The following is a 54898-nucleotide window of genomic DNA, read 5'->3' on the forward strand; positions in this document are numbered from 1 at the left end:
GCCGCCGCTCAGCAAGGAGAGTTCGAGGGCATGTACCACCGGCTCTTCGAGACTCAGACCCAGTGGGGCGAGCAGCAGGTCTCCCAAGGCGACCTGTTCCGCACCTTCGCCGAAGACCTCGACCTCGACATGGACGCATACGACGCAGCCGTCGCCGACCCTGCCACCAAGGCGCGAGTCGAAGAAGACTTCAACGACGGCCAAAACCTCGGCGTCAGCGGCACACCGTCGTTCTTCCTCAACGATCAGAAGCTGGAACTCACCCAGCTATCCGATCTCACCGACGCGCTCGATGAGGCCACCGGCCGCTGAGGGCTCCCAGTTCCGCTTCGGCCGCGACAGGCGACCGTGATCGAACAGTTGAGCGATGCGGTACCCAACGCCCATACCTCACTTGTGGGCCGCGACGCGCGGTCGAGATGGTTCGCTGGGATGATCATGTGCACGTCGTCAAAGGTAGACGCCGCGAGCACGGAGGAAAGGCACCGGATCGATGCGCATGCCGCCCTGGTAAATCTCGAAGTGCACATGGCATCCAAGAGAGGCGCCGGTGTTGCCGGCATAGGCGATGGTCTGTCCGGCGCGGACGCTTTGACCGTATCCGACGTTGTACCCGCCCGGCATGATGTGCGCATATCCGCTCATGATGCCGCCGCCATGATCGATCTTGACGTAGTTTCCCCAGGTGCCGCTGTAGCCGGCGAAAGCGACCCGTCCCGCAGCAGCCGCAAACATCGGTGCCCCACAGCCTGCGTACATGTCCGTCCCTCGGTGCCCAGCGGCGGTGCAGTACCCGTTGGCGCAGATCGAGCCCCGCGCCCCAAAGTGTCCGCTCACTGACCCGTATGCGGGCCGCGCCCACCCGGACGGCTGTACTCCACCGGCGGGAGCCCCGCCACCGTTCGCTGCTTGCTCTCGTGCCCGGCGTTCGGCCTCTTCCCGCTCACGCTTCAGGCGCGCCTCACGGGCCTTGCGTTCAGCTTCTACACCGGCCCTGTATCCGGAAATAGTCGTGGCTGTGGTGTCTTTCAGAGCCGCAAGCTGGGCCTCGAGCACATCCCGGTGCTCGTTCTGGGTGTCAAGGGCCGCTTGAGCGGCAGAGGCGGCGTCCTGCGCGCGAACCATCTTGGCCTCGGCTTCACGCTTCAGTCGATCGCGTTCGGCGCGCGCGACCTCGGCCTGGTTGGACAGGTTCTGCGCGCTATCACGCGAGCTGACGGCATCCGCATAGACGCTCCGATTCGCGTCGAAGAGCTGATCCATTGTGCCGAGTTTGGCGAGCAGGTCGTCAGCGCTGGCCGCCGAACCCGAGAAGAACAGTTGAAGCGTCGTGTCCTCGCCGCCCATCCGGTACTGCTGCGCGGCCAGTCGTCCGAGTTTGTCCGCCGCCTCGGCTGCCCGGGCCGCTTCTTCATCGGCTTGATTCTGAAGCGCGTCGGCCCGGTCGGCTGCAACCTCGAAGGCCTCCTGCGCTGCGATGTACTCTGCACCGAGGCGCTCGGCCTCGGCCTCCTTGTGGGCCAGGTCGGCGGCTAATGAAGAGATCAGACCCTCGATGCGGGATACTTCGTCGGCCTTCGACCGCTCGTTCCTCTTGGCACGCTCCACGTCATCCCATGATGGGTAGGTCGCGGCGAACGCGGGGCTCGCTGCCAGAAGCCCGACCGTCGCGAGACCCACCAGGCTCAACCCAATGACACCGCGACGCGTCACGCGCTGTCGGAGCGCGCGCAGCTCGCCCACAGTTGGCGCGCAGCCGCATTCGTTCGAGGGGACATGGGGCATGGCTCGCTCTCCTCACATGAGCATCAGCGGTCACACTAGCAACACGAAGTGGATTCGACGCTGAACCCGGCCGTCCGCGATTCGCCCGGCGGCATACCTCGTGTGCCGCCGAGCCTGCCGCGTGCCTGGCGCGGGGCTCTGGCCGTTGTCGAGGAAGCGCGTGACTTCGATCCCGCCCCATCCGGCGAGCAGCCGTCGCCCCCCCCCCCCCCCCCCCCCGATCACGACAGACCAGCGCACTGAGCTCACGGCCGCGGTTCCGTATACTGATGTGCGACGCGCGGGTGGCGCTGGCCACTCAGAGAGACCTGGAATGCGCCAATCGCGACCACAACGCCTGATCCGAGGCCTTGCATCGTGCACCATCGCGACCTTTGTGGCGCTGCTCTCTCACGTCAGTTCCGGCGGTGCGATGCCCGGATGGGTCGGGGTCGCAGTGCCGTGGGTATTCGCCATGGCCGTCTGCACCCTCCTGGCCGGACGTCGCCTTTCGGTGGTGCGCCTGTCGATTTCGGTGGTGGTCAGCCAGGTGCTGTTCCACACTCTGTTCGTGCTCGGGTCCGTCTCGTCCGGCTCGGATGCCGCGCACGTCCATGAGACGCGTCTGCCCACCGCTCACCTCCACGGCGCGTTGGCCGTGACTCCGTCTGCCGGCGGCGAGGTCCCGGCGATGTCGGGGATGATGTGGCTGGGACATGCGGCCGCGGCCGTTCTCACCATCGTCGCCCTCTATGCGGGCGAGCGAACGCTGCGAGCGTTGCGGACGATCGCGGCTCGACTGGTCGCATGGCTTCGACGTCGCGTCTCGTCCACGATCACCCCCGTCCCCGCTCCGTCGCGGCAGCTTCTTCCCGCCTTGCGCGCACCCTCGATCCTCCGTGGTGTCTCCGCGACGCCGGTCAGCCGGCGCGGTCCCCCGCTTTCGCTCGCAGTCTGATCTCCTCCTGGCCCGCCTGACCGTGGGTCGGTGCATGAGCACGCGCGACGTGTGCTCCGACTGTTCACGCACGCCCCGCGTGCGAAGCGAAAGGTGAGCCATGTCCACATGGCAGCACCGGATCGTCGCGACGACCGCTGTTCTGGTCGCCGCCACCGGTCTGGTCTTTGCGACCGCGATCCCCGCGGCCGCACACGAGAACATCGCATCCAGCTCCCCGACGGGGAACGAGCGATTCGACACAGCCCCCACCAGCGCCGAGCTGGTGTTCACGGGTGACGTCCTGACGATCGGCGCGGCCGTCGCCGTCGTCGACGAGAGCGGCAAGAACTGGGTGACAGGGGGGCCGCAAATCGACAATGCGACCGTAGTCGTCGAGTTGGCTCCCGGCATGCCGGATGCCGGCTATCAGCTGCGCTGGCGCGTCGTGTCCGGTGACGGTCACGTCATCAGCTCGATCATCCCGTTCACCATCGGCGACGGCGAGCCGTACTCCCGCGAAAACGAAGCGACGGCATCCCCGCCCACCGAGAGCGAAGCGAGCAAAACGGATGCTTCGGCGCAGGGTGCCCCGGAGTTCTGGCAGCTCGCGCTCGTCGGGCTCGCCGGCGCGGTGTTCGCCCTCGGCCTCTATCTGGCCATCCGTTTCACCCGCCGTCGCACCCAGACGGCACCGCTGACGTCAGATGACGCAGCGGACATCGACAGCAAAGGAAACCCCCACTCATGACGAATCGAACTCCTCGCCTGCTCACTGCCGGCGCCATCGCCACGGCCCTCGCACTGCTCGCCGGATGCGCGGCCCCGGCCCAGAACCCTGCTGCCGGCCCCACCGCGGAGGCTGTTACCCAGGCCAGCACTGTGACGGTCGACGACGCCTGGGTGAAGACCGCGGAAGGGGGTATGACCGCAGCGTTCGGAATCATCAGCAACATGGGTGAGATCGAAGTCAACGTCGTCGGGGTGACGACGGACGCGGCATCCGTCGCCGAGCTGCACGAGACCGTCGAGGATGACACCGGCACCATGGTCATGCGCCCCATCGAGGGAGGCTTCGTCATCCCCGCCGGAACCGACTTCCCGCTCGAGCCCGCAGCGAACCACCTCATGCTGATGGAGCTCGCCGGCCCCCTCGCCACCGGCGAGGAGGCCGACTTCACCCTCGAGTTCGCTGACGGCTCCACGCTCGAGTTCACCGCCGTGGTCAAGGACTACTCGGGCGCAAATGAGAACTACGTCGGCGACGGCGACATGGACATGGGCGGTGACGACTGAATGGCAGGCGAACAGACCGGCCCTCCCCGCCGTCCGGGTGCCAGCCGGCGACAGTTCCTCTTCGGAGGAGCTGTCGCCGGCCTTGGCGCGGCCGGCGCGATCGGTGCAACCTACGCGCTCTCGTCGACCGGCGCAGCGCCACCTTCGACCGACGCCGCGGCGACTGCCCTCAACGGCGCTCGCACAGTGCCGTTCCACGGCGCTCATCAAGCGGGCGTGGAGACCCCGGCGCAGGCGCACTCAGTGTTCACAGCGCTCGACCTGAACAGCGACGTCGACCGCGACAGTCTCCGCCGCCTGATGCAGCTGCTGACCGACGACGCCTCCCGCCTGACTCAGGGCCGCCCCGCCCTCGCCGATACCGAGGTGGAACTGGCCACCACCCCAGCCGGTCTGACGGTCACATTCGGCTTCGGTCCAGGGCTGGTCGCGCGGGCGGCCGCGACCGGACCTGCGTGGCTGCGGCCGCTTCCGGCGTTCTCGATTGACAGGCTGCAAGACGAGTTCTCGGGCGGGGATCTGCTGATCCATGTCGGCGCCGACGAGCCCATGGCTGTCGCGCACGCAACCCGGATGCTCCTGAAGGACACCCGCAGCTTCGCGTCCGTGCGGTGGGCGCAGAACGGCTTCCGCCGTGCGTACGGCACGTCCGCGGACGGGACCGCGATGCGCAACCTGTTCGGACAGGTAGACGAGACCGTCAACCCGGTGCCCGGCTCAGCCGACTTCGCTTCGGTGGTGTGGGCTGAGGACGGCTGGCTCTCCGGCGGGACGGGCATGGTGCTGCGTCGCATCGAGATGAACCTCGACACCTGGGACGAACTGGACCGTCCCGGCCGGGAACTCGCGGTCGGGCGGACACTGGACACCGGCGCTCCTCTGACCGGGTCGAAGGATACGGATGAGCCCGACTTCGGCGCGGTCTCCGCGACTGGGTTCCCCGTCATTCCCGAGTTCTCGCACCTCCGGCGTGCGCGCTCGGACAGTGCGAAGGAGAGAATCTTCCGTCGTTCCTACAACTACGACGATCAGCCGACCGGCCCAGGTGTATCGAATTCCGGCCTGGTCTTCGTCAGTTACCAGGCCGATGTGGATGCCCAGTTCCTGCCGATCCAGCGACGGCTCGATGAGCTCGATCTCTTGAACAAGTGGACGACTCCGATCGGGTCCGCAGTCTTCGCGATCCCGCCCGGCTGCGAACCGGGAGGGTACATCGGCGAGACGCTCCTGGAGTCGTGATCGCACACGGGGCCGCCTGCTCTGATCGAGAAGCGGGGGCGGGCGGCCACCCGGCGCGGGCACCTCAGTGGCTGATGAATGCCTTGAGCAGGATGAGCACGCCGCCGAACGCCGCAGTGATGACAGCACCGGCGATGCGAGAGAGCCGACTCGTGCTCCACCGCGCAACCGCGAACCAGCCCAATCCACCGAGCAGCACCGTGTTGACGATGAGCGCGAACCAGAGGGCGACATTCTCCTCGAGGATGCCGAGGGCTCCCATCAGAAGCACGACGAGGGGCGGAAGAGATGCGAGGAGCATCCCGCCTGACTGCCTCGCCGCGGCGGCGAGCCCCGCTCGCAACGTGGCGCGCCCATCGGTTGCGGCCAGTCGCCCGAGAGTCCCTGCGTAGACGTGCGCCAGGTAGAACACGATCACGGTGACGACAACGGTGACGAGCGCGTTGACGGCTGTGCCGACGGAGAGCCCGGAAACCACGACCATGCCTGACACCAGGATCAAGCCGTAGATGGCCTCTTCGGACATCAAGATCCGCGCGAGCCGCGGCGTGATGCCCATCTGCTGATTTGTCATGACTGATCCATCTCGTGGAATGCGCGTGGCGGCGTGAGCAGCCCCGGCATCCGGGGCCGGAGCCGCCTACGACGAGGAGATTACCCTCAGCCGGGTGAAGAGTGGCCGAGATGTCCGACGGCGGCGTCGAGCAGTTCGGTGACGTGGTCGTCGAAGAGCGCGTAGTGCACATGGCGACCGTCGCGATCGCCGGTCACGAGGTCCAGGTGTCGGAGCAGCCGCAGGTGGTTGGAGATCGTGGTCTGGCCGAGCGCAAGTCGCGCACTGAGCTCCGTGACGGTGCTCGGCCGCTCGCGCAGCACACTCAGTATGCGCAAGCGGACCGGCGACGCGAGCCCCTGCATGATCTCCGCAAGCTGCTCGGCGTCGGCTGTTGTCATCCTCGCCTGCGCCTCAGCATGTCTGTCCGTTGATCGCCGATGACGATAATCATTCACAACTACAACATATCATGATGTTGTGAACTAATCTGGATGCATGAACACTTCCGCTGCCGTAGCCGCTCCGACCACGGACGCTCCCCAACACAACCACGGCTCCGCGCGATGGGAGCTGTGGTTTGCGATCGCTGCTGGTGTCACCTACAGCGCGGGAATGATCGCGGAGTACGTGATGGGGCTTCCGATGATCGGCTGGCCCCTGGCGTTCTTCCTCGCCACCTACTTCTTCGGCGGCTTCTTCACCGTGCGCACCGCAATCGCATCGACGATGCGCGGGAAGTTCGAAGTCGACTTCCTGATGCTGGTGGCCGCCATCGGCGCTGCGCTCATCGGGCGTTGGGCTGAAGGAGCGGTTCTGTTGTTCCTGTTCAGCCTCGGCCATGCGCTCGAGGAGTATGCGCTGAGCCGCGCGAGCAGGTCGATCGAGGCTCTCGCCGGGCTCGCGCCGCGCACGGCGCTTGTTCGTCGCGGCGATGCGGAGCCGGTCGAGGCGCCGGTGGAGCAGATTGCGGTCGGCGACACCATCGTGATCCGGCCGAACTCGCGCATTCCCTCAGACGGGTTCGTCATCGTAGGCGTCTCCGCAGTGGATCAGTCAGCGGTGACCGGCGAATCGATTCCCATTGAGAAGGAGCCGGTCGCCGACCGGGAACGAGCAAAGCGAACCATCGATTCCCTGCCTGCCGCGAACCGGGTCTTCGCTGGCACCGTCAACGGACCCGGTGCACTCGAGGTCGAAGTCACCGCCACCGCGGCAGACTCCACGCTGAGCAAAGTCGTCGAGCTCGTCCGTACCGCCGATCAGGCGACGTCCCCAACGCAACAATTCATCGACAAGTTCCAGCGCTGGTATGTGCCCGCGGTGGTCGTCGGCGTCACGGCCACGCTGCTGGTCGCGATGTTCGTGTTCGGGCAGGGTTTCGCTGATGCGTTCTATCTGTCGATGACAGTCCTGGTCGCCGCGAGCCCATGCGCTCTCGCGATCGCTACCCCAGCCGCGGTCCTTGCCGGGGTCGCTCGCGCGGCCCGCGCCGGCGTCCTCGTCAAGGGCGGCGCCCCGTTGGAGACGCTCGGGCGTGTCAAAGCGATGGCGTTCGACAAGACGGGGACATTGACCTGGGGCATGCCCCGCGTCACGTCCGTCACCCCCGCCGCGGGTGATGCCGGAGCAGCTCTCGTCCCGACGCTCGTAGCCGTGGAGTCGCTCAGCGACCATCCGCTTGCGTCAGCGATCGTCCGCGATCTCGCTGGCCAACTGCCGGACGGCGCGCGACTTGAGGCGAACGACCTGAACGCCGTTGTCGGCCGGGGAGTGCGCGCCACGATCGGAGGGGAGCCGGTCGAAGTCGGGAACATGCGCATGTTCAGCGAACAACAACTCGCCCTTCCCTCCGAACTTGAGGCTGCGTACCAGGAGGCGAAGAGTTCGGGCCAGACACTGATGATCGTGCGGCGTGCCGGACGATTCCTGGGCATCGTTGGGGTGATGGATGCCTCGCGCGCCGAGTCTGCACAGGTTCTGCAGGCGTTGCGCGCTGCGAACGTGGGTCAGCTCGTGATGATCTCGGGCGACAATCAGCGTGTCGCGGACGCGGTCGGCCGCGAAGTCGGCGTCGACAACGCCATCGGCGACCTGCTGCCCGAGGACAAGGTCGCCGAGATCACTCGGCTCGCTGAGACGCACCGCCCCATCGCGATGGTCGGCGACGGCGTCAACGACGCCCCCGCGATGGCGCGCGCCGATGTCGGCATCGCGATGGGCGCCGCCGGTTCGACCGTGGCACTAGAAACGTGCGACATCGCCCTGATGAGCGACGACCTTGGGCGCGTGCCGTTCGCGGTGCGGCTCAGCCGCGCGACCAGCCGCATCATTCGACAAAACCTCATCGCTAGCCTCGCCGTCGTTGTGTTCCTTATCGTGGCGACGTTCATCGGGTTGAACATCGGCGCCGTCGTGCTCATCCACGAAGGGTCCACGCTGATCGTCGTCGCCAACGCGCTGCGGTTGCTCAACTTCGAGCGCGGCAAGGAACACCACGGTATCGACCACGAGGACAAGCCCGAGGCGTGACGAACCGACGGCTCCCCCGTCCCGTACGTGGCGCGGCAGGGCTATGTCGCCCAACAAGAATGGACGGTACCGGTAGTAGCCAGGCCGACCGTCGGGATGGTTTCAGCGAACGTCCGTGTGACGGTCTCGGATCCTGGGTACTCGACGACACGCCAGCCGACGACGCCGAACTCTTCGTCGAGCGCCTGCAGCGCGCAGGCGAAAGTGGCACCGGATGGCGGAGTCGCCTGGAAGGTCAGCCTGACGGTGCGCTCGTCGACGACCTCATAGCCTGTCTCGTCGAATCCGACGTCATCGAGGGAGTTCGCAAAGGTGAGCCAGGACAGCCCGAGGACGGATGCCGCGGCAACGGCAGCGACCATGATCCAGAACGCTCGGCGCCGCAGCGGACGCCTGGCGCGGCCGTAGCGATCATCGAGTTCCTGCCGTGTGGTCATCAGGTCAGCCCCGAGTAGGCATGGAGCCCCTTGAAGAACATGTTGACGATCGTGAAGTTGAACAGCACCGTGATGAACCCGATGATGCACAACCACGCCGAACGTGTCCCCCGCCAGCCCCGGGTTGCGCGGGCGTGGATGTAGCCGGCGTAGAGCACCCAGATAACGAATGTCCACACCTCTTTGGTGTCGAAGCCCCAATAGCGACCCCAGGAGTCGTTGGCCCAGATTGCACCGGCGATCAGCGTAAAGGTCCAGAACACGAACCCGACGATCACGAATCGGTAGGCGAGCGACTCGAGCACCTCCGCAGTAGGCAGTGTTGTGAGGAAACGGGCGCCCGGGAGCCGCTCGGCGTCCTCGGATGATGACGCGACGCGACGCTCGCGACGAGATTGCATGAGCTGGGTCGCGGCGAGGCCACACGCGATTGCGAACAGAGCGGTGGCCAGTGACGCGACGAAGACGTGGATGACCAACCAGACGCTCTTCAGCGGATCCATCAATGGGACGACTTCCACATAGAACGTGATCGTCGCTCCCCCCAGCAGCAGGACCACCAAGCCGACCAGGAAGGCGCCGAGGAATCCCAGGTCGTACCTCCAAAGTACGACGAGGTAGACCGCCACGATCAGAACCGTGCCGGTCAGGGCGAACTCGTACATGTTCGCCCACGGAACCCTCTCAGCGGAGATTCCCCGGAGAACGGTTCCGCTCAAATGGAACAAGAACCCGAGGGTCGTCAGGGCCGTCCCGATGCGGGACCACAGCATTCGCTGTCGACGTGCCGGCGATACCACAACATTCCCGGGGCGATGCTCGCCCGGCACTCCCTCCGCAGCCGATGCACCGACGAGCACCCGCTCCGCCCGCACCTCAGCGTCGGCGCGTCGGGCGAGATCGATGGTGTACGCAATGAAGGCGAGCGAGTAGATCGAGATCGCCGTCCACACGAGCAGAAGCGATAGGTCGTCCAGACTGAGCGTGCCTGTTCCGGTCATGGCGTGAGTTCCTCTTCATCGTCGGTGAGCTGCCAGAGAGATCGTGTCGGCGTCAGCCGCCGTCAGGTGTCCTTCTGACGGAGCGCGTCGAGGTAGGCGTTGTAGGCGTCGAGCTCAGGGTCGCCGTGGGCGTCGGCGTAGCGCGCGTCCGCAGCGTCTCGGGCGGTGTCATCGCGGAACCACCGGTGCATGACGAACATCAACATCAGCAGGGTGGGCGCCTCACCGTAGGACCATGCGAGTCCACCCGCGAGCCGCTGGTCCTCTAAGGGGTCCATCCCGAGCGCCACCGTGGATGCCGCGAAACTCTCGATGAGCAGTGTGGTGGCCATCATGAGGAACACGCCGAAGAACGCGTGCAGCGCCGCTTCGGCGAACACGTCGAGGGCGCGTCCGCCATGACTGAACCGCACCGGCAGTGGGTCGGACGAGAGAATCGGGATGGTGAAAAGGATCCCTGCCGCCAGGAATGCGACCTCGAGCCCGATATGTCCGCCGGGTGCGGCGAGGATGGGATCGGCGACGTCGGCGAGGTAGAGCCCATAGAACGCGAAGAGGTAGAGGGGCAAGGCCACCCATGGGCTCAGGGCCCACCGGGATACGGGACTGCGCAGACCGGCATGGGCGGCGCGGAGGACGATCACTCCCAGCCCATGGTGAGGTGTCGCACGCAGGAGCAGCGTGCCGGGCGAACCGAGCACGAGCAAAGGCGGTATAGCCATCATCAGCGAAAGCTGCTGGAACATGAACACCGATAGCAGTGCATATCCGTATGCCTCGACGCCGAGTCCCGTGATCGCCGCCAGCGCGAGACATCCCACAAGGAAGCTGACAGTACGCCATACCGACCAGCGACGACCCTGAACCCACAGCCGAACCGCCCCGACGACGTACGCCGCCGCCAGAAGCACCGCGATCGTGGGCAGGACGGGAAAGGGCAACGGCATAGGGGTGAGAAAACCCAGGAAGGTCGGCGGGGCGTCGGGCATCCACTCGCTCATCGCGGTGTCGCCTCGCTTGTCTCCGCCAGGTACGCAGCCGCGTGTTGCGCGGCGAAGTCCACCACCGCGCGAGCGAGCGCGGGATCCTCTCCACGGGCGAGGCCCGCGTACTCGATCCGTACCCCGTCGATGGCCGGTTGGGCTTTCACCCACAGCCGACGGCGTGGCACGAACAGGCCGGCGAACATACCGGCCGCGGCGACGATCGAGAACACGAGCACCCAGGTGCTGCTCGGGTCGTTCTGGATCTGCAGTGAGGCGAACCGTTTCACCGGGTCTTCCTCACCGGCACTTTCCCAGGTCACGGTGCCCCACCCATTGGGCAGATCCACCGTCTCGCCGATTGTCAGTTCCAGCGAGTCGACTCCGGTGTCTCCGCCTGTCTGCTGAGTGAGCGCGTCGACCTCGAGGGCGTACACCGATCGAGGCGTGCCGTCGTCGATGCCGAGGTCGCCGCTGAACACGTTGAACGTCATCACCGGGTTGATCACATCGGGGTAGACCGAAGTGAAGGCGCCAGAGGGCAGGACGCCTTGCGTGGGGTAGAAGAATCCGACGAGTCCGAGCTGCTGCGGAAGGCCATCGGGAATCTTGATGATTCCCAGCGAGGTCAAGTTGGAGTCTTGTGGCAGGAAGGGCTGGGATTCGCGGTAGACCACCTCTCCTTCCGCGTTGCGGATGGAGAGGGTAGGGGCGTACCCGTTGCCGAGCAGATAGATGCGGTCGCCCGCGACCGTGATCGGGTAGTTGACCACGACACTTTCTGTCTGATCCGCCGCGCCGGGACGACGGACAGTGACGTCGGCGGAGAAATCCCCAGCCTGCCCCGCTCCGGGTGTTCCGGGCAGTTCGTAGGTGACCTCGAAGTCTTCGAGGGAGAGGGAGTACGGCGCGAGGCCGGACCCGTCGACGAACCGACCGGGGTTGAATGAGGAGTAGTCGCTCAGCGCGTTGACGAAAGTGGTACCCTCCACCACGACGCGCTGCCCCGTGTATGCGAACGAGCCGCCGATCGCGACGGAGACGAGCACACCGACGAGGGCTAGGTGGAAGATCAGGTTTCCGGTCTCCCGCAGATAGCCGCGTTCGGCCGACACGGAATCCCACCCACGGCCGTCGTACCGCTGGACGCGGTAGCCGGCACGTCGCAGCTGCTCCTCGGCGAGGGCGATTGCTAGCTTCACCTGGTCGGATCCGGCGTCACCTGCGGGGAGCGTCGTCTGCTCGTACGCGGAGAGACGGGTCAAGCGGGCTGGGGTCCGGGGCGGCCGGGAGCGGAGAGCCCTGAAGTGATGGCGGGCTCGCGGGATCACGCAGCCGATCAGAGAGGCGAACAGAAGCAGGTAGATGGCGGAGAACCATGGTGACGCGTAGACATCGAACATGCCGACCGCGTCGGCGAGTGGGAAGGCGTCCGGGTTATTGCGTTCCCACTGGACGACCCCGTTGGGGTCTGCGGTGCGTTGCGGGAACAGTGAGCCGGGGACGGCGGCGATGGCGAGGAAGAGGAGGAGCACGAGGGCGGTGCGCATGCTAGTCAACTGCCGCCACGCCCACCGCAGCCATCCGGTCAGACCGAGCGCGGGCTGGGTGATGTCGGCGCCGTCAGAGTCGGCGTGATCGCCCGGGCGGAGCGGATCGATAGCGCTTTCGGCGGGGTTTTTAGAGCGGGAGGGGGACATTGATCACCACTTGCTGCAGAGCTGACATGATCGCGGTCCATAAGCCGGTCACCATGAGGAGGCCGAGGAGGACGAGAAGGCTGCCGCCGATGATGTTCAGAGCGCGGATGTGCCGGCGCAGGAACCCGACGGAGCGGGAAGCCCACCCCCACCCGAGGGCGAGCAACAGGAACGGGATGCCCAGACCGACCGAGTAGGCGAGCCCGAGCAGCCCCGCCCGGGCCGGATCGCCGAGGTTCCACGACATCGACAGGATTGCCGCCAGGGTGGGACCGATGCAGGGGGTCCATCCGACTCCGAGGGCGAACCCGAGTAGAGGCGCGCCGACCAGTCCGGCGCGACTGCGAAACCGCGGGCGAATGGTGCGCTGCGCGAGGCCGAAGAATCCGATGAACACCAGCCCGAGCACGGTGATCACGACCCCGAAGATGCGGGTCAGGACATTCGAATACTGAAGCAGCAAGTATCCGAACGTGCCACCCAGAACCGTGACGGCGACGAACACGACCGTGAATCCGGCTATGAAAAGGGAGACGCCGAGCAGAAGGCGCGCCCGCTCCCCCCTCACCGGGACAATCGCGGTGGACGGTGTCGCGGCAGAGTCTTGCCCGGCGGTCGCGCCCCCGAGGTAGCCGAGGTAGCCGGGCACCAGAGGCAGTACGCACGGCGAGACGAACGATATGAGACCGGCGATCATCGCGAGCGGCAGCGCGACCCAGAGGCCACCATCCATGATCAGTGCACCCGGATTCACGACGGCTCCTCCAACGCGTCCTTGACGAGGGTGGAGAGGATGGACGCGCTGGCCAACTGGCCGATGATTCGCGCGGCGACACGCCCCTCCCGATCCAGGACGAGCGTGGTCGGGGTTGCCTGAATCGGGGTGACCTGCGCGAACGCGAGCTTCACTTTCCCATCGGTGACGTCGATCACGCTCGGGTAGGTGACGTTATTGTCCCGGGCGAACGACAGGGCCGTGGCGGGCTGATCGTAAGTATTCACGCCGAGGAAGTCGACCTGTTGACCCTGATACTCCTCCCACACTTCCTCGAGCATGGGGGCTTCGACGATGCACGGCCCACAGGCGGCGTACCAGAAATTGACCACCAGGATCCTTCCGCGGTAGTCGTCGCTGGACACCCGCTCCGCTGTCTCGGTGACCCCCTCGAAGACCACGGGCGCGCCTCGGTCGGCCGGTGGGATCTCGACGACTCGGAAGTCACCGGAGATGTAGCCCTTCGCGCTCCCCTCCCGATACTGATCTGCAAGGTCCTCGTTGCTGCTGCACCCTGCGAGCACCGCAACGCTGAGGAGCGCGGCAACGACCGCGAGTGTGCGGTTCACGTGCGCTCGATCTTGATGAGCGCACCGGCAACCAGGAATACGATCGCCGCGGCCGGTTGCGCGGCGATCCAGACCGGCCCGGCGAACGCAAACGGGAAGACGGGGTTCCACAGCACGGCGATCGCGGCGAACACCGGCGCCCACCACCACTGGCGCGCCTGAATCGCAAACCAGCCGACGATCACCGCAAGGATCGCGACGAGGAAGAGCACGACGGTGAACCATTCTCCGTCCAGCAGCACGGGCGCGAGAAACAGCGTCGCCGCGGCGAGAAGGCTCGGAGCGAGCGCGTTGCGCTGATAGCGGGACGGTGTCCGGATGCTGCCTGTCACAGTCCACCCGCAGACGAGCTCGCGCCAAGCTGTGTTCCGACCTCACCCCGGGCCCCGGCCCGACGCTGGATCCACAGTCCGATCGCCAAGATGAGGGCACCGATTCCGAGCGCAACGTCTGCGATATTGCCGATGAACCAATCACCGTAGGCAAGAAAGTCGGTGACGTACCCGCGTCCGAGTCCTGGTGGGGCGAACAACCGGTCGATCACGTTTCCCAGTGCACCACCCAGAATGAAGCCGATGCCGACCGTCCACCAGAGGGAACGGGCCCGGACTGCGGCGACGAACAACGCCCCCACGGCGGCCACCCCGAGAACGGTGAGCAACCACGTGGAGCTCGACCCGAGTCCGAGGATCGCGCCGGGATTGAACGCGAGCTGCAGCCCGAAATAGTCACCCAGGAGCGGGACGCGTTCGGTTTCGCTCAGTCCCGCCAGCGCCGCAGCTTTGCTCAACTGGTCGATCAGGACGACCGCGCCCGCGACGATGAAGGCGACAGCGAACCTGGGGAGACGGAGATGACGCGCGCGAGCCGCGTCGTCAGAAGTCGAAGAGGTCACCGAGGAATCCCTCTCGCTTGCGGCGCACCGGCTGGTTGCGCTCGCCGGCGGGTACCTCGTACTGGCCGTGGGAACCGCGGGCTACTCCTGAGTTGTACGCATCGGTGCGCACGTCGTTTGGCGCGCGGTCGATGATCTTGTCGAGTTCGCCGCGGTCCAGCCAAACGCCACGGCACTGCGGGCAGTAGTCGATTTCGATGCCGGAACGGTCGGTGATGAGCAGATCGGTGGCGTCAATCGGGCATTTCATGATTTCCTCCTTCGGTCTTGGACAGTTGAACGTCCTTCTGGGCTTGCCGCCGGGATGCCGCGACAGCGACAGCCTTCTCGCGGCGGCGACGCTCCCGCGCTACCCGCAATACGATGACGAGCACGCCGCCGACGATGATCGTGCCCCCCAACACGGTGGCGACCGGTAGGAACTCACCACCACCGGAGGGGATGCCGTGGCCATCCGAACCTGCGGTGAAGGTGGCCGCTGGGACTGCCTCCGCTGTGGACCTCAGCGTGGAGTCGGCCGCAGTCGCTGAATCCGCTGTGGACAGTAGAAGTCCGAAGGCCAGCAGGACCGCCGTCGCTCCTGCGAAGATGGAGTTCGTGGGCTCCCAAGACCCGTGGGTGAGCGTTGCTCTCGTCATTGTTCCTCTTAGGGGCGGTTGATGATGTGGTTGGCGATCGCGGCGGCATCGCGCCAAACGCCGGCGATCGTGTCTGAGCCTCGCCCGCCGTACCCCGGCATTCCGGCGACGAAGAGCCCCGGCAATCCGGTCATGGTGCGTCGCGAGCGATCGGTTCGAGCACTCTCGGGAAGCCAGTCATCGCCCGGGTGGTATCCGGTCGCGAGGATCACGGACCCGGGTTGGGTGTGCGTACCGTCCACGAAGTTGATGAGAGCCCCCTCGACAGAGCCGACCGCTGGTTTGAGCCTGACTCCGCTCCGGCGCAGTTGGTGGTAGCTGTCGCCGAGCACCGGCTCGGGGCGTCTCTTGCGCGACAGCCATGACGTGCGCTCTTCCACTCCAGACGTGTGGCGGGTCGCAGGGCGCTGGCGTCGTGGCGTTCGGGTCGAGAGGGTGACAGTGTGCGACGCGGCCAGCTCGCGAGCCAGTTGTACTCCGCTGTTGCCACCTCCGACGATGAGTACATCTTCCGTGGGGACCAGTTGAGGGTGCTGGAACTCACTGCTGTGCAGAATGACCCCGGGAACGGTGAGCGCGGATGCCCAGTCCGGTATGCGCGCATGGGCGGCGGCGCCGGTGGCGCAAACCACGTTGCGGGTCTGCACCTCCCCTGCCGTCGTAGACAGAAGCAGCGTGGATCCGTTCCCCCGGTGCTCTACCCCGAGGGCGCGAGTGCCCCACACTGTCTCCACGCGGAGCGCTGCCTCGATGAAGGTGAAGTAGTCCACCATCTCGTCGACTCTCGGGTGCCGTCGCTGGTCGCCGGGCAGGCGTCGCACCGCGAGGGCGCTGTGTCGGGCATCGCTGAGCAACGCCATCGAGGGCCACCGGGAAGCCCACGAACGCGCACCTTTCGGGGCGGCGTCGATCACCACGAAATCATGCTGCGGCTTCAGCCCTTCGGAGCTCAGGGCTGCCGCCACGGCAAGGCCAGCCTGCCCCGTGCCGACGATGATTGCACGCCGATGAGACAACCCGGCAACCATCAGGATCCGCCGTTCACCGCGGTCTCGATCGCGGCCTCGAGGTCGCCCCATTCCTGCAACTCGAGCATCTCGCCATCGATGAAGAACGTCGGCGTGCTTGCGACGCCGAGAGCCCGTCCGTCGTCGAAGTCCAGTGCCACTCGCTCCGCTGTCGCGGGGTCCGCGACAGCGGCGTCGTAGGCTGCCATGTCGAGTCCGAGCTCCTCTGCGAACGTGCGGAACATGTCGGCACGGGAGTCCTGCGCCTCTCCCCATTCCGCCTGCGTCTCGAACAGTCGGTGATACATGTCCTCGAATCGGCCTTGTTGGGCGGCGCTTTCCGCCGCCACTGCAGCGTTCGTGGAGTTGGAGTGGCCCGGCAACGGGAAGTAGCGGACCACGTAGGTGATCTGACCCGAATACTGCTTACGCAAGTCTTCGACGATCGGATAGAACGCGCCGCACGCTTCGCACTCGAAGTCTAGGAACTCGACGACTATCGGGGCTCCGTCACCCCCCTCGTCGAGGATGTGCGAACTCTCCTGAACAACAGGCGGCGGCGTTGCGTCGCCATCCGCCGAGGACGGAACGTCTCGATTGACGAGGATGTAGATCAGCGCAGCAACAAACACAACGATCAAGACGACCGCGGTCGCGATCGCAGCCTTGAGAGGGGTTTTCATCGGGTACTCCAAACACAGACACGGCACGTGGAAAGGACCCGGGCGGTGCCCGGGCGATTGCACCGTCCGAACGGACGGCGTGCCGAAGTCAGGTTCGGGAAAGTCCCAACTGGGTCAAGGTGAGAGCGCCCGCGCGCCATTGTTCAGTAGCACGGTCGAGCAGCGGAGGAGCCTCACGCGGCATGATCGAGAGGATTGGCGGGATGCTGCGTCGCAGCCATCGCCGTACCACCGCCACGATGAGGGTGAGTCCGCAAAGCACGCCGAAAACGCACAGTGCCGCTCCGACCAGCAGCACCGTTTCCCCGGGCTCACCGATCTGTGCCTCATGAGCGCTCTCGGTCGTGACCGCGTCGAGATGTGGGTCGAGAATCCCGCTCATCAGAGCAGCTGGAGCCAAGCCATCCGACTCGGCGTGCGCGGTTGCGGCGATTCCGAAGATGAGCAACAACGCCAATCCGACGCTGGTAATGAACCTCGTTATCAATAGCCGCTCGCTGAGGGTCACGGATCTCGGGTTCCGTGACAGCGCGATCATCTCTTCTAGGCTACCTCGTGGCCACGCACCCTTATGCCAAGGAGCCGTGGATTCTTGCAGAACTCAGAGGATTACGTGGCGTCGCCTTTGATGAGGGGCTGCTCGGGATCATTTGGGCCATCCTCCGACCCCAGGATGGAGAGAGGGTTCTTGCTCATGCTTCGGCCTCTCCGACAATCGGCCGATCGAGCGGAGCGGGGATGACGTCGTGCCCGGAGCGAGCGATTGCTGATATGGGGTGGTGTGCTGTCAAGTGGCAGGTGAAGGAGCGCCCGGGGTGATCGTCCCTCGGACGCTCGTTCGTGGGATCGACGGTCGTGTTCGGCGGTGACAGCGTGTCGGTGTCGACGCACGGTCAGGCTGAAATGCGCGGGTTGATTACCGCAGGACGGGCTGTTCGATGGGGAGCGGGTGTCGCGTGGCTAAGGTCGAGCGTCGCCTGCCCAAGCGGGTGGACTGCTCATAGCAACCTCGAGGATCGCTCCTCGTGATGCCGTCATCGCCGTGATGATCATCGGTCCCAGTCTTGGGGGGTCAGCTGTCCATGAGGGCCAGGGACCAGCACCAGCCGGCCAGCTCGCGGGCAACCGCGACGGCGGCGACGGTGGATCGCTTCTTCCGAAGGGTGAACTGCTGCCATCTGCGGTGCAGTCGACGGTTGCCGGCCTGGCCGCGGAGAACCGCGTCTGTCGGCGCGGCTGCCCAGCGGGCGTGCATGACCGCGCCCGGCCGGTAGTCCTTCTTGTGATGCCAGGCCGACTCGACCAGGAGTCGGCAGGCGTGGGCGTTGCCGGTCTTGGTGATCGCTCCTTGAGCTCTGGATGAACCCGACGAGTACTCGGTCGGCACGAGCCCGAGATACGCGCCGATGGTGTTCCCGGTGAAGCGGTGCCAGTCGCCGATCACGACCGCCAGGGCATATGCGGTCAGAGCCGAGATCCCGCGTAGCAGCCCAAGCGAGCAGCGACCGGGGCAAACTCGGCGTCGGAGAGAGCCGCTTCGGCGAAGAGCGGGTCCAGATGTTTCTTGCGTGCTGCGATCTGCGCCACCGTCTCATAGGCACACCGCCCGGTATCTCGACCTCGCCGGTGAGTTCCGCGACTACCTACGCAGTACCAGTTCGCAAGCCAACGCGGCCGATACTCCCGCCGTGTCGAGCATGGGGGCCGCCGACGTTCGAAGTGCCGTGCGTTCGCTTGATATGAAGTCAGGTGAACTCGTGACGCTCGTTCGCTGGGATGGCTTTAGCATCGCCGCGGCCGCACGGCTCCTGGGTATGAACGAATCCACTGCACGCACCCGCTATCAGCGTGCGCTCCAACGCCTCGAACGAGTCTTGAGCGAACGCTTTGGGGTCGAAGTCGACGCTCCCTTTCTGCGACCCGATCTCACGACGGGGCATCTGAGAAGGCTTCGGTTCCTCCACGAACCGCAACAGGCAGCAGTTATCCACAAGACACGCGCATGTCGCTAGTTTGCCGTCGCAGACGTCGCATGTCAGGGCTACCCTGGCCGCGAGGTGACTCATGGGAAGCATCACGGCGTACGAGATCGAGGCGGGGCGGCGCTACCGCGTCCGCTGGCGCAACGACCAGCAGAAGCAGGTCGAACGGAAAGGCTTCAGGACCAAGAAGGAAGCCGAGCTCTACCTGGCGCACACCGATGTCTCGCGATCGAACGGCTCCTACACCGATCCGGGCGAGGCGCGCATCACCGTCGGCTCCCTCGGCGTCGAGTGGCTCCGCAACAAGGAGCACGCGCTCAAGCCTTCATCGTTCAGTTCGCTGAAGACGTCGTGGAGGGTCTACGTCCTCCCGCGCTGGGGCGACGTTCGCATCGGCGACATCCGCGCCTCTCACGTAGAGCAGTGGATCCGCGAGCTCTCCGAGGGAACAGCCACGACGAAGCGCACGAAGAGTGAGAAGGCCGGCGCCAACCCTCGCTCGGCGAGTGTCGTCTATCGCGCATTAGGAGTGCTCGCCGGAATCCTCGACACCGCCGTGCGCGACGGCCGCATCCCGCGCAACGTCGCCCGCGGAGCCCAGAATCTGCCACCGAAGCAGTCGCAGAAGCCTCGACGCTACCTGACGCATGCCGAGGTGGTCCGCCTCGCCGAGTCGACGAACAACGACATCCACAAGACCCTCATCCTCGTGCTCTCTTACTGCGGGCTCCGCTGGAGCGAGGCGATCGGAATGCACGTCAGCGACATCATCTTCCCGAGACATCGCATCCAAGTGCAGCGCGCGGCCGTGGAGGTCGAGGGCAAGATCGTGCTCGGCACTCCGAAGAACTGGGAACGCCGGCTCGTCCCGTTCCCCGCGTTCCTCGAGGACCCGCTCAAGCAACTCTGCCGCGCCAAGCGGGCCGACGATCTAGTTTTCACCGACCTGGAAGGCAGGCATCTGCGCCGCGCGAAGACCCAGTACGGGGTGAACTCGTGGTTCACGACCGCGCTCGATCTCGCCGACATCGAGAGGCTGACACCGCACGACCTCCGACACACCGCCGCGAGCCTAGCGATCTCGTCGGGAGCGAACGTCAAGGCGGTGCAGCGGATGCTGGGACACAAGTCGGCGGCGATGACGCTCGACACGTACGCCGATCTGTTCGACGACGACCTCGCCGACGTCGCCGAACGGATGAATCAGGGCGGATTGAACGCCGATGTCGGCCGCCTCTGGGCGAGTTGATTCCCGTTTCGTCTCGCTGCGCTCGCTCAACGACCGACTCGCGCTTGCTCGCGCCCGCAGGCCCGAAATCCACAACTAGCGGCTTTCGGACACACGTTTCGACCTATATGCCCCAAACGTTTGTGGGCGATTTGTGGGCGATCGAGGTTCAAGGCATCTCACCAGTACCGAACGAAGGCCCCAAAAACCGCGTAATTACGCGGCTCTCAGGGCCTTGTTCCGTGACAGCGGATTGTGGAGATGGGGGGAATCGAACCCCCGTCCATCGCTGGGATACTGCGTCTTCTCCGGGCGCAGTCTGTGAAGACGTTCTGCTCGGCTCCGACCTTTGTCACAGACACCTAAGTCGACGAGCCCAGTCTGGAAAGAGTCCCGTGTGGCGTCCAGACGCCGCCACACAGCAAGTCCCCTAGATGACGCCAGGGTCCGTAGCGGGAACGCCTACGGTCTGACGGAACTCAGGCTCGCTTACGCAGCGAGGGCGAGTTCAGTGCGCTTAGGTTCGGCACTTATTGGTTTGCAGAGAGCGTTAACGAGATAGCTCTGCATCCTCGGCCCGCTTCCCGCAGATTCGCAGGCGATGTCGAAACCGATCATCCCCATGAACCCGTGGAGGGCCGCTGTCACGCTGTGGAGTTTCCAACACTCGGAGCCGAAGCATCCGAGCACATCAGGATACAACGGATGCCGCGCCCCCGCCATTCCGCGCGGACCGCACGGATCACGGCAGCGGCTCGAGCACGACGATCGGCGTCTCGCGAGAGCGCAGGCGCGCCAGCGCGTCGAGGTCGACGTTCGCACCCTCCAGCCCCCGGAACACGTCCCACAGTCGCTCGCGCTCGGCCCCGGCGGCGCGGCGGGCGCGGACGCGCCGCTCCCCGCCAGGCAGGTCCACCCGAGCCTCGGGGTGGGCCTGGAGGTTGAGCCACCACGCCGGCGGCGGCTCGTCCCAGCCGTTCATCGCCATCGTGACGAGATCGGGCCCGTCCTCGAAGTAGGCGACGATGGCCACGCGCTCCTTGCCCGTGCGGCGTCCCACGGTGTGCAGGCGCATCATGCCGTAGACGGTGTCGGTCGGTCGCCGCAGACCGAACCGTCCGCCGGTGACGCGGTACAGCGCCCGGTGCACGACCCACGCGGTGCGGATGAACCAGCGCGGCGGGATGCGGGCACTCGAAGCGCGCGGCGACTCGGTCACGCTCAGCATCCTTCCCGGGTACCCCTCGCTGTCGCAACGGCGAAGTAGAGTCGGCGGCATGAGCGAAGTCGTCATCACGGTCCGCGGCGAGCACGAGGCGCGCATCGCGCCCGAGCGCGCGCTCGCACACCTCACGATCCGCGCCGAGGGGCCCGAGCGCGGGGCGGTGGTGGAACGCATGGCCGCCTACAGCGAGCCGGTGCGCGAAGACCTGACGGCCCGCTCCGCGGCGGGAACGGTCGCCGAGTGGACGAGCCAGCGCGTGTCGGTGTGGTCGGAGCGTCCGTGGAGCGCCGACGGCAAGCGACTTGCGCCCGTGCACTACGCGACGGTCGACTTCACCGCGACGTTCACCGACTTCACGGTGCTGTCGTGGTGGGCAGGCGAAGTCGCCGAGCGCGAGGGCGTGCAGCTGGGGTGGATCGAGTGGCAGCTGACGCCCGAGACACGGGCCGCGGTCGAGCGCGAGGTCGCGGCCGGCGCCGTGGGAGTCGCCGTCACCCGCGCCAACGCGTATGCCGGTGCGCTCGGGCTGGCGTCGGTCACCCCGCTCGAGGTCGCCGACGTCGGACTGCTCGCCCGCAACGATCCCCCGCAGCCCGCGCCGCGCATGCTCATGGCCAAGGCCGAGTTCGCCGACGCCGGCATGGGCGGCGGGCCCTCGGTGCAGCTTCAGCCCGACGACATCGTCGTCACCGCTGCGGTCGAGGCGCGGTTCACGGCCCGGTAGCGGGCGGTCGCGGCATCCGCTCTACTCCCCCAGGCGGTTGCGCGTGCGCATCGCGCGCTCGGCCTCGCGCTTGTCCTCGCGCTCGCGGATCGTCTGGCGCTTCTCGTACTCGCGCTTGCCCTTGGCGACCGCGATCTCGACCTTGGCGCGACCGTCGTTGAAGTAGAGCTTGAGGGGAACGAGCGTGTACCCGCCCGCAGCGACGGCGTGGGAGAGCTTGATGATCTCGTCCTTGTGAAGCAGCAGCTTGCGGATGCGCTTGGACGCGTGGTTGGTCCAGTGCCCCTGCGAGTACTCCGGGATGTGGACGGCGTCGAGGAACGCCTCGCCGTTCGCGATGTAGGCATAGCCGTCCGAGATGTTCGCTCGACCCTGTCGCAGCGACTTCACTTCGGTTCCGGTCAGCACCAGGCCGGCCTCGTACGTCTTCTCGATCGTGTACTCGTGGCGCGCGCGACGATTGGTCGCGACGACCTTCTCCCCGCGTTCCCTGGGCATGATCGCTCCGTTTCCGGTTGCTGAGCTTGTCGAACCACCGTGCGGGCGCACGGCAGCCTTTCAGTCTACCCCCGGCGACGCGCGCGGCGCGAAGCGGGGTCGGTCAGGCGCGCAGCCAGCGGCGGATCGCGAAGCTCGCCGAAAGCCCCGCGAGCACCACGCCGATCACGATGAGCACCGGCACGACGATCCACGCGTCCGCGACACTCACCCAGGTCGTGACGAACTCCACCCGACCGCGCAGGTACTGATCGACGCCGAAGTGGACCCCGGCGAGCACCGCCGCGCTCGCGAGGAGCGAGCCGATCAGCGCGGCGAAAACGCCCTCCAGCACGAACGGCGTCTGGATGAAGCGATTGGATGCTCCGACCAGGCGCATGATCCCCAGCTCACGCCGTCGCGCATAGGCCGAGAGCCGGATGGTCGTGGCGATCAGGAGGACGGCCGCGATGAGCATCAGGGCGGCGATGCCGACCGCGATGTAGGTCGCGACGGTGAGGGCGGAGAAGAGCGGCTCGAGATACTGCAGCTGGTCCTGCACCTCCTCGACACCATCGGTTCCGCCGAACGCCTCGATGATGACGTCGGACTGATTCTGGTCGATGAGGTTGATCCAGAACGTCTCGTTAAGCTGGTCGGGAGTGATGACGCTCGCGTAGTCCTCGCCGAGCAACTCGATGACGTTCTGATACGCCTCCTCGCTGTCCTCGAATCGGACGTCGCGGATGAGCGGCGCCAGCGCGGGACCTTCGAGCTTCTCCTGGACGGCCGCGAGCTGCTCCTCCGATGCCACGCCGTCCGTGCACGTCGGCGCCTGCGAGATCGCCGTGCACATGTAGATGGCGACCTGGGCCCGGTCGACCCAGAAATCCTTCATCGTCGCGATCTGCATCTGCATGAGGATCGCCGCCCCGACGAACGTCAGCGACACGAACGTCACGAGTACGACCGAGACGACCATCGACGCGTTGCGCCTCAGTCCGGAGAAGGCCTCGCCCAGGATCAGTCCGGCCCTCATGACGTCGGCCCCACTTCGTCGTCATCTCGCCGGTCGAGTCCGAGACGGTCGGCGAGACCGAGTTCGGCGACGTCGACCTCGGGGATGTCGGCGACGGGGATCGGCTGGGTGTGCGAGACGGGCGCCGGCTGGGGTTCGGGGTCGGACTCGGGTTCTCGTTCGGACTCGGGTTCGGGCGCCGTGGGGGTAGGCGGCGCCGGGCGGGGCGGAATGGCCGGAGCGGATGCCTCGGCCGCGGCGTCCGGCGCAGTCGAGGGATCCGTCTCCCGCTCGGCGGGGGCATCCGACGACTCGTCCCTCGTGACGGCAGTCGGGTCGAGCCCGGCCGCCGCGGCGGCGGCCGCTTCGCGCTGGACTTCGAGCACGGCGGTGAGGGCGGCCACGGCTGCCGCGCCGCGCTCCTCCTGGGGGGCGAGGCTCGGCAGGCCCGACGTGTCGCCATAGCCGCCGTGACGTTCGTCGCGGACCATCTCGCCGTGGCGGAGTTCGATGACGCGACGCTGCATCTGGTCGACGAAACCGGCCTCGTGCGTGGCCATGACCACCGTGGTCCCGCCGCCGTTGATGCGCGCGAGCAGCTGCATGATGTCGATGGACGTCGCCGGGTCGAGGTTCCCGGTCGGCTCGTCGGCCAGCAGCACCTGGGGGCGGTTCACGAGAGCGCGTGCGATCGCGACGCGCTGCTGCTCACCACCGGAGAGTTCGTGGGGAAGCCGCTTCTCCTTGCCGTCCAGGCCGACCAGAGCCAGCACCTCGGGCACCGTCTGCTGGATGTACCCGCGCGACGACCCCGTCACCTGGAGCGTGAACGCGACGTTCTGGAAGACCGTCTTCCCCGGCAGCAGCCGGAAGTCCTGGAAGACGGCGCCGATGTGGCGCCGGAAGTACGGCACCTTGCGGTTCGAGAGGGTGCGGAGGTCGCGCCCGAGCACGACCACGCGCCCATCGGACGGCGTCTCTTCGCGCAGCACCATGCGCAGGCAGGAGGACTTCCCCGATCCGGAGGCGCCGACGAGGAACACGAACTCCCCGCGCAGCACCTCGAAGTCGACGTTGTTCAGGGCAGGCTTCGAAGTGCCCTTATAGCGTTTCGTGACGTTCTCGAACCGGATCATGGCCTATCGAGCCTAAGCGGCCGACTGCCGCTCTCCTCCTGCGACACCCTGAGCCGTGCGACCGGGTTCCCGATGCCCCCGCGCGACGCCGCGCCACGAATCCGCGGCGCGACGTTCGATGTCGTAGGTATGTTCTAACGTCATCGCCATGGAACCCGAGCTGATCGACCCGCGTGACATCGTCACCGACGACGAAGATGCGTGGGCTCCCGCGCTGCCCGACGATGTCGATCTCGTCGCAGACGTCGCGAACCTGATGGCGGTCTTGGCCGCCCAGCGGCTCCAGCGAATAGACGACCTGCGGCGCAACGCGCTCGCCGATGGCGGCGCGTACGGAACCGCGATTCCGGCAGTGATCGAGCGCTCCGTCCGGCTGGAGCTCGCGTCCGCCCTGCGCATCACCGAGCATGCCGCAGGGATGCTGCTGGCTCAGGCGGAGGCGCTCGTCGAGCGTTACCCTGCCGCGCTCGACTCGCTCGGTCGGGCGCGGATGACGGAGCGGCACGCACAGGTTCTCGTCGAACTGCTCGAGGGTGCGAGCGAGGCGACGCGGGCTCGCCTGACGACTCGCGCCGTGGAGCTGGCAGAGGAGCTCCCGGTCGGCTCGTTCCGACGCTCATTGCGACGACTGATCGAGGTGGAGGAGTCCGCGACCCTCACCGAACGGCACGAGCGGGCGGTTGAAGATCGACGCGTCCTGGTCGAGCCCGCCGCCGACGGAATGGCTTGGCTGCACGCTCTCCTCCCCGCGGTCGAAGCGCACGCGCTCCACGGGCGGATCACAGCCATGGCGAAAGCGCTGACCGGCAGAGGAGCGGACGACGGGCGCGGCCTTTCCGCTGCTGCCGAGCCTGTCGCACCGTCGGGCAGCGCCGAGCTCGACACCCGCACACTCGACCAGGCGCGCGCCGATGTCCTCTGCGACCTGTTGATCGAGGGTTCGATGGCCGCTCACCCGGGAGTGGTCGCGGGTATTCGTGCGAGTGTCGCCGTGACCGTCCCCGCCCTTGCGCTGCTCGCGCACGACGATGCCGCTCGTCACGCCGAAGGGATCGCCCCGGCAACCGTCGAGGGGCTCGGTCCGGTGCCGCTCGGGGTCGCGAAAGAGCTCTGCGGCGGCGCCGATGAGGGATGGATGCGGGTGCTCACGCACCCCGAGACCGGCATGGTCCTCTCGATCGGTCGCACCCGATACCGACCGCCGGCGTCGCTGCGGCGCCTGGTGCGATGGCGGGCCGACAGGTGCATGGCGCCGGGTTGCGGCATCCCCGCAGACCGATGCCAGATCGATCACAACATCGCCTGGGAGCACGGCGGGTCCACTGCCCTGAACAATCACGCACCCCTGTGTCAGGGGCATCACACGATCAAGCACCACGGAGGCTGGACCATCGAGCAACTCGCCGACGAGGGGGGCGCCCTGCTGTGGACCTCACCGACCGGTCGGCGGTACCTCGTCAGACCTGAACGTCCCGTGTTCGCGTCCGGGCCGACGTTTCGGCCCGGGTCGGGCCGCACGCAGGATGCGCCGTTCTGATCTGCGTCAGCGCACCCGACGCGTCAGTCGTCGTCGTCCTTGCGCTTGCGCCAGCGGATGCCCGCCGAGATGAAGCCGTCGAGGTCGCCGTCGAAGACGATCGCGGGGTTGCCGACCTCGTGGCCGGTGCGGAGATCCTTCACGAGCTGCTGGCCGTAGAGGAAGTACGAGCGCATCTGATCGCCCCAGCTCGCGGTGATGACGCCCGCGAGTTCCTTCTTCTTCGCCGCCTCTTCCTCGCGCTTCTGCAGGAGCAGGCGTGTCTGCAGCACCCGCATCGCGGCGGCGCGGTTCTGGATCTGCGACTTCTCGTTCTGCATCGATACGACGATGCCCGTCGGCAGGTGGGTGATGCGCACCGCGGAGTCCGTCGTGTTGACCGACTGTCCGCCGGGCCCGGACGAGCGGAAGACGTCCACGCGGATGTCGCCCTCGGGGATGTCGACCTCGACGGCCTCCTCCATGACGGGGATGACCTCGACCGCGGCGAACGACGTCTGGCGCTTGTCGGCGGAGCCGAACGGGCTGATCCGCGCGAGGCGGTGTGTTCCCGCCTCGACCGACAGGGTCCCGTACGCGTAAGGAGCGTCGACCTCGAAGGTCGCCGACTTGATCCCCGCGCCCTCGGCGTAGGAGGTGTCCATCACCTTCACGGGATACTTGTGACGCTCGGCCCACCGCAGGTACATGCGCAGGAGCATCTCAGCGAAGTCGGTGGCGTCGTCGCCGCCGGCACCGGAGCGGATCGTCACGACGGCCGAGCGGTCGTCGTACTCGCCGTCCAGGAGCGTCTGCACCTCGAGCTGGCTGATGATGTCCTCGAGCTCGGCGAGCTCGTGCCGCGCCTCCTCGGCGGAGTCCTCGTCGTCCATCTCGTTCGCGAGTTCGACCAGCACGTCGAGGTCATCGAGCCGCTGCTCGATGTCGGCCACGCGCTTGAGCGCCGCCTGACGGTGACTGAGCGTGCTCGTCACTTTCTGCGCCTTCTCGACGTCGTCCCACAGATCGGGGGCGCCCGCCTCCTCGCTGAGTCGCGCGATCTCGCTGGTGAGCGCCTCGACGTCCACGACCGCCTTGATGTCGGCGAACGTGGAGCGCAGGGCCTGGATATCGGCGGACAGATCGAGCTCGAGCATGACACTCCAGACTAACGTGGATGCACGTGAGCGATCGCCCGGACTCCCCCGCCGCCCGGGAAGTGCTGTGGCGCTTCGCCCCGATGATCTACGGCCCGACGGTGCTGTTCGCACTCGGCGAGGGCGCGATCCTCCCCCTGATCCCCGTCATCGCCGCGCAGCTCGGAGCTGACATCGCGACCGCCGCCCTCGTCGCCTCCGCCCTCGTCGTCGGTCAGCTGTGCGGCAACATCCCCGCCGGTTGGGCCGTCGCGCGCATGGGCGAACGACTCACGATGACCGCGGCCGGCATCCTCTCCCTCGGCGGGGTGGTCGCACTCGCCTTCGCGCCTTCGCTCGGCGTGCTCGCGGCATCCGTCTTCCTCATCGGCTTCTGCGCGGCCGCGTTCGGGCTGGCACGCCACTCGTTCATGACCACGCGCGTCCCGCTCGCGTTCCGCGCACGCGCACTGTCACTGCTGGGCGGCACGTTCCGGCTCGGGATGTTCGTCGGCCCGTTCGTCGCGGCGGGGCTCCTCGCCCTGTTCGGCGACGAGCACGCCGCGGTGTGGTTCTTCGGCGTCTGCCTCGTCGCCACGATCCTGCTCGTCCTCTTCGGACCCGATCCCGAGGCGGCGATCGCCCCGCCCGCGCCACGCGCGACGCGCACCGACGACCCGGAGGCGGTCGAGGACACGGGCGAGCCGATCACGGCCTCGCTCCGCGCAGCTCCGACGGTCGACGGCCGGCGCGCCGGGGTGTTCCGCACGATGCGGCACTTCCGCGGCGTGCTGGCGCGGCTCGGGCTGGCCGCGGCATCCCTCGCCGCCGTGCGCTCCGCGCGACAGGTCGTGCTGCCGCTGTGGGGCGTCTCGATCGGGCTCGACGCGCAGACGATCGCCCTCGTGGTCGGCATCTCCGGCGCGATCGACTTCGCCCTCTTCTACGCCAGCGGGCAGGTCATGGACAGGTTCGGACGCCTGTGGGCGGCACTCCCCGCGATGCTGCTGATGGGCACGGGCTTCATCGCCCTCGCGTTCACGCACGACACCCCGCAGAACGCGATGTGGTTCGCGATGTTCTCCGCGGTGCTCGGAGTCGGCAACGGCCTGTCCAGCGGTATCCTGCTCACGCTGGGGGCGGATGTCGCACCCAAGGACGACCCAGCCCCCTTCCTCGGTTCGTGGCGCACGCTCACGGACGCGGGCGGGGCGGTCGCACCGCTCCTGGTGTCGGCGATCGCGGCGGTGTCCACTCTCTCGATCGCGACGGGCGCGATCGGAGCGATCGGACTGCTGGGCGCCGGTGCTTTCGTCCGGTGGGTGCCCCGCTTCATCCCGCGGGTGCGTGGATGACCCCCGCCGACGTCGGACCGCTGCGCTTCTGCCGAAGCCGCAATCTCGGCCGCCGGTGCACCCGGCCTCTCGACCACGCGGGTCTGCACCGCCATCGCACGATCATGTGGACGGATGCCTCGGCCGACCCACCCCGCTGTGTCGGCTCCGGCGCCGCCGCGTCGCCCGCTCCGCGCAGCGCCGACGGTTATCCCCACGGGCGCGCTCTCTGCACGGAGTGCCTGCGGTTCATCCCGCTGGAGGAGGGCCGCATCGCCGAGCACGACACCTCCGACCCCGAAGAGGGGTCGGACGAGGCTGCGCGCCGCCGGGAGTGGTTCAACACCGCCGGATGACCGGACCGCGCCCCATCCTTCGCCCGATGTTTGCCCGGGGCGATGACCGCCCGGGCCGAGGAAGTCGCTAAGTAGTCCTCGTCGCGCTCGCGGCCCGCGCGGGAGGGATGCCGCAGCCGGCCATCCCCGGTCAGGACGACAGGACGCACGAGAACCCGATGCCCCGGAGCATCGCGAGAGCTGACTGAGGGCCGCGGCATCCAGCCCCCGCCTCACTCGGGCGGCGCCCTCGAGGGCTGCCGTCAGTGGATCCTCGCCACCTGGATCACTCCCCATGGGACTCGATGACAAGATCAAGAACGCCGCTCAGGACCTCACCGGCAAGGCCAAGGAGGCCGTCGGCAAGGCCACCGACAACGACAAGCTCGTCGCCGAGGGCAAGGCCGACCAGGTCGAGGCCTCGGCGAAGAAGGCGGCAGAGGACGTGAAGGACACCTTCAAGTAAGGTCCCTCTTCGCGCTGAGCGGGAGCCCGCGGCACCACGGGTGTCGCGGGCTCCCGCGTGAGTCGACCCCGCGCGGCAACATCCGCCGAAGTTTTCCGCCCGCGCGCGTCACGTTTCTCGCCCTGATGGCTCGTACTCACCGTGCGATTGCAAAGGGGAGACATGCAACATCGAAGAGGTACTCGATTCACCGGCTTGGCCGCGGGTGTCATCGTGGGCGTTCTGACCGCGCTGACAGCGGCCGCGGGCGGCCACGCGGCACCGCCGTTCGCGACGGAGGCGACGATCACGGAGCTCGACTTCGTCCAGTCGACCGTCGAGTCCGGCGAACACGCCGAACTCACGGGGACCTGGTCGCTGCCCGACAACCCGACGCCGCCCGCGGGCTTCGTCATCGATCTGCCGCCGGGCCTCGAGGGCGATGCCGACGAGTTCTCGCTCGTCGCGTCGGACGGGGTCACCGAGGTGGGTCGGTGCACGGTCACGGCCACGCAGCTCGTCTGCGACCTGGATGCCGAGTACATCACCGCGAACCCTCGGAACCTCTCCGGCACCTTCAACTTCTGGACCACCGTGACCACCGAGGTCACCGAAACCCAGGAGGTCGTCTTCGACCTCGGCGACGTGTCCGCGGACATCACGGTGACACCCGCGGAAGACACCTGCGCGCCGAACTGCGAGTTCGACGGCGTCGTCAACTACAAGGGCGGCACCTACGACGCCGAGACCGGCACGATCGAGTGGGTCGTCGGCGTCAAGGCACCGCCGGGAGGAATGGTCGGAGGCGAGACGGTAACGGTGGTCGACACTCCCGGCCCCGGCCAGGAGATCCTGCCGGGAACCACCGTGCGGCACGCGAACGCCGTGGGGATCGGGCCGACGGGCGAACCCAGTCCTGTCGGCTGGCGGCCGAAGCCGGCCGACACCTACACGGTCTCGCCCGACGGATCGACCGTCACCTTCGTCAGCGAGCCGGGCTACTTCTACAAGGTCCTGTACACGACGCGCGTCACCGACGGCGGCGTCGCCCGGACGTACACCAACGACGCCGAGGTCGCTATCGAGGGTCAGCGCACCGTCACCGTCTCGGGCGAGGTCGTGCGGCGCGGCGGCGGCGGCACCGGCGGGGGCGAACCCGTCGGCCGCTTCTCCGTGACCAAGGACGTCGTCTGGCACAGCGAACCGGTCGACATCGCGTTCACCGGCACGTTCACCGTGACCGACCCGCAGGGCACGACCCACTCGGGACAGTTCGAGGTGTCTGACGGCACGACTTGGACGAGCGAGGCCTTCCCCGCCGGCTCGATCGTCCACCTGGAGGAGGTCCTGCCCACGGAGCCATCGAGCATCGCGTGGGCCGATCCCGTCTTCTCGGTGAACGACTTCGCGATCCCGAATGCCACGGTGGCGACGGTCGAGCTGACGAATGAGGCCCGCCTCGCCACCGGAGTGTTCTCGGCGTCGAAGGAGCTCTCCGGCTCGGGCGCGCAGCTCGTGCCGTCCGACGCGACGTTCCTCCTCGACTACACGTACCCGGCCGGACCGGGCTACGAAGCAGGCGGAGGGACCCTCGAACTGCCGGCGGACGGCACCGCCGTCACTTCGCCGCCGCTCCCTGTCGGGGCGGTCGTCACCCTCGCCGAGCGCTCGCCTGATCCGGTGACCGGCGCGGCGTGGGGTGCACCGCACCTGTCGACCGAGTCGCTGGTGGTCTCCGCCGACGTCGAGGTCACGGTGACCGTCACCAACCCGATCATCTCGACGCCGCCCACTCCCCTGGCGGTCGACGGGCCCCCGTCGCTCGCGTCGACGGGCGGCGACGGCAGCGCCGTTGCCGCGATCTCGGTGGCCGGGCTCCTCCTCGTCGCCGTCGGCGTCCTCACGCAGCTGCGTCGCCGGCGCAGCAGGGTGTCGTAGCGCCCGAGCCGTCAGCGCAGGGCGGTGCGGCTCGTGGCGGTCGCCTCGAGATCCACGCCGCCCGGCACGAAGAGCGCGAAGATCGGTGGATGCCACGACCCGGCGACGGTCACCCGGGCCGAGACGCCGTCCGGGGTCGTGGCATCCACCAACACGGCATCGCCGCCGACCTCGGCGACGAGCTCCTCGGCCTGCTCCCGGACACTCGTCGTCGTGAGGATGGCGACCGCCTCCTCGCCTCGGACATCGAAGACGAAGCCGTCCGCTGCCGCGAGAGCGGCGGCATCCGCCACGGAGTCGAGCCGCTTCTGCGCGAGGTACAGGCTCGTCGCGTCGACGCAGACGAACACGACGGCGAGCGCGAGGAGCGCGTATCCGAGGGTGAGCAGGAGGACGCTGCCGCCCTCGTCACCGTCGCGCGCGTGCGGCGGGCGGCGGGCGGCGTCACCGCTGCGCGTGAGGGGGCTCATCCGCTTCCCCAGACCCGCGACACCTTCTGCACCGCCGTCGCTTCGACCGGGATGCTCGCGATGCGGTCGAGCCCGAGCACAGAGGGCACGAACGGGAGCGTCACGGTAGTCCGCACCGTCACGACGACCGTCGCACCGGCGGCCGGACATCCCGCGGCTGCGGGTCGGCACTCGAGCGAGACCTCGACGGCGTCGGGGTCCAGGCCGTATTCGTCGATCACCGAGCCGATCACGCGGTCCGTCCGCTCGGAAGCATCACGGGCGTCGGCGGCGGTGGCGATCGCTCGCGCGGCGTGGCGAGCGCCCGCCTCGGCGCCGAGCGACTGGCCCTGGATGGATCCGAGTGCGAGGACGAGGTACACCAGAGGGACCAGCAGGAGCAGGCCGACGAGGATGAACTCGAGCGCCGCCGAGCCCTGATCACACACGTCCGGCTCTGCGCCGCGACGACGCGAACCGGGCGACTCAGTCGAACGACTCGACGGGGGCATGCGCGCTCACCTCCAGTGCGCCGGGGGCGCCGAGCAGGCCGAGGAGGGGAAGCGTCGTGCGCACCGTCACCTCGACGGACGGGTACCCGAAGGACGCGGTCTCACGGACGGTGACATCCGCCGCGTACTCGGCGCCGACGGTGCGGGAGATGAGGTCGCGAGACCGGGCGAGGCCGTCGGCGGGAGACGTGTCGGCGAGTGCCGCGTGGTGCGCACCCTCGACCGCAGCGTCGTGGACGACGTTCCTCACGTACACGGCGAGACCGAGCTGTAGAACGGCGAGGGTCGCGAACGTCAGCAGCGCCCCGACCAGGACGAACTCGACGGGGCTCGACCCCTCGTCGCCGCGGGCCGCGGCCGTCGCTCTCGCGTGGACGCGGGACACGGGTCAGAAGCCCGACACCCGCGAGATCGCCTGCTGGAAGAGCGAGGCGAGCGCCGGGCCGGCGAGGGCCCAGATCACGACGACCAGCCCCGCGGTCATAAGCGTGATGAGGACCCAGCCGGGCACGTCCCCCCGCTCGTCGCGGTGGACGCCGATGCTCCCGGCCCGCAGGCGGGCGACGGCACGGTCGAACAGACGTCGGATCATTTCTCTCCTCGAGGACAGGACTCAGCCGAGGCCGAGTCGGAGCATGAACACTCCGGGGAACACCGCGAACAGGACGCTCAGCGGAAGGATCAGGAACACGAGCGGGAAGAGCATGTAGATCTCCTTGCGGCCGGCCCGCTCGATGAGGGCGCGCTTGGCGTCCTCGCGGGCGTCGAGCGCCTGCGCGTGGAGCACGTGCGCGAGAGGCGCGCCGCGCTCGATGGCCGCAGCGAGCTGATCGACGGCCCGCGAGACGGCCGGGATCTCCAGACGGCCGGAGAGACCCGCGAGAGCCTCGGGAAGAGATGACCCCGTCCCGACCTCGACGACCGCTGCACGCAGTTCCCGCGTGAGATCGCCCGCGCCCACATCGCTCACGCGTCTCACCGCATCTCGGATCCCCTCACCGGCCGACAGGCACAGCGCGAGGAACTCCAGGACCGTCGGCAGCTCCTCCTCGATGCGCGCCACCCGGGCGCGAGCCGCGTGCGTGAGACGCGCGTCGGGCAGGAGGGCCGCCCCCACCGCGATGAGCACCGGAAGAACCGCCAGCGAGGGAGATGCTCGCCCGAGCATCACGCCGGCCACGCTCACGAGGCCGCCGATTGCCAGACCGACCACCGCCCAGGCGAGCTGCCGCCCGCGGAACGCCGCCGCATCGTCACCACGTCCGGCCTGCCGCAGGCGTCGCGTGATGGATGCCTCACCTCCCACGATCTCGGAGAGCCGGCGCTGCATCGCTTGCCACACGGCATCGCGATCCCGCGGCACCCCGGCGACGGCGAGTCCGACGCCGCGCGGATCGGTGACGTCGCGGATGTACGGCGCGATCCGCCGCGCGAGGGAGGGCGCACCCCATCGTGGTGCACGGGAGAGCACCAGACACACGCCTGCCGCCCATGCGCTGCCGAGAACAACCGCGAACGCGAGATCGTCGACGACGAACATCATCCGAACCACCGCCGCGGTTCCGGCAGGCGCCCGAGTCGCAGCATCGCTCGGAACGCGACGAACGACACGACCCCACCGGCCAGGACGAGCACGACACCCTCGGGGCTGCCGTAGGCGCGAGCACCCTCGGGCCGCAGCGCCAGCAGGGCGAGGATCACCCACGGCGCCGCGACACCGAGCACGGCCGCGCCACGGATCCAGGACTGACGCGACTCCACTTCGGCCCGGAGCGCCGCGTCTGCGCGCACCGAAGCGGCGAGCGCCCGCAGAACGGGCGTGAGCTCGGTCCCGCCGACCTGTCGAGCCATCCGGAGGGTCTCGATGATCCGATCCGCCACCGGATCCGAGAGGGCGACCTTGAGCCGCTGCGCACTGGAGTCGAAGTGACCGGAGGCCGCGACATCCCGCGCGAATCCCGCGAACGCGGGTCGTAGACCCGCCGGAGCCGAGTCGGCGAGGCTCGCCACCGCGTCGGGCAGCGACATCCCCGCGCGCACCGACGCGATCAAGAGGTCGCATACGTCCGGCCACAGTCCGCGCCGCTGGCGCAGCAGTCCGCGTCGTCGCGCGCGCAGCCAGACGAGGGGTGCGGATGCCGCGGCCGCCGCCGCGACGACGCTGAGCGCACCCACCTGGGTGGCGAGCCACACGGCCGACGCACCCACCCCGCCGCAGCATCCGCACACGAGGACGACCGCGCCGGGTGACACGCGGGGAAAGCCGGCGGCGTCGAGCAGACGCGCGAGCGCGCCGGCTCGGGCGGCACGCGGACGGCGCGACGAGGCCGGCCACAGCCACGGAGAGACGGCCAACAGCACTCCCGCGGCGAGGACGCCTCCCCACACGAACGTCACGGCGCACGTCCGTACAGCGTGCGGGCGGTGATCACACCCGCCTCGACGCCGGTGGGCTCGACGATCTCGGCGACGCGACGACGACCGGATGAGTCCCGTTCGCAGTGCACGACGAGATCGACGGATGCCGCGACCGCCGGCAGCACGAAGGCGGCGTCGATGTTGCGGCCCGCCAGGAGCGGCAGCGCAGCGAGCTTCGCGAGCGCCTCCCGCGCCGAGTTGGCGTGAATCGTCCCGGCCCCCGGCACCCCCGTGTTGAGGGCCAGCACCAGGTCGAGCGCTTCGGCGTCGCGGACCTCGCCGATCACGAGACGATCGGGTCGCATGCGCAGCGCCTCCTTGACGAGGCGCCGGAGGGACACCTCCCCGGTTCCCTCGAGACTCGGCTGCCGGCCCTGGAGTGCGACGAGGTCCGGCGCCGCGACGGCGAGCTCGAACGTCTCCTCCACGGTCACGATGCGATGCGCCGGCGGGCATGCGGCGATGAGGGCCCCGAGCAGGGTCGTCTTCCCCGCGTGGGTCGGCCCGGATACGAGCACCGACGCGCCGTTCGCCATCGCGCGGCGGAGCAGGACGGCAGCGTCGTCGGTCAGGGACCGGGCGGCCACCAGCCCGTCGAGATCCCGGTAATGGGGCAGGAACTTGCGTACGTTCACCGCCCAGTGGCGACGCGTGATGTCGGGGATCACGACGTGGAGACGCGAGCCGTCGGGCAAGGACGCATCGACGAAGGGCTGGCTCAAGTCGACCCGGCGTCCTGTGGAGTGCAGCATCCGCTCCACGAGATCCCTCACGGCCGCATCGGTCAGGGCGAGCGGCGTGCGCTCGGGCACGCCCCCTCGTGCGATGAAGATCCGGTCGGGAGCGTTGATCCACAGCTCCTCGACCGTCGGGTCGTCGAAGTACGGCTGCAGCGGCCCGAACCCGGCGACCGTCGCCAGCACCTCACGCACACACGCCGCTTCGTCGTCGACGGGCTCGAGACCCCGCGCCAGCGCGAAGTCATTGTGCCGTCGCACCTCGGCGCGCACCACCTTCGCGGCAAGCTCCGGGTCGCGCGCGGGATCGGCGCGTTCCGCGCGGAGATGCTCACGCACCCGCTCGGCGACGGTAGCGGCGGGCGTCGCCCGGGCGATCGAGCGCTCGCCGAGACCTGACGGGGCGTAAAGGACGGGACGAACGGACACGTCAGCATCCTGGCAAGCCCGGCAAGCGCCATCCGGAAGTTATCCACAGGAGGCGCACTCCGAGGAAAGAATACTCATATTCTTCTTCTCGCGTTCAATACCGTGCACAGATGCGCCCGACGTCTCCAGGAGGCAGGATGGAATGACGACGGAAGGACGAGCCGATGACCGGCAAGACAGAACTCTCCCCGGCAGGCAAGGCCGCGATGGGCCTCGTGGGCCTGGTTCAGGTCGTGTTCGCGTTCCTCGCGTTCTGGGACCTCGCCCACCGCGACGCTTCGGAGGTCCGCGGACCGAAGCCGGTGTGGATCCCGGCCATCCTGGTGAACTGGATCGGGCCGGCGAGCTACTTCCTCTTCGGAATCCGGCGCTGAGGCCCCGGAGGCGAAGCCGGGGGCAGACCCCACAGCCGGCGTCCAGCGCCGTCAGTAGACTGATGCCACTCGCGGGAGTGGTGGAATTGGCAGACACGCAGGATTTAGGTTCCTGTGCCTCCGGGCGTGTGGGTTCAAGTCCCACCTTCCGCACGCGGCCACGCTGCACCACTCCTCGCCGACCGCCTCGAAACGACGGGAAACGACCTTGCACTCCATCGCCCTGATCCCCTGGCTCGACCCTGCCGCGATCATCGACTGGGCCGGCCCGTGGGCGCTCGCGGTGGTGTGCTTCATCGTCTTCGCCGAAACGGGCCTCCTGGTCGGATTCCTCCTCCCCGGCGACACCCTGCTCATCATCGCCGGCCTCCTCTCCCACCCGCAGGACTACGCCCCCAACGGCGTCTTCGGGCTGAGCGTGTGGTGGGTCGCGCTGCTCATCGGCCTGTCCGCTTTCATCGGCGGCGAGGTCGGCTACTACATCGGCCACAAGGGCGGTCCGTCGGTCTTCGAGAAGAAGGAGTCCGGGCTCTTCAGCGTCAAGAACGTCGAGCGCACGAACGCCTTCTTCGAGCGGTTCGGCGGCCTCACGATCATCCTCGCCCGCTTCGTCCCCATCGTCCGCACCTTCGCCCCCGTCGCCGCCGGCGTCGGGCACATGAACAAGTGGAAGTACACCCTCTACAACTTCATCGGCGCAGTGATCTGGGGCTTCGGACTGACGATGTTCGGCTACCTCATCGGGTTCATCCCCCCGGTCGCCGACTTCGTCGAGAACTACATCGACCTCATCCTCCTCGTCGCGGTCGGCGGCACCGCCCTCGTCACCCTGTGGCACTACTTCCGCGAGCGGAGCAAGGCCAAGAAGGCCGCGGCCGCCGGTGAGGACGTCGTCACCGACCATCAGGAGGCCGAGGCGCTCGTCCTGGACGCCGACGTCTTCGACCGCGGCCCGGAGCCCGGCCACCACGACGGCGGTCACGCGGCGGACGGCGCTCCGCGCACCTGACCCTGCGGTCGCCGGTCAAGACGCCTTGGCCGTCTTCTTCCTCGCGGCGGGCTTCTTCTCGGCGGTCTTCTTCGAGGCGGACTTCTTCTCCGCCGCCTTCTTCGCGGCCGGTTCGGTCGCAGTCTTGGCCGCCGGCTTGCTCGCGGGCGCAGCATCCGTCCCCGAGCTCTTGCCTTCGCGCGCCGCACGCGAGCGCTCGACGCTCGCCCGCAGCGCAGCCATGAGGTCGATCACCTCGCCGCCGGACTCCTCCTCCTCGTGCTCGCCGAACGTCTCCGAGGTGTCGAGCGCGTCGCCCTTCTCGAGCTTCGCGTCGATCAGCGTGCGCAACTCGGCCTGATACTCGTCGGTGAACTCGGACGGGTCGAAGTCGCTCGCGAAGCTTTCGACGAGGGATGCCGAGAGCTCGAGCTCCTTCGCCGAGATGCGCACCGTCTCATCCAGCGCCGGGAAGGCGGCCTCGCGCACCTCGTCGGCCCACAGCAGCGTCTGCAGCACGAGAACGTCGCCCCGCACGCGGAGCGCGGCCAGGCGCGTCTTCTGCCGGAGCGAGAACCGCACGATCGCCGTGCGGTCGGTCTGCTCGAGCGTCTTGCGCAGCAGGACGTAGGCCTTCGGGGAGGCCGAGTCGGGTTCGAGGTAGTACGCCTTGTCGAGGGTGAGGAGGTCGACCTGATCGCTGGGCACGAACTCGACGACGTCGATCTCGCGGCTCTTCTCGGAGGGCAGCGAGGCGAGGTCCTCCTTGGTCAGCACGACCGTCTTCTCGCCGTCGTCATACGCCTTGTCGATGTCCTGGTAGGGCACGACCTCACCGTCGATCTCGCACACCCGCTGATAGCGGATGCGCCCCCCGTCCTTCGCGTGCACCTGGTGCAGAGACACGTCGTGGTCCTCGGTCGCCGAATACACCTTGACCGGCACGTTGACCAGCCCGAAGGTCAGTGCGCCCTTCCAGATCGCTCTCATCCCCCCAGTACACACCGGGCGCGCCTGTCACGGCTAGCCTGAACCCATGTCCGGTGGTCCGAGCACGGTGAGCATCGGCGGGCGCCGCCTGCGCATCACGAACCTCGACAAGGTGCTCTACCCGGACACGGGGACGACCAAAGGCGAGGTGATCGACTACTACACGCGTATCGCCCCGCTGCTGATCCCGCACGTCGTGGGGCGCCCGGTGACCCGCAAGCGCTGGCCGGAGGGAGTGGGGACCGAGGACGATCCCGGCATGGTGTTCTTCGCGAAGGACCTCGAGCCTGGCGCGCCCTCCTGGGTGAAGCGGGTGCCGATCCCCCACTCCACCGGCACCAAGGCGTATCCGCTGGTCGGCGACGTGCCGACCCTCGTCTACCTCGCCCAGGTCGCGAGTCTCGAACTCCACGTGCCGCAGTGGCGGTTCACGCCGGCCGGCGAACGGGGCTTCGCGGATCGGCTCGTGCTCGATCTCGATCCCGGGCCCGGGACGGGACTGCGCGAGTGCGCGGCCGTCGCGGCATGGGCGCGCACCCTGCTCTCGGACATGGGCCTCGAGCCGTTCCCGGTGACGAGCGGAAGCAAGGGCATCCATCTCTACACCGCCCTGCCCGACGGCCAGACCACCGAGAACGCGTCGGCGATCGCGAAGGAGCTGGCGCGGGCGATCGAGGCGGACCACCCCGACCTCGTCGTGAGCAGCATGAAGAAGACCGAGCGGCAGGGCAGGGTGCTGATCGACTGGAGCCAGAACAACGGGTCCAAGACGACCATCGCGCCGTATTCGCTGCGCGGGCGGACCGAGCCGATCGTCGCCGCCCCCCGCACGTGGGAAGAGCTCGACGATCCCGAACTGCGGCACCTGCGCTTCGAGGACGTGCTCGAGCGCATGGAGCGCATCGGCGATCCGATGGCCTCCCTCGGCTACCACGCAGGAGGCCGCGAGGCCGAGGAGGGCCCGCTCTCCTCGTACATCGCGAAGCGCAGCGCGTCCAAGACTCCCGAACCGGTGCCCGGGAATCCGCTCGGGCGACCACCCCACACCGACCTCCCGATCTTCGTCATCCAGGAGCATCACGCCAGCCGCCTCCACTGGGACTTCCGGCTGGAGCACGACGGCGTGCTGGTCAGCTGGGCGGTCCCGCGCGGTGTGCCCCACTCGTACAAGCGCAACAACCTCGCCGTCATGACCGAGGACCACCCCATGGAGTACGCGACGTTCGAGGGCACGATCCCGGCCGGCGAGTACGGCGGAGGCACGGTGACGATCTGGGACGACGGCCGCTACGAGCTCGAGAAGTGGCGCGACGACGAGATCATCGCGACGCTCGAGGGCAGGCCGGGCGGTCCGCTCGGTCGTGTGCGCCTGGCCCTCATCCGCACCGAGGGCGAGGGCGAGAAGTCGTCGTGGCTCCTGCACCGCATGAAGACGGATGCCGCGGGCCACCCGCAGCCGGACGGCGACCCCGTCGAGCCCAGCGCGCAGGCGGACGAGCCCGCACGCACGCCGCCGCCGCCGCGCGCGCCCACCTCCGCGCCCGAGATGTCCTGGCCTCCCGCCGCCGACGCGCTGCGCCCCATGCTCGCGACGAACTCCACCGCGGCCCTGGCTGCCCAGGCGGCAGCGCGGTGGGGCGGGCCTGCGTGGGTCGAGGGGAAGTGGGACGGGATCCGCGCGGTCGGCGTGTGGGACGGCTCCCGCCTTCGCCTGTACGCCCGCAGCGGCAACGAGATCACCCACCGCTACCCCGAACTCACCGACGTCGAGGCGGGTCTCGGCGCCGAGACCGCGGTCGTGGACGGCGAGCTCGTCGCCCTCGAACCGGACGGACGCCCGAGCTTCCCGCTGCTGCAGACCCGCATGAACCTCGAGCGCCCGGGAGACATCGCACGCGAGGCGCGCCGCACCCCGGTCCGGTACTACCTGTTCGACGTCCTCGCCCATGACGGCCACGACCTCACCGGGCTTCCGCTCGACGAGCGCCGCGGCATCCTCGAGACCCTCTCCGTCGACGCGATCGGCGCCGTCACGGTTCCTCCCGTGTTCGACGACCTCGACGCGGCGCTCGAGAGCAGCGCGCAGCTGCGGCTCGAAGGCGTCATGGTCAAGGACCCGCACGCCCCCTACGTGCGCGGCGCGCGGACGGAGTCGTGGCTGAAGGTCAAGCACACCCGCACGCAGGAGGTCGTCATCGCCGGGATCCGACCCGGCAAGGGCGGGCGCAGCGGCACCTTCGGATCGCTCCTCGTCGGCATCCCCGACGACGAGGGGCTCCGCTACGCCGGACGAGTGGGCACGGGGTTCTCGGACCGCGCGCTCGCGTCGCTGCTGCGCACGCTGACGCCGCTGCGGACCGACGAGAACCCGATGATCGGCGTCCCCTCGCTCGACGCGCGCGATGCGCTCTGGGTGCGTCCCGAACTCGTCGCCGAGGTCGAGTACGGCGAGTTCACACCGGGCGGCATCCTGCGCCATCCGCGCTGGCGCGGCCTGCGACCGGACAAGCCTCCCGCGGACGTGCGGCGGGAGGACGCCGCGAGCACCCGCGCCTGACGCTACGCGTGGGCGTCGTGCTCGACGTGTCCGGCGGGCTCGAGCTGGAAGGTGGAGTGCTCGACGTCGAAGTGCTGGTCCAGGCACGACTGCAGCCGGCTGAGGATCGACGCGGCACGTCCGTCGGCCATCGCCGCGTCGTCCACGACGACGTGCGCCGAGAACACGGGCGCCCCGCGCGTGAGCTGCCACACGTGCACGTCGTGCACGTCGACCACGCCGGGCGTCTCCAGGATGTGCCGTCGGATGTCGCGCACCTGCGTCCCCTGCGGCACCGATTCCGACAGCACCGAGACCACCTCGCGCAGCAGCCCCACGGCGCGCGGCACGATCATCGCGGCGATGAGGAGCGAGGCGACGGCATCCGCCTGCACCCAGCCGGTCACGACGATGACGAGCGCTGCGACGATCACCGCCGCCGACCCGATGAGGTCTCCCAGAACCTCGAGGTACGCACCCCGCACGTTCATGCTCCGCCGCTGCGCCGCGCTGAGCAGCCACATCGCGACGGCATTGGCGGCGAGCCCCACGACCGCCACGACGAGCATGAGCGCGCCCGCGACCTCGACCTCGCCGGGGTCGATGAGCCGCTTCACGCCCTCGACCGCGATCCACACCGACAGGGCGATCAGCACGACCGCGTTGATCAGCGCACCGAACACCTCCGCGCGCTGGTATCCGAACGTGCGACGGTCGTTCGCCGGGCGGGCGGCGACGGATGCCGCGACCAGCGCGATCACGAGGCCCGCGGCATCCGTGAACATGTGCACCGCATCGGCGAGCAGCGCGAGCGAGCCGGACAGCACCGCACCGACGACCTGCACGACCATGACCGCACCCGTGAGGGCGAGCGAGATCGCGAGCAGCCGCCGGTTGCTCGCGCCTCGGATTCCTCCCTCGCGGGCGTGGTCGTGCATGATCCCAGGCTAGGCCCGTCGACCCGCGGCCGCGGGCGTGGACGGCAGTCGGGAATGAGTCTGATTCTCAGTCGCGACGCGTCACAGCCGCTCGAGCAGCGGGACGAGCTGCTCGAAGGCGCGGGCGCGGTGCGAGGCGGCGTTCTTCTCGGGAGCGGACCACTCTCCCACGGTCCGCTCGGCGTCCGCGGGCTGCCCGTCGGGGACGAACACGGGGTCGTAGCCGAACCCCCCGTCCCCCGCGGCACTCGTGGCGAGCCGGCCCGGCCAGACGCCCTCGACGACCTGCTCGCGTGACGCCTCGCCGGGGACGACGAGGGCGATCGTCGAGACGAACTGCGCCGTGCGATGGGGATCGCGGATGTCCGAGAGCTGATCGAGCAGCAGGCCACGGTTCGCGGCGGCGTCCTTGGCGTGTCCGGCCCAGTACGCGGAGAAGACGCCGGGCGCTCCGCCGAGGACGTCGACACAGATGCCGGAGTCGTCGGCCATCGCGGGAAGGCCCGTGTGCTCGGCCGCCGCCCGCGCCTTGATGAGGGCGTTCTCGGCGAAGGTGACACCGTCCTCCACGGGCTCGGGCCCGTCGTAGGCGATCACCGTGAGGTCGGGGCGGGTGCGCGCCACGATGTGCTGGAACTCCTCCACCTTGTGCGGGTTGTGGGTCGCGAGGACGATCGTGCGGGCGGCCTCGCTCTGCTCCCGGATCCCGGTCATGACGTCGCGTCGCCCTCCGCCGGAGCGAGCGCGGTGACCTGCTGCTCGCGCAGGGAGGCGCAGCCCGCGACGCCCAGATCGAGGAGCGCGTCGAGCTCGCGCTTGTCGAACGGTGCGCCTTCCGCCGTGCCCTGGACTTCGACGAACAGTCCGCGTCCCGTGACGACGACGTTCATGTCGGTCTCGGCCCGCACATCCTCGACGTACGCGAGATCGAGCAGCGGCACGCCGTCGACGATGCCGACCGACACCGCGGCGACCGAGTCGTGCAGCACCTCGGAGCGCTGGCCGATGAACTTCTTCCGGCGACCCCATTCGATCGCGTCCGCGAGCGCGACGTACGCGCCGGTGATCGCGGCGGTGCGCGTGCCGCCGTCCGCCTGGAGCACGTCGCAGTCGATGACGATCGTGTTCTCGCCGAGCGCCTTCGTGTCCACCACGGCACGGAGCGCGCGCCCGATGAGCCGGGAGATCTCGTGCGTGCGCCCGCCGATCTTGCCCTTGACGCTCTCGCGGTCGTTGCGGCTGTTGGTCGCCCGCGGGAGCATCGCATATTCAGCGGTGACCCAGCCCTTGCCCTTGCCGGTCAGCCAACGCGGAACACCGTTCGTGAAGGAGGCGGTGCACAGCACCTTCGTGCCCCCGAACGAGATGAGCGCCGACCCCTCGGCCTGGCTGCTCCAGCCCCGTTCGATGGTGACGGGGCGCAGCTGGTCGGCGGATCGGCCGTCGGCGCGGACGAGATCGGTCATTCAGGGCTCCTCGGTGCGTGTCGGGTGTTCGGGGTTCAGCTGTGGCGGCCCGGGAGGTCGATGGCGCCGGTCTGGACGAGCCGGACGTCGCTCACCTCGCGTCCCATCAGGCGGTGGGCGAGGCGCAGGAAGTCGTCGGCGGAGTCGCCCGTGGCCTCGTAGACATGGCGGGGCGCGGCATCCGCCCCCGCCAGCAGGTCGCGGGAGACGAGCTGCCGGTAGACGTCCTTCGCCGTCTCGGTGTCGCTCGAGACCAGCGAGACCTCCGGGCCCATGACGTAACTGATCGCGCCCTCGAGGAACGGGTAGTGCGTGCACCCCAGCACGAGCGTGTCCACGCCGGCGTGCCGCAGGGGCGCGAGATACTCCTCGGCCACGGCGAGCACTTCGGGCGTGTCGGTCACGCCGGCTTCGACGAACTCGACGAACCGCGGGCAGGCCTGCGCGAACACGGTCAAGCGCTCGTTCACCTCGAGCATGTCCTGATAGGCGCCCGACGAGATCGTCCCGGCCGTGCCGATGACGCCGATGCGGCCGTTGCGGGTCGTCGACATCGCGGTCCGCACGGCGGGGCCGATCACCTCGACGACGGGCACGTCATAGCGCTCCCGCGCGTCGCGCAGCACGGCCGCAGAGGCGGTGTTGCAGGCGATCACGAGCATCTTCACACCCTCGTCGACGAGGGTGTCGAGGATCTCGAGGGAGTACCGGCGCACGTCGGCGATGGGCTTCGGGCCGTACGGCGAGTGCGCCGTGTCGCCGATGTAGAGGATGGTCTCGCGCGGCAGCTGGGCCGAGACGGCGCGAGCGACGGTGAGCCCGCCGACACCGGAGTCGAAGATTCCGATGGGAGCGTCGTTCACGATCGACCAGCCTACGCCAGTGATCACTAGGCTGACCCGCATGGGCGAGTCTCCGAGCACGGCACTGCACACGGATCGCTACGAGCTCACCATGCTCGACGCCGCGCTGCGGGACGGCACCGCCGAGCGCCGCTGCGTCTTCGAGCTCTTCGGCCGCCGCCTGTCGGGCGGCCGGCGCTTCGGCGTGGTCGCCGGGACCGGTCGGCTGCTCGGACTCATCCGGGACTTCCGCTTCGGGCATGAGGAGCTGCGCTGGCTCCGAGACGAGAAGGTGGTGGATGCCGCGACCCTCGACTACCTCGAGGAGTACCGCTTCACCGGATCGATCACCGGGTACCGCGAGGGCGAGCTGTACTTCCCCGGCTCCCCCATCCTGACCGTGGAGGGCACGTTCGCCGAGGCCGTCGTCCTCGAGACGCTCGCCCTCAGCGTGCTCAACCACGACTCGGCCGTGGCCACCGCCGCCGCGCGCATGAGCGTCGCCGCGGGCGACCGCCCGCTCGCCGAGATGGGTTCGCGCCGCGCGGGCGAGGCCTCCGCGATCGCCGCGGCACGGGCCGCCTACATCGCCGGATTCGCGGCGACGAGCAACCTCGAGGCGGGGCGCCGTTGGGGCATCCCCACGATGGGCACCGCCGCGCACGCGTGGACGCTGCTCCACGACACGGAGGAGAAGGCGTTCCGCTCGCAGGTCGAGGCTCTGGGGACCGGGACGACCCTCCTCGTGGACACCTACGACACGCGCGCGGGAGTCGAGACCGCCATCCGTGTCGCGGGGACCGGCCTGGGAGGCGTGCGCATCGACTCCGGAGACCTCCCCATCGTCGCCGGCGAGGTGCGCGCACAGCTGGACGAGCTCGGCGCGACGCAGACGAGGATCACCGTCACCAGCGACCTCGACGAGTACGCGATCGCGGCGCTCGCGGCATCCCCCGTCGACTCCTACGGCGTCGGCACCTCAGTGGTCACCGGCTCGGGAACCCCCACCGCCGGAATGGTCTACAAGCTCGTCGCACGGCAGGACGACGCCGGCGGCTGGGTGGGGGTGGCCAAGGCCTCGGCCGAGAAGGGGTCGAAGGGCGGGCGCAAAGCCGCGTTCCGCACACTCGACCGGGGAACGGCCACGAGCGAGCTCATCGTGGTGTCCGACGGCTTCGAAGCCGTCGACACCGCGGCATCCCATCCCGACGCGCGAGCGCTGCAGGTGCTGCTCGTGACCGACGGAGAGCCGGATGCCGCGTTCGAAGGGCCCGCGGGGGTGCAGGCGGCGCGCGAGCACCACGCGTACGCCCGTGAGGAGCTGCCCGTGCGCGCGCTCGCGCTCAGCAAGTCCGATCCCGCCATCCCGACCGTCTATCGCGAGGCGGACGAGCGGTCAGCCGGCCAGTGAGTCGTAGATCTCTTTGCAGGTCGGGCACACCGGGAACTTCTCCGGGTCTCGACCGGGCGTCCACTTCTTGCCGCACAGGGCACGGACCGGCTTGCCGGTGAGCGCCGACTCGAGGATCTTGTCCTTCTTCACGTAGTGCGCGAAACGCTCGTGGTCGCCGGGCTCGATGCTCTCTTCGCGGATGAGCTCTTCGAGCTCTCGATCGAGGGTGGCCAGGCCGCCCTGATCCGGGCCTTCGAGAGGGGTGCTCATGGAGAGCCAGTGTAGCCCGCCACGGCCCGGCAGGGTCGGGGTCTCACGTCGACTCCGCGAACTCCATCAGGCGTCCGCCACGACGCGAGAAGATCATCGATCCCGCGGCCACCCCGATCAGCAGCACGCCGAGTCCGGCGGACAGTCCCGCCCACAGCGCGGGCGTCGCGGCGTCGATGTCGACGGTGAGCGCGATCCACGCGCACCACAGCGCCGGCGCGCTGACGGCAACGGCGCCGAGCATGACGAGACCCTGCGAGAGCGCCCCGCTGGACCCCGTGCGCTGGGGCTGCTGGAAGGGGCTCTCCCCCGGCCGCGACACGGCGTAGGGCGCGAGCACGGACGAGACGCTGGACAGGCCCAGCCCGCCGAAGAACAGCGCCGCACACACGCCGACCATCGCCGGGAGCAGCGCCCAGCGACCGTGGAGGGAGACGGCGATCGGGATGGCGATCGCGAGGAGCGGGACTCCGACGAGGAGGACCGGCACCAGCCGGCCGACGCGATCCGAGACTCCCCTCATGCCGCTCGCGAGGTGCATCCACACCGCCGTGGAGTCGTACGCCAGATCGTTGTGCGGCAGCCACCCCAGCAGCAGGGCGGCGAACGGCACCGGCACCAGGGCCGCCACCTCGAGAGGCACGCCGGCCACGACGAGAGGGACCACGGTCAGGACCGCGGCGACGGGGATGACGAGGACGTTCACGACATAGCGGCGGTCGCGGAACCAGTAGACGAGGCTTCGCGCGGCCACGGCGCCGCCCGGTGTGCCGGGGGCGACGGCGAACCAGCCGAGTCCCGATCGCTCCCGCACCGACGCGGGCCGCTCGGTCGTCGTGAGCAGGCGCCGGACCACCCAGATCCAGATCAGTGCCAGCAGACCGACGGTCGCGACGGCGACGAAGAGGGACAGTCCCGCCGAGTCCTCCCCCGCGGCGAGGAGGCCGGGGAACCCCCACGCCGCTCCGAGCGGGGTCAGGGCGAGCGCGGCGACCGCCTCGGCGAGCTGGGTGGGCACGGCGCCGGACCACTCGAGCGAGGCGAGGAAGACGCCGACCGGGACCACCACGATGACGATCGCGAGCAGGAAGAGGCCGGACAGTTCCCGCGAGCGGCGCTCTCGCAGGAAGAGCGAGGCGACCGCCATGCACACGCGGGCGAGCAGGGTGCAGGTGAGGACCCCCAGGAGCACACTCGCGGCCGCCGCGGGCCACGTCACTCCGTGCTCGCCCCACACGAGGGCCGCCGTGACGGAGATCGCGAGCAGGGCGAAGATCGGGACGCTGATCAGTCCCGCCACCGCGAGCACCGCCGTCAGGGGGAGGCGAGGAAGGGCGAGAACCGCGAACCGGCGCGGATCGAGCGGATCGTCGGCCGCGCCGATGAGCGGGGCGAGGGCGAACCCGAGGGTCAACGCGGCTCCGCCGAGCACCGTCACGGCGAGCACCACGGAGGTCTCGGCATCCGCCAGCGTCAGGAGCGCCCAGCATGCCGTCGCCGTGGCGGCGACGACGGCGACGAGGGCGAGCGCCGAGCGCACCACCTGTCGACGATCACCGCGGAGAGCACCGAACAGCAGTGCGATCCTCAGTCGGAGAACGTGTGCAGCCACTCGAGGCCCTCCACGTCACTGAGCCCGCCGGCGAGTTCGATGAAGCGCTGCTCGAGGCTCAGCTCCCCGCGCACCTCATCGACTGTGCCCTCGGCGAGGACCTGGCCGGCGACGATGACCGCGACGCGCGAACACACGCGCTCCACGAGCTCCATCCCGTGGCTCGACAGGATCACGGTGCCTCCGTGCGCCACGTACGTGGAGAGGATGTCGAGGATGATCGCGCTCGAGACCGGATCGACCGCCTCGAACGGCTCGTCGAGCACCAGTACGCGCGGCGAGTGGATCAGCGCCCCGGCGAGCATGATCTTCTTCACCATGCCCGCGGAGTAGTCCGAGACGACGCGGCCGAGGGCGTCGCCGAGGTCGAAGGCGCGCGCGAGATCCGCGGTGCGGCTCTCGACGACGGCAGGCGCGAGTCCGCGCAGCACGCCGTAGTAGTAGAGCAGCTGACGCCCCGTGAGACGGTCGAACGTGCGCAGGCGGTCGGGCAGCACGCCCATGAGCCGCTTCGCGGCGACCGGATCGGATGCCGCATCCACCTGTCCGACGCGGATCGACCCCCGGTCGGGTTCGAGGAGCCCGGCGATCATCGACAGCGTGGTGGTCTTGCCCGCACCGTTCGGGCCGACCAGTCCGTAGAAAATGCCCGCCGGCACCGTGAGATCGATGCCGTCGACGGCGATCGCGTCTCCGAAGCGCTTGGACACGCCGCGAAGGGAGAGAGCATCGCCCTCGAGCGCGGGAGCGGCGGCCACGATCAGGTCGGGGGCGGGCTCGGGCTCGAGCTCGCGGATCGGTGCGGGCTCGACGCCCGGGGGCTCGGGCTCGGGCTCGACGACCGGAGGCTCGGGCTCGGGCTCGACTTCGGGCGTCGCGGCCGGTGGTTCGGGGAGGGGAGGCCGGGGCGGGATGACGATGTCCGCGGCCGCGCGTTCCGCCGTCTGAAGGTCGGAAAGGCGGGTTTCCGGTTCCGGCGCGGGGGTTTTGGATCGGGGCTTCGGCCTCGACGCCGCGTCGGACTTGGACGGGGTGGTGGTCGCGGACTTCTTCCGGGGAGCCTTGCGCGCGGGCGTTCCGGCGGCGCCCGTGGGGGTCTCGCGCGGGGCGTCCGTATCACTCGGAGCCGGGCTCGTCGACAGCGCCACGACGGACGCATCCTCGTGACTTTCCGGCTCTTCCGGATCGATGTCGTTCGGCACCGGGAGGGAGGCTGTCACCGATCCAACGTATCAAGCCCCCGGACCGCCCGGGCACAGGGGACACCCCGTCCCAACATCGCCGCATGTCACGAAACGGCAACGGCGGCCCAGCATCCTGCGCGTTCCCAGGTGCCCTCGCTACCATGTACGCGGCACGAAGGGGTGTCGAGTCGGTGAACCGACAGTGAATCACGCACCTCAGGAGCAGACCTTGACCCTTCAGACCGTCATTCTCGCAGCCGGAATGGGCTCGCGGCTCGGCCGGAGTCTCCCCAAGCCGTTGACCGAACTCGGCGACGGTCGCAGCATCATGCAGCAGCAGCACGACAACATCCGGGCGGCCTTCGGCGACGACGCGAAGATCACCACCGTCGTCGGCTATCGCGCCGAGACGATCGTCGAGGCATTCCCGACGGTCGATTACGTGTACAACGACCGGTACGACCAGACCAACACCTCCAAGAGCCTGCTGCGCGCACTCGCGAAGACCGGCAAGGGCGGCGTGCTGTGGATGAACGGCGACGTCGTCTTCGACCCGCGCGTGCTCGGCCGCGCGATCGATCTCATCGAGCGCGACCAGTCATTCGTGACGGTCAACACCTCGAAGGTGAGCGACGAAGAGGTCAAGTACACCGTCGGCGGCGACGGATTCATCCGCGAGCTGTCGAAGACCGTCGTCGGCGGCGCCGGCGAGGCGGTGGGCATCAACTTCATCTCCAGCCGCGACAAGAAGGCGTTCGTCCGGCAGCTCGGCCGCGTCGATGACCAGGACTACTTCGAGCGCGGACTCGAGCTCGCGATCGCCGAAGACGGCGTGCGGATCGCACCGCTGGACATCTCCGACCTGTACGCGGTCGAGGTGGACTTCGCTGAGGACCTCGAGAGGGCTAACCTCTTCGTCTGACCCTCGGCGATCATCCTGTCAACCCGGGGCGTGCGTCCAGGTCGATCCGCATAGGATCGCCCGATGAGCGAGAAGGTGCACCGCATCCACTCCCTGCCGGGCGACTCCCCCTGGCAGGGCGGACTCCCGCCCGCGGGGTCCGAGGAGCATCCCCGCACGATCCGCGCGCTGGACCGCGTGCTCGCGATCCAGCGCCCCGTCGTACTCGCGCACCTGCGCAGCATCCGTCTGCGGCACCCGGATGCCTCGTCCGCGGACATCGTCCGGATCCTCGAGCGTCGCTACCTCGCCGCCGTCACGACCGGCGGCGCCGCTGTCGGTGCAACCGCCGTCGTCCCCGGCATCGGGACCGGGGTCACGCTCGCCCTCAGCGGCGTCGAGACCGTGGGATTCCTCGAGGCCACGACCCTGTTCGCCCAGTCCGTCGCAGAGGTGCACGGCATCCCTGTCGCCGACCCCGATCGCGCTCGCGCGCTCGTGCTGACGCTCATGCTCGGCAAGGAGGGGGTCGACCTCGTGTCCCAGCTCGCCGGCCAGGCGATGGGGAGGGGACCAGCGCGCGACCGTTACTGGGGCGAGCTCGTCACCAAGACGATCCCCCGCGCGGCCATGGGGCCGATCGTCGATCGCCTGAAGACGACCTTCATCCACCAGTTCGCGGCCCGCGGCGGCGCATCGTGGATCGGCAAGGCCCTGCCGTTCGGCATCGGTGCGGCGATCGGCGGCGCGGGCAACAACATCCTTGGCCGCCGCGTGCTGGTCACCTCGAGACGGGCGTTCGGAGCGCCGCCCGTCCTTCTTCCTCCCGACCTGGAGCCCCGCCCGGGTACCCTGCGCCTCGAGCACGCCGCCACCCGCACGATCCGGCGCGCCGGCAGCGCGATCGCCGGCGGCGTCGCGCGGGGCGCTTCGACCGTGGGCGGAGCCGCGCGGCGCGTCGGCCGCCGCAAGGAGCTGTCGTCGCCCGAACGTCCCGGCCGAGACGTCGACGCCGAACACGACATCCCCGAGGACGACATCGGCGACGACTGACCCGTCGCCGCTGCCGCAACGTATCAGCCGCGCCCACCGCGTCCTCTCTGGTGCCGGGAGGGGCGGCGGGAGTACTCTCGCCGCGGGGAGAGAGACGAGGGCTCATGCCCACCGACGAGGGCGACGGCAATCCGCGGGAGTTCTCTGCGGTTCCGCCTGAGCCAGAGCTCGAGCCAGACGCGCCCAAGCCCATGGCCCAAGGCGAGACGCCCGCGTCCGATGCGTCATCCTCACCACCGGCGTTCTCGCTGCCCGGCATGCCGCGCACGGTGTCGCTCGTGACCGACTCGGTCATCACACGCCCGCTCGCCGAGCGGATGGCATCGGCCACCGCCGACGAGCTCATCGGGATCGTCGTCGAGCTCCGCACCGACAGCGGGCTGCCGCTGGACACCGCCGTCGCCGAACTGACGGTCGGAGTCGTCTTCGCGGTGTCCCACTCCGCCGGGGGGAAGACGCGGGCGAAGGACCCCGAACTCGTCCGCGCGACGGGAGGCTACGTCTTCGCCGCGCTGACTGCCACCGAGATCCTGCGGCTGGTGGGGTGGGACGGCGACAAAGGCGCACGCCCCGCCGGCGGCCGCCAGGAGGCCAAGACCGCGCCCCGGAGCCTGATCAACCGCGTCTGGCCGAACTTCGAGGTCAGCGCGACCATCCACCGCTCCGTCATCACGACCAAGTGCGACGCGGCGGTGCGAGCGTTCGACGCGACCGGTGACGGCATCGTGTGGGCGGTGCTCGACACCGGGATCGACGCCGGCCACAAGCACTTCGCGACGCACCGAACGCTCGATCTTCCGGCCGGTCTCGCGCCTCGTTCCTTCGTCCGCGGAACGGACGACGACGCCGCGGTGCGCGACCCCAACGGTCACGGCACGCACGTGGCGGGGATCATCGCCGGGGGGCAGACCGCCACCGCACGCAAGCCGATCGCCGCGGCGACCTGGTACCGCACGGCGGAGGGGGCGACCGGCGTGGAGCGGGTGCCGCTCGAGCGCATCAGCGGCATGGCTCCCGAGACCAAGATCCTGCCCATCAAGGTCCTCGCCGATGATCGGACCGGCGACCTCGAGGCCCTGCTCAAGGCGCTCGAGCACATCCAGGAGCTCAACCGCTGGGGCCGCGAGCTCAACGTGCACGGCGTCAACCTGTCGCTCGGGTACGCCTTCGACCCGTCGTGGTTCGCGACCGGCCTCTCCCCCGTGTGCCGCGAGGTCGACCGGCTCGTCGCGAACGGCGTGTGCGTGGTCGTCTCGGCCGGGAACACCGGATACGGCGCAGCGCTGGACACCCTCCGCCGAGAGATGCGGCTGGGGTTCGGCATGACGATCAACGACCCCGGGAACGCCGAACGCGCGATCACCGTGGGCTCGACATCCCTCAAGCCCTACTCCACGGGGGTGTCGTACTTCTCGTCGAAGGGACCCACCGGCGACGGCCGGCGCAAGCCCGACCTCGTGGCGCCCGGCGAGCGTGTCGTGAGCGCGGGAGCCGGCGAGCTCCTCGACAAGGCGCGCGCAACGGTGCAGCTGAAGCCGGGCGAGAAGGCGGCCGACATCACGTACGTCGAGGACTCGGGCACGTCGATGTCCGCGCCGCACGTGTCGGGCGTCGCGGCGGCGTTCCTCTCGGTCCATCGCGAGTTCATCGGCAAGCCCGATGATGTCAAGCGCGTGCTCATGGACTCGGCCAGTGATCTCGGTCGCGACCCGGCCTTCCAGGGCCGAGGCCTCGTCGACGCGATGCGTGCCATCCAGAGCGTGTGATCGCGCGCACGAGCGGAAGGAATGAGGACATGAAGCTCCCCTACACCGAGGTCGAGTTCGACGCGAAGGGCGGATACGTCGACCCGGAGCAGATCGACGAGGCCGAGAAGCTCCTCGACGACAAACGCCCGACGGACGTCATCGTCGTGGCGCACGGCTGGAACAACACCGCCGGCCAGGCGCGCGAGCTGTACGAGCGACTCGTGGACTCGATCGTCGCGGTGCGCCCCCGGGTACCGGGCGCCGCGAGTCGGCGGTTGGCCGTCGTCGGGGTGCTCTGGCCGTCGATCCAGTGGGCGCCGGTCGAGAACGACGGCGCGGGAGCCGGTATCGGGGACGAACTCGCCGCCCTCGAGGCCGAGATCGCGGAGCGCGTCGACGACGCCGGCACCCGAGAGCGGCTGCTCGCCCTCGCACCCCGCCTCGACACCTCATCCGAGGCGCAGGAGGAGTTCGTGGCACTGCTGCGCACCACGCTCCCCCAGGCGTCCGAGGGCGAAGACGGAGGAGGGTTCGAGGCACTCACCAAGGCACCCGCGGCGGAGGTGATGGCCGCCGCCCGCGGAGGCGGCGCCCTGGAGGGGGCTCCCGCCGCCGCCGGGGGCGCGGCATCCCTCGATCCCGCCGGGCTCGAGCCCCTGCCGGCGGGCGGTGGCGCCGGCTTCTTCGACAGCATCGTCGGGGCGGCTCGCAACCTGGTGAACGTCGCGACGTACTACACGATGAAGGAGCGTGCGGGAACCGTCGGAACCAAGGGCATCGCGGATCTCCTCGACCGGCTCCACGCCCACTCCGGCGACACCCGCCTCCACCTGGTCGGCCACTCGTTCGGAGGACGGGCGATGACGGCGGCGACGGTCGCCACCTCTGCCCCCGTCTCTTCGCTGTCGCTCCTGCAGGCGGCCTACAGCCACTTCGGCATGGCGGAAGGCTGGGACGGCGCGCGCAAGAACGGCCTGTTCGTCACGGCGCCCGGCAAGGTGCACGGTCCGATCATCATCACCCACACGCGCAACGACAAGGCGGTGGGGATCGCCTACCCGATCGCGTCCCGGCTGGCCCGGCAGATCGGCGTGGGCCTCGGCGACGAGAACGATCCGTACGGCGGGATCGGCCGCAACGGAGCTCTCAAGACGCCCGGCGGCGCGGCCGGCAAGCTCCTCGACGTCGGCGGCACCTACGCCTTCGCGGAGCACGACGTGTGGTCTCTCGACGCGGATGCCTTCATCACGGGACACGGGGACGTGACCGGCCGGCAGGTCGGCTACGCCGTCCTCTCGGCCGTGACGAGCACCTGAACCGGATCCGGCGGACACGGACCCTCTGATCGACACGCCGCCGCGCGCGGGAATACGCTCAGTCCCATGGACAGCACTCTCGCGTGCCTGGCGGCGTGGATGCCCCGGCAGCGGTGGTACGCCGCGAAGGGGCGCCCGCCGAGCCTGCGCCTGGTCTCGTGGTGGGATCTGCCGCCCGCGAGCGCCGCGGACGCCGGGGCGCGCATCCGGACATACCTCGTCGCGGACGAGGGCGCCCTCCCCGTCGTGCTGTACCAGCTGCCCGTCGTCTCCCGGGCCACCGAGACCGTCGATGCGCACCCCGACCACGTGATCGGCAGCCCCGAACCCGGCACGACGTTCATCGACGGACCGCACGACCCCGCCTACGCCCGCGCGCTCTACGATCTGGTCACCGTCGGCGGGAGCGGAGAGGGCCCGCGGACGGTCGCGACCGGGCATCCGCGCCGTCCCGGGCACACCGCCGGCACTCCGACGGCGAGCGTCATGAGCGGCGAGCAGTCCAACACATCCCTCATCTACCGGTCGAGCGGGATGCCCGTGATCTGCAAGGTGTACCGCCAGCTGCAGGCCGGCCTCAATCCCGACATCGAGCTCCCCACCGCCCTCGCCGAGGCGGGCTCGGTGCATGTGCCGCGCGCCGTCGGCTGGGTGGAGGGCACGTGGCCCGACCTCGCCACCGCCCGCGGCAGCGTCAGCGGATCCCTGGCTTCGGCCCAGGAGTTCCTCCCCGACGTCGAGGACGCCTGGCGCGTCGCGCTCCACGCCGCGGCACGGGGCGACGACTTCCGCGACTCGGCACGCGCCCTCGGAGCCGCGACCGCCGAGGTGCACGTGTCGCTCGCGGAGCTGTTCCCCACCCGGCCGACGTCGGCCGACGACCGCCGGGCGACCGTCGGCACGTGGCAGCGGCGTCTCACCATCGCGATCGCCGAGGTCCCGGAGATCGCGGAGCGCCGCGAAGCCATCGAGAGCGTGTACGCGCGGGCTGCGACGGCACCGTGGCCGGAGCAGCAGCGGATCCACGGCGACTACCACCTCGGCCAGGTGCTCCACGTGCCCGGCCGCGGGTGGGTGCTCCTGGACTTCGAAGGAGAGCCGCTGCGCCCGATGGCGGAGCGCACGAGCGCGGATCTCGCGCTGCGCGACGTGGCCGGCATGCTGCGGTCATTCGACTACGTCGCCGGGTCCATCCGACTGGACGATCCGCAGCGCTCGCCCGAGGCCGCACGAGACTGG

Annotated in this window: 59 protein-coding genes, 1 tRNA gene and 1 other RNA gene (2 of these 61 running past the window's edge); 24 read left to right on the plus strand and 37 right to left on the minus strand. The window is 68.9% G+C overall.

Features of this window, described 5'->3' with window-relative positions:
* A protein-coding gene (locus ACFQ0P_RS15860) for a DsbA family protein (protein WP_378772802.1) crosses the window boundary here: on the plus strand, window positions 1-312 show its 3' portion. Its footprint begins 291 nt before the window's first position; 312 of the gene's 603 nt are visible here — the last part of the coding sequence; the start codon falls outside the window, past its left edge; it ends in the stop codon at window positions 310-312.
* Between the two features lie 138 nt (window positions 313-450).
* Here ACFQ0P_RS15860 and ACFQ0P_RS15865 read toward each other — a convergent pair whose 3' ends face one another.
* On the minus strand, window positions 451-1785 hold the full coding sequence (locus ACFQ0P_RS15865; RefSeq protein WP_204979596.1) for a peptidoglycan DD-metalloendopeptidase family protein: 1335 nt from the start codon (window positions 1783-1785) through the stop codon (window positions 451-453).
* Window positions 1786-2239: 454 nt separating this feature from the next.
* Here ACFQ0P_RS15865 and ACFQ0P_RS15870 point away from each other — a divergent pair, with 454 nt between their 5' ends.
* The 4 genes from ACFQ0P_RS15870 (at window position 2240) to ACFQ0P_RS15885 (ending at window position 5236) form a co-directional block, all read left to right on the plus strand.
* A complete protein-coding gene (locus ACFQ0P_RS15870) occupies window positions 2240-2722 on the plus strand; it encodes a hypothetical protein (protein WP_204979597.1) in 483 nt (160 codons plus the stop codon).
* Between the two features lie 100 nt (window positions 2723-2822).
* A complete protein-coding gene (locus tag ACFQ0P_RS15875; RefSeq protein WP_204979598.1) occupies window positions 2823-3452 on the plus strand; it encodes a copper resistance CopC family protein in 630 nt (209 codons plus the stop codon).
* Window positions 3449-3997 carry a copper chaperone PCu(A)C gene (locus ACFQ0P_RS15880; protein WP_204979599.1) on the plus strand — a complete coding sequence of 183 codons (549 nt, stop codon included), beginning with the start codon at window positions 3449-3451 and terminating at the stop codon, window positions 3995-3997. The genes ACFQ0P_RS15875 and ACFQ0P_RS15880 overlap by 4 nt, the downstream gene beginning before the upstream one ends.
* Window positions 3998-5236 carry a Dyp-type peroxidase gene (locus tag ACFQ0P_RS15885; RefSeq protein WP_204979600.1) on the plus strand — a complete coding sequence of 413 codons (1239 nt, stop codon included), beginning with the start codon at window positions 3998-4000 and terminating at the stop codon, window positions 5234-5236. It begins immediately after the preceding gene.
* Window positions 5237-5300: 64 nt separating this feature from the next.
* Here ACFQ0P_RS15885 and ACFQ0P_RS15890 read toward each other — a convergent pair whose 3' ends face one another.
* Together ACFQ0P_RS15890 and ACFQ0P_RS15895 are read right to left on the minus strand one after the other, a co-directional pair.
* A complete protein-coding gene (locus ACFQ0P_RS15890; protein WP_204979601.1) occupies window positions 5301-5810 on the minus strand; it encodes a hypothetical protein in 510 nt (169 codons plus the stop codon).
* A gap of 86 nt (window positions 5811-5896) precedes the next feature.
* The gene (locus tag ACFQ0P_RS15895) at window positions 5897-6190 is read right to left on the minus strand and encodes an ArsR/SmtB family transcription factor (RefSeq protein ID WP_204979602.1); all 294 of its coding nucleotides are present in this window, start codon (window positions 6188-6190) and stop codon (window positions 5897-5899) included.
* A gap of 97 nt (window positions 6191-6287) precedes the next feature.
* On the opposite strand from ACFQ0P_RS15895, the gene ACFQ0P_RS15900 reads away from it, so the two are divergent.
* Window positions 6288-8321: a heavy metal translocating P-type ATPase gene (locus ACFQ0P_RS15900; RefSeq protein WP_204979603.1), complete on the plus strand. Its 2034-nt coding sequence runs from the start codon at window positions 6288-6290 to the stop codon at window positions 8319-8321.
* 41 nt (window positions 8322-8362) lie between these two features.
* Here ACFQ0P_RS15900 and ACFQ0P_RS15905 read toward each other — a convergent pair whose 3' ends face one another.
* The 13 genes from ACFQ0P_RS15905 to ACFQ0P_RS15965 form a co-directional block, all read right to left on the minus strand.
* The gene (locus ACFQ0P_RS15905) at window positions 8363-8758 is read right to left on the minus strand and encodes a DUF4307 domain-containing protein (RefSeq protein WP_204979604.1); all 396 of its coding nucleotides are present in this window, start codon (window positions 8756-8758) and stop codon (window positions 8363-8365) included.
* Entirely contained in the window at window positions 8758-9759 is a 1002-nt protein-coding gene (gene ccsB, locus ACFQ0P_RS15910; protein ID WP_204979605.1) for a c-type cytochrome biogenesis protein CcsB, read from the minus strand. Before ccsB ends, ACFQ0P_RS15905 begins: the two co-directional genes overlap by 1 nt.
* A gap of 62 nt (window positions 9760-9821) precedes the next feature.
* Window positions 9822-10760, minus strand: coding sequence for a cytochrome c oxidase assembly protein (locus ACFQ0P_RS15915; protein ID WP_378772812.1), 939 nt, complete (start codon window positions 10758-10760; stop codon window positions 9822-9824).
* Complete coding sequence (gene resB / locus ACFQ0P_RS15920; protein ID WP_204979606.1) at window positions 10757-12442, minus strand: cytochrome c biogenesis protein ResB; 1686 nt, start codon at window positions 12440-12442, stop codon at window positions 10757-10759. The genes ACFQ0P_RS15915 and resB overlap by 4 nt, the downstream gene beginning before the upstream one ends.
* Window positions 12423-13196 (minus strand): cytochrome c biogenesis CcdA family protein, encoded by a 774-nt coding sequence (locus ACFQ0P_RS15925; protein ID WP_204979607.1) that lies wholly within the window; start codon window positions 13194-13196, stop codon window positions 12423-12425. Before ACFQ0P_RS15925 ends, resB begins: the two co-directional genes overlap by 20 nt.
* Complete coding sequence (locus ACFQ0P_RS15930; protein ID WP_204979608.1) at window positions 13193-13786, minus strand: TlpA disulfide reductase family protein; 594 nt, start codon at window positions 13784-13786, stop codon at window positions 13193-13195. Before ACFQ0P_RS15930 ends, ACFQ0P_RS15925 begins: the two co-directional genes overlap by 4 nt.
* Window positions 13783-14118, minus strand: coding sequence for a DUF6804 family protein (locus tag ACFQ0P_RS15935; RefSeq protein ID WP_204979609.1), 336 nt, complete (start codon window positions 14116-14118; stop codon window positions 13783-13785). Before ACFQ0P_RS15935 ends, ACFQ0P_RS15930 begins: the two co-directional genes overlap by 4 nt.
* Window positions 14115-14681 (minus strand): signal peptidase II, encoded by a 567-nt coding sequence (locus ACFQ0P_RS15940; RefSeq protein WP_204979610.1) that lies wholly within the window; start codon window positions 14679-14681, stop codon window positions 14115-14117. Before ACFQ0P_RS15940 ends, ACFQ0P_RS15935 begins: the two co-directional genes overlap by 4 nt.
* The gene (locus tag ACFQ0P_RS15945; RefSeq protein WP_204979611.1) at window positions 14662-14931 is read right to left on the minus strand and encodes a TFIIB-type zinc ribbon-containing protein; all 270 of its coding nucleotides are present in this window, start codon (window positions 14929-14931) and stop codon (window positions 14662-14664) included. The genes ACFQ0P_RS15940 and ACFQ0P_RS15945 overlap by 20 nt, the downstream gene beginning before the upstream one ends.
* 396 nt (window positions 14932-15327) lie before the next feature.
* On the minus strand, window positions 15328-16398 hold the full coding sequence (locus ACFQ0P_RS15950) for a flavin-containing monooxygenase (RefSeq protein ID WP_378772820.1): 1071 nt from the start codon (window positions 16396-16398) through the stop codon (window positions 15328-15330).
* Complete coding sequence (locus tag ACFQ0P_RS15955; RefSeq protein ID WP_204981454.1) at window positions 16347-17009, minus strand: DsbA family protein; 663 nt, start codon at window positions 17007-17009, stop codon at window positions 16347-16349. Before ACFQ0P_RS15955 ends, ACFQ0P_RS15950 begins: the two co-directional genes overlap by 52 nt.
* Window positions 17010-17097: 88 nt before the next feature.
* The gene (locus tag ACFQ0P_RS15960) at window positions 17098-17547 is read right to left on the minus strand and encodes a hypothetical protein (RefSeq protein ID WP_204979613.1); all 450 of its coding nucleotides are present in this window, start codon (window positions 17545-17547) and stop codon (window positions 17098-17100) included.
* A gap of 534 nt (window positions 17548-18081) precedes the next feature.
* Entirely contained in the window at window positions 18082-18498 is a 417-nt protein-coding gene (locus ACFQ0P_RS15965; RefSeq protein ID WP_204981455.1) for a transposase, read from the minus strand.
* Between the two features lie 208 nt (window positions 18499-18706).
* Here ACFQ0P_RS15965 and ACFQ0P_RS15970 point away from each other — a divergent pair, with 208 nt between their 5' ends.
* Both ACFQ0P_RS15970 and ACFQ0P_RS15975 read left to right on the plus strand, forming a co-directional pair.
* On the plus strand, window positions 18707-19021 hold the full coding sequence (locus ACFQ0P_RS15970) for an RNA polymerase sigma factor (protein ID WP_378772931.1): 315 nt from the start codon (window positions 18707-18709) through the stop codon (window positions 19019-19021).
* Between the two features lie 52 nt (window positions 19022-19073).
* Complete coding sequence (locus ACFQ0P_RS15975) at window positions 19074-20240, plus strand: tyrosine-type recombinase/integrase (RefSeq protein WP_204979615.1); 1167 nt, start codon at window positions 19074-19076, stop codon at window positions 20238-20240.
* Window positions 20241-20472: 232 nt separating this feature from the next.
* Here ACFQ0P_RS15975 and ssrA read toward each other — a convergent pair.
* Together ssrA and ACFQ0P_RS15985 are read right to left on the minus strand one after the other, a co-directional pair.
* Window positions 20473-20841: a transfer-messenger RNA gene (gene ssrA, locus ACFQ0P_RS15980) on the minus strand.
* A 120-nt stretch (window positions 20842-20961) separates the two neighbouring features.
* Window positions 20962-21438: a nitroreductase/quinone reductase family protein gene (locus ACFQ0P_RS15985; protein ID WP_378772827.1), complete on the minus strand. Its 477-nt coding sequence runs from the start codon at window positions 21436-21438 to the stop codon at window positions 20962-20964.
* 58 nt (window positions 21439-21496) lie between these two features.
* On the opposite strand from ACFQ0P_RS15985, the gene ACFQ0P_RS15990 reads away from it, so the two are divergent.
* Entirely contained in the window at window positions 21497-22168 is a 672-nt protein-coding gene (locus ACFQ0P_RS15990; protein WP_204979617.1) for an SIMPL domain-containing protein, read from the plus strand.
* 21 nt (window positions 22169-22189) lie between these two features.
* On the opposite strand, the gene smpB is transcribed toward ACFQ0P_RS15990, so the two are convergent.
* From smpB to ftsE, 3 genes are all read right to left on the minus strand, one after another.
* A complete protein-coding gene (gene smpB / locus ACFQ0P_RS15995; protein ID WP_204979618.1) occupies window positions 22190-22666 on the minus strand; it encodes an SsrA-binding protein SmpB in 477 nt (158 codons plus the stop codon).
* 103 nt (window positions 22667-22769) lie between these two features.
* Window positions 22770-23684, minus strand: coding sequence for a permease-like cell division protein FtsX (gene ftsX, locus ACFQ0P_RS16000; protein WP_204979619.1), 915 nt, complete (start codon window positions 23682-23684; stop codon window positions 22770-22772).
* Window positions 23681-24799: a cell division ATP-binding protein FtsE gene (gene ftsE, locus ACFQ0P_RS16005; RefSeq protein WP_204979620.1), complete on the minus strand. Its 1119-nt coding sequence runs from the start codon at window positions 24797-24799 to the stop codon at window positions 23681-23683. The genes ftsX and ftsE overlap by 4 nt, the downstream gene beginning before the upstream one ends.
* A 148-nt stretch (window positions 24800-24947) precedes the next feature.
* Here ftsE and ACFQ0P_RS16010 point away from each other — a divergent pair, with 148 nt between their 5' ends.
* A complete protein-coding gene (locus ACFQ0P_RS16010) occupies window positions 24948-26336 on the plus strand; it encodes an HNH endonuclease signature motif containing protein (RefSeq protein ID WP_378772832.1) in 1389 nt (462 codons plus the stop codon).
* Between the two features lie 23 nt (window positions 26337-26359).
* On the opposite strand, the gene prfB is transcribed toward ACFQ0P_RS16010, so the two are convergent.
* Entirely contained in the window at window positions 26360-27472 is a 1113-nt protein-coding gene (prfB, locus tag ACFQ0P_RS16015) for a peptide chain release factor 2 (protein WP_204979621.1), read from the minus strand.
* A 20-nt stretch (window positions 27473-27492) separates the two neighbouring features.
* On the opposite strand from prfB, the gene ACFQ0P_RS16020 reads away from it, so the two are divergent.
* From ACFQ0P_RS16020 to ACFQ0P_RS16035, 4 genes are all read left to right on the plus strand, one after another.
* Complete coding sequence (locus tag ACFQ0P_RS16020) at window positions 27493-28806, plus strand: MFS transporter (protein WP_204979622.1); 1314 nt, start codon at window positions 27493-27495, stop codon at window positions 28804-28806.
* A complete protein-coding gene (locus ACFQ0P_RS16025) occupies window positions 28803-29141 on the plus strand; it encodes a hypothetical protein (protein WP_204979623.1) in 339 nt (112 codons plus the stop codon). Before ACFQ0P_RS16020 ends, ACFQ0P_RS16025 begins: the two co-directional genes overlap by 4 nt.
* A 274-nt stretch (window positions 29142-29415) precedes the next feature.
* Complete coding sequence (locus ACFQ0P_RS16030; protein ID WP_204979624.1) at window positions 29416-29586, plus strand: CsbD family protein; 171 nt, start codon at window positions 29416-29418, stop codon at window positions 29584-29586.
* A 213-nt stretch (window positions 29587-29799) separates the two neighbouring features.
* Window positions 29800-31503 carry a DUF5979 domain-containing protein gene (locus ACFQ0P_RS16035; RefSeq protein WP_204979626.1) on the plus strand — a complete coding sequence of 568 codons (1704 nt, stop codon included), beginning with the start codon at window positions 29800-29802 and terminating at the stop codon, window positions 31501-31503.
* An 11-nt stretch (window positions 31504-31514) separates the two neighbouring features.
* Here ACFQ0P_RS16035 and ACFQ0P_RS16040 read toward each other — a convergent pair whose 3' ends face one another.
* Genes ACFQ0P_RS16040 through ACFQ0P_RS16070 form a run of 7 tightly spaced genes read right to left on the minus strand, consistent with a single transcriptional unit; the run spans window position 31515 to window position 35997 of the window.
* Window positions 31515-31973 (minus strand): pilus assembly protein TadG-related protein, encoded by a 459-nt coding sequence (locus ACFQ0P_RS16040; protein WP_204979628.1) that lies wholly within the window; start codon window positions 31971-31973, stop codon window positions 31515-31517.
* Window positions 31970-32401: a TadE family protein gene (locus ACFQ0P_RS16045; protein WP_378772837.1), complete on the minus strand. Its 432-nt coding sequence runs from the start codon at window positions 32399-32401 to the stop codon at window positions 31970-31972. Before ACFQ0P_RS16045 ends, ACFQ0P_RS16040 begins: the two co-directional genes overlap by 4 nt.
* Window positions 32402-32438: 37 nt before the next feature.
* A complete protein-coding gene (locus ACFQ0P_RS16050) occupies window positions 32439-32849 on the minus strand; it encodes a TadE family protein (RefSeq protein ID WP_204979630.1) in 411 nt (136 codons plus the stop codon).
* Window positions 32850-32852: 3 nt separating this feature from the next.
* Window positions 32853-33056, minus strand: coding sequence for a hypothetical protein (locus ACFQ0P_RS16055; protein WP_378772840.1), 204 nt, complete (start codon window positions 33054-33056; stop codon window positions 32853-32855).
* A 21-nt stretch (window positions 33057-33077) separates the two neighbouring features.
* Window positions 33078-34004: a type II secretion system F family protein gene (locus tag ACFQ0P_RS16060; protein ID WP_204981458.1), complete on the minus strand. Its 927-nt coding sequence runs from the start codon at window positions 34002-34004 to the stop codon at window positions 33078-33080.
* Window positions 34004-34861, minus strand: a complete 858-nt coding sequence (locus ACFQ0P_RS16065) for a type II secretion system F family protein (protein ID WP_204979632.1) — start codon at window positions 34859-34861, stop codon at window positions 34004-34006. The genes ACFQ0P_RS16060 and ACFQ0P_RS16065 overlap by 1 nt, the downstream gene beginning before the upstream one ends.
* Window positions 34858-35997, minus strand: a complete 1140-nt coding sequence (locus ACFQ0P_RS16070; RefSeq protein WP_378772935.1) for a CpaF family protein — start codon at window positions 35995-35997, stop codon at window positions 34858-34860. Before ACFQ0P_RS16070 ends, ACFQ0P_RS16065 begins: the two co-directional genes overlap by 4 nt.
* Window positions 35998-36212: 215 nt before the next feature.
* Here ACFQ0P_RS16070 and ACFQ0P_RS16075 point away from each other — a divergent pair, with 215 nt between their 5' ends.
* The 3 genes from ACFQ0P_RS16075 (at window position 36213) to ACFQ0P_RS16085 (ending at window position 37431) form a co-directional block, all read left to right on the plus strand.
* Window positions 36213-36422, plus strand: coding sequence for a PLDc N-terminal domain-containing protein (locus ACFQ0P_RS16075; RefSeq protein WP_204979633.1), 210 nt, complete (start codon window positions 36213-36215; stop codon window positions 36420-36422).
* A 71-nt stretch (window positions 36423-36493) separates the two neighbouring features.
* Window positions 36494-36575 (plus strand) — tRNA-Leu (locus ACFQ0P_RS16080).
* 55 nt (window positions 36576-36630) lie between these two features.
* Window positions 36631-37431, plus strand: a complete 801-nt coding sequence (locus tag ACFQ0P_RS16085) for a DedA family protein (RefSeq protein ID WP_204979634.1) — start codon at window positions 36631-36633, stop codon at window positions 37429-37431.
* A gap of 15 nt (window positions 37432-37446) precedes the next feature.
* Here ACFQ0P_RS16085 and ku read toward each other — a convergent pair whose 3' ends face one another.
* Complete coding sequence (gene ku, locus ACFQ0P_RS16090) at window positions 37447-38400, minus strand: non-homologous end joining protein Ku (RefSeq protein ID WP_204979640.1); 954 nt, start codon at window positions 38398-38400, stop codon at window positions 37447-37449.
* 46 nt (window positions 38401-38446) lie between these two features.
* On the opposite strand from ku, the gene ACFQ0P_RS16095 reads away from it, so the two are divergent.
* Window positions 38447-40957 carry an ATP-dependent DNA ligase gene (locus ACFQ0P_RS16095; RefSeq protein ID WP_204979642.1) on the plus strand — a complete coding sequence of 837 codons (2511 nt, stop codon included), beginning with the start codon at window positions 38447-38449 and terminating at the stop codon, window positions 40955-40957.
* A 2-nt stretch (window positions 40958-40959) separates the two neighbouring features.
* On the opposite strand, the gene ACFQ0P_RS16100 is transcribed toward ACFQ0P_RS16095, so the two are convergent.
* The 4 genes from ACFQ0P_RS16100 to murI form a co-directional block, all read right to left on the minus strand.
* A complete protein-coding gene (locus ACFQ0P_RS16100; RefSeq protein ID WP_204979644.1) occupies window positions 40960-41874 on the minus strand; it encodes a cation diffusion facilitator family transporter in 915 nt (304 codons plus the stop codon).
* An 81-nt stretch (window positions 41875-41955) separates the two neighbouring features.
* Window positions 41956-42588, minus strand: a complete 633-nt coding sequence (gene rdgB / locus ACFQ0P_RS16105; RefSeq protein WP_204979645.1) for an RdgB/HAM1 family non-canonical purine NTP pyrophosphatase — start codon at window positions 42586-42588, stop codon at window positions 41956-41958.
* Window positions 42585-43340 carry a ribonuclease PH gene (gene rph, locus ACFQ0P_RS16110; protein WP_204979647.1) on the minus strand — a complete coding sequence of 252 codons (756 nt, stop codon included), beginning with the start codon at window positions 43338-43340 and terminating at the stop codon, window positions 42585-42587. The genes rdgB and rph overlap by 4 nt, the downstream gene beginning before the upstream one ends.
* Window positions 43341-43375: 35 nt before the next feature.
* Window positions 43376-44203, minus strand: coding sequence for a glutamate racemase (gene murI, locus ACFQ0P_RS16115; protein WP_204979649.1), 828 nt, complete (start codon window positions 44201-44203; stop codon window positions 43376-43378).
* Window positions 44204-44243: 40 nt separating this feature from the next.
* On the opposite strand from murI, the gene ACFQ0P_RS16120 reads away from it, so the two are divergent.
* The gene (locus ACFQ0P_RS16120) at window positions 44244-45593 is read left to right on the plus strand and encodes a nicotinate phosphoribosyltransferase (RefSeq protein WP_204979651.1); all 1350 of its coding nucleotides are present in this window, start codon (window positions 44244-44246) and stop codon (window positions 45591-45593) included.
* Here ACFQ0P_RS16120 and ACFQ0P_RS16125 read toward each other — a convergent pair.
* From ACFQ0P_RS16125 to ACFQ0P_RS16135, 3 genes are read right to left on the minus strand one after another with little or no spacing between them, the layout of a single operon-like run.
* Window positions 45579-45845 (minus strand): DUF3039 domain-containing protein, encoded by a 267-nt coding sequence (locus ACFQ0P_RS16125; protein WP_204979653.1) that lies wholly within the window; start codon window positions 45843-45845, stop codon window positions 45579-45581. The genes ACFQ0P_RS16120 and ACFQ0P_RS16125 overlap by 15 nt on opposite strands.
* A gap of 43 nt (window positions 45846-45888) precedes the next feature.
* Window positions 45889-47457 carry a hypothetical protein gene (locus tag ACFQ0P_RS16130; RefSeq protein WP_204979655.1) on the minus strand — a complete coding sequence of 523 codons (1569 nt, stop codon included), beginning with the start codon at window positions 47455-47457 and terminating at the stop codon, window positions 45889-45891.
* A complete protein-coding gene (locus ACFQ0P_RS16135) occupies window positions 47433-48677 on the minus strand; it encodes an ABC transporter ATP-binding protein (protein ID WP_378772852.1) in 1245 nt (414 codons plus the stop codon). Before ACFQ0P_RS16135 ends, ACFQ0P_RS16130 begins: the two co-directional genes overlap by 25 nt.
* Window positions 48678-48870: 193 nt before the next feature.
* Between ACFQ0P_RS16135 and ACFQ0P_RS16140 the strand changes: the two genes are divergently transcribed.
* The 5 genes from ACFQ0P_RS16140 to ACFQ0P_RS16160 all read left to right on the plus strand — a co-directional run.
* Window positions 48871-49563: a phosphocholine cytidylyltransferase family protein gene (locus ACFQ0P_RS16140; protein WP_204979656.1), complete on the plus strand. Its 693-nt coding sequence runs from the start codon at window positions 48871-48873 to the stop codon at window positions 49561-49563.
* A 63-nt stretch (window positions 49564-49626) separates the two neighbouring features.
* A complete protein-coding gene (locus tag ACFQ0P_RS16145; protein WP_204979657.1) occupies window positions 49627-50595 on the plus strand; it encodes a hypothetical protein in 969 nt (322 codons plus the stop codon).
* 104 nt (window positions 50596-50699) lie between these two features.
* A complete protein-coding gene (locus ACFQ0P_RS16150; RefSeq protein WP_204979658.1) occupies window positions 50700-52361 on the plus strand; it encodes a S8 family peptidase in 1662 nt (553 codons plus the stop codon).
* Between the two features lie 29 nt (window positions 52362-52390).
* Complete coding sequence (locus ACFQ0P_RS16155) at window positions 52391-53659, plus strand: alpha/beta hydrolase family protein (protein WP_204979659.1); 1269 nt, start codon at window positions 52391-52393, stop codon at window positions 53657-53659.
* A 66-nt stretch (window positions 53660-53725) separates the two neighbouring features.
* Window positions 53726-54898, plus strand: the 5' portion of a protein-coding gene (locus tag ACFQ0P_RS16160; RefSeq protein WP_204979660.1) for a maltokinase N-terminal cap-like domain-containing protein. The gene runs 207 nt beyond the window's last position; the window shows 1173 of its 1380 coding nt (coding positions 1-1173); the start codon lies at window positions 53726-53728; its stop codon lies off the right edge, out of view.

Origin of the sequence: Microbacterium insulae (assembly GCF_042677065.1) — a bacterium.
Lineage (GTDB): Bacteria > Actinomycetota > Actinomycetes > Actinomycetales > Microbacteriaceae > Microbacterium > Microbacterium insulae.

Bases quoted from the DNA above. Each gene is read 5' to 3' on its own strand.
- ACFQ0P_RS15865 (WP_204979596.1), bottom strand. From the start codon at position 1,785: ATGCCCCATGTCCCCTCGAACGAATGCGGCTGCGCGCCAACTGTGGGC.
- ACFQ0P_RS15870 (WP_204979597.1), top strand. From the start codon at position 2,240: ATGGCCGTCTGCACCCTCCTGGCCGGACGTCGCCTTTCGGTGGTGCGC.
- ACFQ0P_RS15875 (WP_204979598.1), top strand. From the start codon at position 2,823: ATGTCCACATGGCAGCACCGGATCGTCGCGACGACCGCTGTTCTGGTC.
- ACFQ0P_RS15880 (WP_204979599.1), top strand. From the start codon at position 3,449: ATGACGAATCGAACTCCTCGCCTGCTCACTGCCGGCGCCATCGCCACG.
- ACFQ0P_RS15885 (WP_204979600.1), top strand. From the start codon at position 3,998: ATGGCAGGCGAACAGACCGGCCCTCCCCGCCGTCCGGGTGCCAGCCGG.
- ACFQ0P_RS15890 (WP_204979601.1), bottom strand. From the start codon at position 5,810: ATGACAAATCAGCAGATGGGCATCACGCCGCGGCTCGCGCGGATCTTG.
- ACFQ0P_RS15895 (WP_204979602.1), bottom strand. From the start codon at position 6,190: ATGACAACAGCCGACGCCGAGCAGCTTGCGGAGATCATGCAGGGGCTC.
- ACFQ0P_RS15900 (WP_204979603.1), top strand. From the start codon at position 6,288: ATGAACACTTCCGCTGCCGTAGCCGCTCCGACCACGGACGCTCCCCAA.
- ACFQ0P_RS15905 (WP_204979604.1), bottom strand. From the start codon at position 8,758: ATGACCACACGGCAGGAACTCGATGATCGCTACGGCCGCGCCAGGCGT.
- ccsB (WP_204979605.1), bottom strand. From the start codon at position 9,759: ATGACCGGAACAGGCACGCTCAGTCTGGACGACCTATCGCTTCTGCTC.
- ACFQ0P_RS15915 (WP_378772812.1), bottom strand. From the start codon at position 10,760: ATGAGCGAGTGGATGCCCGACGCCCCGCCGACCTTCCTGGGTTTTCTC.
- resB (WP_204979606.1), bottom strand. From the start codon at position 12,442: ATGTCCCCCTCCCGCTCTAAAAACCCCGCCGAAAGCGCTATCGATCCG.
- ACFQ0P_RS15945 (WP_204979611.1), bottom strand. From the start codon at position 14,931: ATGAAATGCCCGATTGACGCCACCGATCTGCTCATCACCGACCGTTCC.
- ACFQ0P_RS15950 (WP_378772820.1), bottom strand. From the start codon at position 16,398: ATGGGGCGACCTCGAGGCCGCGATCGAGACCGCGGTGAACGGCGGATC.
- ACFQ0P_RS15955 (WP_204981454.1), bottom strand. From the start codon at position 17,009: ATGAAAACCCCTCTCAAGGCTGCGATCGCGACCGCGGTCGTCTTGATC.
- ACFQ0P_RS15960 (WP_204979613.1), bottom strand. From the start codon at position 17,547: ATGATCGCGCTGTCACGGAACCCGAGATCCGTGACCCTCAGCGAGCGG.
- ACFQ0P_RS15970 (WP_378772931.1), top strand. From the start codon at position 18,707: ATGGGGGCCGCCGACGTTCGAAGTGCCGTGCGTTCGCTTGATATGAAG.
- ACFQ0P_RS15975 (WP_204979615.1), top strand. From the start codon at position 19,074: ATGGGAAGCATCACGGCGTACGAGATCGAGGCGGGGCGGCGCTACCGC.
- ACFQ0P_RS15990 (WP_204979617.1), top strand. From the start codon at position 21,497: ATGAGCGAAGTCGTCATCACGGTCCGCGGCGAGCACGAGGCGCGCATC.
- smpB (WP_204979618.1), bottom strand. From the start codon at position 22,666: ATGCCCAGGGAACGCGGGGAGAAGGTCGTCGCGACCAATCGTCGCGCG.
- ftsX (WP_204979619.1), bottom strand. From the start codon at position 23,684: ATGAGGGCCGGACTGATCCTGGGCGAGGCCTTCTCCGGACTGAGGCGC.
- ftsE (WP_204979620.1), bottom strand. From the start codon at position 24,799: ATGATCCGGTTCGAGAACGTCACGAAACGCTATAAGGGCACTTCGAAG.
- ACFQ0P_RS16010 (WP_378772832.1), top strand. From the start codon at position 24,948: ATGGAACCCGAGCTGATCGACCCGCGTGACATCGTCACCGACGACGAA.
- prfB (WP_204979621.1), bottom strand. From the start codon at position 27,472: ATGCTCGAGCTCGATCTGTCCGCCGATATCCAGGCCCTGCGCTCCACG.
- ACFQ0P_RS16020 (WP_204979622.1), top strand. From the start codon at position 27,493: ATGCACGTGAGCGATCGCCCGGACTCCCCCGCCGCCCGGGAAGTGCTG.
- ACFQ0P_RS16025 (WP_204979623.1), top strand. From the start codon at position 28,803: ATGACCCCCGCCGACGTCGGACCGCTGCGCTTCTGCCGAAGCCGCAAT.
- ACFQ0P_RS16030 (WP_204979624.1), top strand. From the start codon at position 29,416: ATGGGACTCGATGACAAGATCAAGAACGCCGCTCAGGACCTCACCGGC.
- ACFQ0P_RS16040 (WP_204979628.1), bottom strand. From the start codon at position 31,973: ATGAGCCCCCTCACGCGCAGCGGTGACGCCGCCCGCCGCCCGCCGCAC.
- ACFQ0P_RS16055 (WP_378772840.1), bottom strand. From the start codon at position 33,056: ATGATCCGACGTCTGTTCGACCGTGCCGTCGCCCGCCTGCGGGCCGGG.
- ACFQ0P_RS16060 (WP_204981458.1), bottom strand. From the start codon at position 34,004: ATGTTCGTCGTCGACGATCTCGCGTTCGCGGTTGTTCTCGGCAGCGCA.
- ACFQ0P_RS16075 (WP_204979633.1), top strand. From the start codon at position 36,213: ATGACCGGCAAGACAGAACTCTCCCCGGCAGGCAAGGCCGCGATGGGC.
- ku (WP_204979640.1), bottom strand. From the start codon at position 38,400: ATGAGAGCGATCTGGAAGGGCGCACTGACCTTCGGGCTGGTCAACGTG.
- ACFQ0P_RS16095 (WP_204979642.1), top strand. From the start codon at position 38,447: ATGTCCGGTGGTCCGAGCACGGTGAGCATCGGCGGGCGCCGCCTGCGC.
- ACFQ0P_RS16100 (WP_204979644.1), bottom strand. From the start codon at position 41,874: ATGCACGACCACGCCCGCGAGGGAGGAATCCGAGGCGCGAGCAACCGG.
- rdgB (WP_204979645.1), bottom strand. From the start codon at position 42,588: ATGACCGGGATCCGGGAGCAGAGCGAGGCCGCCCGCACGATCGTCCTC.
- rph (WP_204979647.1), bottom strand. From the start codon at position 43,340: ATGACCGATCTCGTCCGCGCCGACGGCCGATCCGCCGACCAGCTGCGC.
- ACFQ0P_RS16120 (WP_204979651.1), top strand. From the start codon at position 44,244: ATGGGCGAGTCTCCGAGCACGGCACTGCACACGGATCGCTACGAGCTC.
- ACFQ0P_RS16125 (WP_204979653.1), bottom strand. From the start codon at position 45,845: ATGAGCACCCCTCTCGAAGGCCCGGATCAGGGCGGCCTGGCCACCCTC.
- ACFQ0P_RS16145 (WP_204979657.1), top strand. From the start codon at position 49,627: ATGAGCGAGAAGGTGCACCGCATCCACTCCCTGCCGGGCGACTCCCCC.
- ACFQ0P_RS16150 (WP_204979658.1), top strand. From the start codon at position 50,700: ATGCCCACCGACGAGGGCGACGGCAATCCGCGGGAGTTCTCTGCGGTT.
- ACFQ0P_RS16155 (WP_204979659.1), top strand. From the start codon at position 52,391: ATGAAGCTCCCCTACACCGAGGTCGAGTTCGACGCGAAGGGCGGATAC.